Source organism: Kitasatospora sp. NPDC057500 (genome assembly GCF_042802195.1).
In the GTDB taxonomy this organism is placed as follows: domain Bacteria; phylum Actinomycetota; class Actinomycetes; order Streptomycetales; family Streptomycetaceae; genus Kitasatospora.
This window is the reverse complement of record NZ_JBHVER010000053.1, coordinates 1-42060: the sequence shown is the minus strand read 5'-3', so window position 1 is coordinate 42060 and position 42060 is coordinate 1. Positions and strand designations below refer to the sequence as shown.

Annotated in this window: 32 protein-coding genes, 1 tRNA gene and 1 pseudogene; 12 read left to right on the top strand and 22 right to left on the bottom strand. The window is 73.6% G+C overall.

Annotated elements, in window-relative coordinates; translation table 11 throughout:
• Nucleotides 1–48: 48 nt before the first annotated feature.
• The 8 genes from pyrE to ACFU74_RS14475 all read right to left on the bottom strand — a co-directional run bounded on the left by pyrE (nucleotide 49) and on the right by ACFU74_RS14475 (nucleotide 10404).
• On the bottom strand, nucleotides 49–585 hold the full coding sequence (gene pyrE, locus ACFU74_RS14510; protein WP_030304482.1) for an orotate phosphoribosyltransferase: 537 nt from the start codon (nucleotides 583–585) through the stop codon (nucleotides 49–51).
• Between the two features lie 45 nt (nucleotides 586–630).
• Complete coding sequence (locus ACFU74_RS14505) at nucleotides 631–1695, bottom strand: hypothetical protein (protein ID WP_380756279.1); 1065 nt, start codon at nucleotides 1693–1695, stop codon at nucleotides 631–633.
• A gap of 157 nt (nucleotides 1696–1852) precedes the next feature.
• Complete coding sequence (locus tag ACFU74_RS14500) at nucleotides 1853–3502, bottom strand: polyamine aminopropyltransferase (protein ID WP_380756277.1); 1650 nt, start codon at nucleotides 3500–3502, stop codon at nucleotides 1853–1855.
• 154 nt (nucleotides 3503–3656) lie between these two features.
• The gene (locus ACFU74_RS14495) at nucleotides 3657–4184 is read right to left on the bottom strand and encodes a DUF2617 family protein (RefSeq protein ID WP_380756275.1); all 528 of its coding nucleotides are present in this window, start codon (nucleotides 4182–4184) and stop codon (nucleotides 3657–3659) included.
• Between the two features lie 476 nt (nucleotides 4185–4660).
• Nucleotides 4661–5830 (bottom strand): pyridoxal phosphate-dependent aminotransferase, encoded by a 1170-nt coding sequence (locus tag ACFU74_RS14490; protein ID WP_380756273.1) that lies wholly within the window; start codon nucleotides 5828–5830, stop codon nucleotides 4661–4663.
• Nucleotides 5831–5948: 118 nt separating this feature from the next.
• Nucleotides 5949–6515 (bottom strand): YbjN domain-containing protein, encoded by a 567-nt coding sequence (locus ACFU74_RS14485; RefSeq protein WP_380756271.1) that lies wholly within the window; start codon nucleotides 6513–6515, stop codon nucleotides 5949–5951.
• A 182-nt stretch (nucleotides 6516–6697) separates the two neighbouring features.
• A complete protein-coding gene (gene clpB / locus ACFU74_RS14480) occupies nucleotides 6698–9304 on the bottom strand; it encodes an ATP-dependent chaperone ClpB (RefSeq protein WP_380756269.1) in 2607 nt (868 codons plus the stop codon).
• Nucleotides 9305–9375: 71 nt separating this feature from the next.
• On the bottom strand, nucleotides 9376–10404 hold the full coding sequence (locus ACFU74_RS14475) for a LysR family transcriptional regulator (protein WP_380756267.1): 1029 nt from the start codon (nucleotides 10402–10404) through the stop codon (nucleotides 9376–9378).
• Nucleotides 10405–10475: 71 nt separating this feature from the next.
• On the opposite strand from ACFU74_RS14475, the gene ACFU74_RS14470 reads away from it, so the two are divergent.
• The 5 genes from ACFU74_RS14470 to ACFU74_RS14450 all read left to right on the top strand — a co-directional run bounded on the left by ACFU74_RS14470 (nucleotide 10476) and on the right by ACFU74_RS14450 (nucleotide 16107).
• Nucleotides 10476–11699: a TDT family transporter gene (locus ACFU74_RS14470; RefSeq protein WP_380756265.1), complete on the top strand. Its 1224-nt coding sequence runs from the start codon at nucleotides 10476–10478 to the stop codon at nucleotides 11697–11699.
• Between the two features lie 471 nt (nucleotides 11700–12170).
• Nucleotides 12171–13202 (top strand): LuxR C-terminal-related transcriptional regulator, encoded by a 1032-nt coding sequence (locus tag ACFU74_RS14465; protein WP_380756263.1) that lies wholly within the window; start codon nucleotides 12171–12173, stop codon nucleotides 13200–13202.
• Nucleotides 13189–14097, top strand: coding sequence for a LuxR family transcriptional regulator (locus ACFU74_RS14460; protein WP_380756261.1), 909 nt, complete (start codon nucleotides 13189–13191; stop codon nucleotides 14095–14097). Before ACFU74_RS14465 ends, ACFU74_RS14460 begins: the two co-directional genes overlap by 14 nt.
• The gene (locus tag ACFU74_RS14455; RefSeq protein ID WP_380756259.1) at nucleotides 14090–15100 is read left to right on the top strand and encodes a LuxR family transcriptional regulator; all 1011 of its coding nucleotides are present in this window, start codon (nucleotides 14090–14092) and stop codon (nucleotides 15098–15100) included. Before ACFU74_RS14460 ends, ACFU74_RS14455 begins: the two co-directional genes overlap by 8 nt.
• Nucleotides 15101–15102: 2 nt before the next feature.
• Nucleotides 15103–16107 (top strand): LuxR family transcriptional regulator, encoded by a 1005-nt coding sequence (locus tag ACFU74_RS14450; RefSeq protein WP_380756281.1) that lies wholly within the window; start codon nucleotides 15103–15105, stop codon nucleotides 16105–16107.
• A 508-nt stretch (nucleotides 16108–16615) separates the two neighbouring features.
• Here ACFU74_RS14450 and ACFU74_RS14445 read toward each other — a convergent pair.
• Nucleotides 16616–17323, bottom strand: a complete 708-nt coding sequence (locus ACFU74_RS14445; RefSeq protein ID WP_380756257.1) for a hypothetical protein — start codon at nucleotides 17321–17323, stop codon at nucleotides 16616–16618.
• Nucleotides 17324–17592: 269 nt separating this feature from the next.
• On the opposite strand from ACFU74_RS14445, the gene ACFU74_RS14440 reads away from it, so the two are divergent.
• On the top strand, nucleotides 17593–17748 hold the full coding sequence (locus ACFU74_RS14440) for a hypothetical protein (RefSeq protein WP_380756255.1): 156 nt from the start codon (nucleotides 17593–17595) through the stop codon (nucleotides 17746–17748).
• Nucleotides 17749–17824: 76 nt separating this feature from the next.
• On the opposite strand, the gene ACFU74_RS14435 is transcribed toward ACFU74_RS14440, so the two are convergent.
• From ACFU74_RS14435 to dnaK, 5 genes are all read right to left on the bottom strand, one after another.
• Nucleotides 17825–18856, bottom strand: a complete 1032-nt coding sequence (locus ACFU74_RS14435) for a helix-turn-helix domain-containing protein (protein ID WP_380756253.1) — start codon at nucleotides 18854–18856, stop codon at nucleotides 17825–17827.
• A 188-nt stretch (nucleotides 18857–19044) separates the two neighbouring features.
• Nucleotides 19045–19557, bottom strand: coding sequence for a heat shock protein transcriptional repressor HspR (locus ACFU74_RS14430; RefSeq protein WP_380756251.1), 513 nt, complete (start codon nucleotides 19555–19557; stop codon nucleotides 19045–19047).
• A gap of 7 nt (nucleotides 19558–19564) precedes the next feature.
• Nucleotides 19565–20722 (bottom strand): molecular chaperone DnaJ, encoded by a 1158-nt coding sequence (gene dnaJ, locus ACFU74_RS14425; protein ID WP_380756249.1) that lies wholly within the window; start codon nucleotides 20720–20722, stop codon nucleotides 19565–19567.
• Between the two features lie 158 nt (nucleotides 20723–20880).
• Complete coding sequence (grpE, locus tag ACFU74_RS14420; RefSeq protein WP_380756248.1) at nucleotides 20881–21516, bottom strand: nucleotide exchange factor GrpE; 636 nt, start codon at nucleotides 21514–21516, stop codon at nucleotides 20881–20883.
• Entirely contained in the window at nucleotides 21513–23366 is a 1854-nt protein-coding gene (gene dnaK / locus ACFU74_RS14415) for a molecular chaperone DnaK (protein WP_380756246.1), read from the bottom strand. The genes grpE and dnaK overlap by 4 nt, the downstream gene beginning before the upstream one ends.
• A 278-nt stretch (nucleotides 23367–23644) precedes the next feature.
• Here dnaK and ACFU74_RS14410 point away from each other — a divergent pair, with 278 nt between their 5' ends.
• The 4 genes and pseudogenes from ACFU74_RS14410 (at nucleotide 23645) to ACFU74_RS14395 (ending at nucleotide 29426) form a co-directional block, all read left to right on the top strand.
• Entirely contained in the window at nucleotides 23645–25867 is a 2223-nt protein-coding gene (locus tag ACFU74_RS14410) for a (Fe-S)-binding protein (RefSeq protein WP_380756244.1), read from the top strand.
• A gap of 321 nt (nucleotides 25868–26188) precedes the next feature.
• Nucleotides 26189–27262: pseudogene (locus ACFU74_RS14405) on the top strand (sugar phosphate nucleotidyltransferase); the annotation flags it as partial.
• A 185-nt stretch (nucleotides 27263–27447) separates the two neighbouring features.
• The gene (locus ACFU74_RS14400; RefSeq protein WP_380756241.1) at nucleotides 27448–28404 is read left to right on the top strand and encodes a YIP1 family protein; all 957 of its coding nucleotides are present in this window, start codon (nucleotides 27448–27450) and stop codon (nucleotides 28402–28404) included.
• 131 nt (nucleotides 28405–28535) lie between these two features.
• Nucleotides 28536–29426: a metal-dependent hydrolase gene (locus ACFU74_RS14395; RefSeq protein ID WP_380756239.1), complete on the top strand. Its 891-nt coding sequence runs from the start codon at nucleotides 28536–28538 to the stop codon at nucleotides 29424–29426.
• A 66-nt stretch (nucleotides 29427–29492) separates the two neighbouring features.
• Here the strand turns inward: ACFU74_RS14395 and dcd are convergent, their stop codons facing one another.
• Together dcd and ACFU74_RS14385 are read right to left on the bottom strand one after the other, a co-directional pair.
• A complete protein-coding gene (gene dcd, locus ACFU74_RS14390) occupies nucleotides 29493–30068 on the bottom strand; it encodes a dCTP deaminase (protein WP_380756237.1) in 576 nt (191 codons plus the stop codon).
• Between the two features lie 82 nt (nucleotides 30069–30150).
• Nucleotides 30151–30372 (bottom strand): hypothetical protein, encoded by a 222-nt coding sequence (locus ACFU74_RS14385; RefSeq protein ID WP_199839558.1) that lies wholly within the window; start codon nucleotides 30370–30372, stop codon nucleotides 30151–30153.
• A gap of 278 nt (nucleotides 30373–30650) precedes the next feature.
• Between ACFU74_RS14385 and ACFU74_RS14380 the strand changes: the two genes are divergently transcribed.
• Nucleotides 30651–30724: transfer RNA gene (locus ACFU74_RS14380), tRNA-Gly, on the top strand.
• 59 nt (nucleotides 30725–30783) lie between these two features.
• Here the strand turns inward: ACFU74_RS14380 and ACFU74_RS14375 are convergent.
• The 6 genes from ACFU74_RS14375 to ACFU74_RS14350 all read right to left on the bottom strand — a co-directional run bounded on the left by ACFU74_RS14375 (nucleotide 30784) and on the right by ACFU74_RS14350 (nucleotide 41230).
• The gene (locus ACFU74_RS14375; RefSeq protein WP_380756235.1) at nucleotides 30784–32007 is read right to left on the bottom strand and encodes a putative PEP-binding protein; all 1224 of its coding nucleotides are present in this window, start codon (nucleotides 32005–32007) and stop codon (nucleotides 30784–30786) included.
• Nucleotides 32008–33888 carry an FAD/NAD(P)-binding protein gene (locus ACFU74_RS14370; protein ID WP_380756233.1) on the bottom strand — a complete coding sequence of 627 codons (1881 nt, stop codon included), beginning with the start codon at nucleotides 33886–33888 and terminating at the stop codon, nucleotides 32008–32010.
• 192 nt (nucleotides 33889–34080) lie between these two features.
• Entirely contained in the window at nucleotides 34081–35376 is a 1296-nt protein-coding gene (locus ACFU74_RS14365) for an MFS transporter (RefSeq protein ID WP_380756231.1), read from the bottom strand.
• 80 nt (nucleotides 35377–35456) lie between these two features.
• Nucleotides 35457–38822: a BTAD domain-containing putative transcriptional regulator gene (locus tag ACFU74_RS14360; protein ID WP_380756229.1), complete on the bottom strand. Its 3366-nt coding sequence runs from the start codon at nucleotides 38820–38822 to the stop codon at nucleotides 35457–35459.
• Nucleotides 38823–39308: 486 nt separating this feature from the next.
• Nucleotides 39309–39956, bottom strand: coding sequence for a response regulator (locus tag ACFU74_RS14355; protein WP_380756227.1), 648 nt, complete (start codon nucleotides 39954–39956; stop codon nucleotides 39309–39311).
• Between the two features lie 26 nt (nucleotides 39957–39982).
• Complete coding sequence (locus ACFU74_RS14350) at nucleotides 39983–41230, bottom strand: sensor histidine kinase (RefSeq protein WP_380756225.1); 1248 nt, start codon at nucleotides 41228–41230, stop codon at nucleotides 39983–39985.
• Between the two features lie 202 nt (nucleotides 41231–41432).
• Here ACFU74_RS14350 and ACFU74_RS14345 point away from each other — a divergent pair, with 202 nt between their 5' ends.
• A complete protein-coding gene (locus ACFU74_RS14345; RefSeq protein WP_380756223.1) occupies nucleotides 41433–41996 on the top strand; it encodes a heme-binding protein in 564 nt (187 codons plus the stop codon).
• Nucleotides 41997–42060 lie beyond the last annotated feature (64 nt).

Genomic DNA, 42060 nt, shown 5'->3' with positions numbered 1-42060 from the left:
GAAACACACCGGCCCCGGCCGTTCGTCGTGCGGGGAGGGGGGACGGGCTCAGAGGCCCAGGTCCTCCAGGGTGTAGGCGGTGACGTACGGAAGGCCCTCGGCCTCGACCGCGGCGGCGCCGCCGCGCTCGACGATCACCGCGACGCCGACCACCTCGGCGCCCGCCTCGCGCAGCGCCTCGACGGCGGTCAGCACCGAGCCGCCGGTGGTGGAGGTGTCCTCGACGGCCAGCACCCGGCGGCCCTTGACCTCCGGGCCCTCGATCCGGCGCTGGAGGCCGTGCGCCTTGCCGGCCTTGCGGACCACGAACGCGTCCAGCTCGCGGCCGCGCGCGGCGGCGGCGTGCAGCATCGCGGCGGCGACCGGGTCGGCGCCCAGGGTCAGCCCGCCGACGGCGTCGTACTCCAGGTGGGCGGTGGCGTCCAGCATCACCCGGCCGACCAGCGGAGCGGCCTGGCCGTCCAGCGTGATCCGGCGCAGGTCGACGTAGTAGTCGGCCTCCTTGCCGGAGGAGAGGGTGACCTTGCCGTGGACGACGGCCTTGTCCTTGATCTGTGCCAGCAGGGCGTCGCGGTCGTTGCTCATGAGCGTCCAGTCTAGGCCCTGCGACCGCCTGCCCCGCGATCGGCGCTAGCGCCGCCGCAGGGCCCTGACCAGCACCACCGCGCCGCCCAGCAGGGCCACCCCGCCGCCGATCATCCACGGCACCGCGTTGCGGCCGCCGACGCCCGGCACCACGATGCCGCCGACGTCCCCGCCCCAGCGGGAGGCCGCCCGGGCCTTGGCACTGCGGGCCGGCAGGGCCGGCGCGTACGGGCCGCGCGGCGGGGCGTGGTCGACCTCCTCGGCGGAGCGGCCGACGATGCTGCGGCGCACCGGGCCGCCGAGCACCGGCTCCTGCTCGTAGCCGAACGGCGGCTCGGCGGGGAGTTCGGCGGAGACCTCCTCCTCGGCGCCGGCGGCGGGCTCCCCGGCCGCGGCGGGTCCGGCGGGCTCGTCGACGTCGTCGGCGTCCGCGCCGGCGTTCCCGACCGGGAGGCCGAAGCGCTCGGCGTCGTCGTCGGAGAAGGCGATGAGGTCGGAGAGGTCGTCGTCGAGGTCGTCGCCGGGCTCGTCCTCGCGGTCCTCCTGGCGGTCCTCCAGGAACACCACGGTGGCCTCCCCGTCCGGCTCCTCCGCCTGCGCCGCCGCGTCGTCGCGCTCGTCCTCGGTGTCACCGTCGAGGTCCGCCCCGTCGGCCGGGGCCTCGTCCTCCGGGGAGGTCAGGGCGGCGGCGAAGCGGTCCAGCAGCCGGCGGCCGGCCGTGGCGAGCGTCTCGCCGTCGAACTCGGCGAGCCGCCCGGTGGCGCTCAGGTCACCGGTGAAGCGGACCACCGCGGTCCCCTCCCCGGCGCCCTCGGCGACGCTGATCCGGACCGTCGCGGTCGCCTCGCCGCTGCCGCGCGCCTCCTGGCCCTCGGCGAACGCGGTCAGCACGCCCTCGCGGCCCTCGATCAGCGAGAGCACGCCCTTGTAGGTGATGGTGGAGGTGCCGATCCGCAGCTTCAGCCGCCCGCCGATCTCCTCCGCCCCGCCACTGCCGACGGCGGCGGGTTCGGTGCTCAGCCCCGGCACGGAACGCGCCAGCAGCGCCGGATCCTGCAGGGCCTGCCGGACCTGCCCGGCCGGCATCGGGACGACAACCTCATGCTCCATGCCACGGAGCCTACCGACCGAACCCCGCTCCCGGCCCCGCCCTGTCCCCGACCTGCCTGCGCGCCGCCGCCCCGCAGGCCCGCGGGCCCGTGCGTTCCCGCCGGTGCCCGCGGCCTGCCCGGGAGCCGCGGGGGGCTACGGGGGGGCTGCTCCCGCGTCAGTGCGGGCCGAGGAGGGTGAGGGCGGCGGGCGGGTGGAGGGGGCGGAGGGCGGTGAGACGCGCGGCGGAGGTGCGCAGGGTGTCCGGGGTGAGGGCGCGCGGTGGCGGCGCGTCCGGCGCGAGGGTGAGCGGCGGCTGGGCGGCCGCGGCGAGCAGGAAGCTCTGGCTGCCCTCCGGCCCCGGGCGGCAGCTGGCCGTCGCACTGCCCGCCACCGCGTACGGGACGGTCCGCAGCCCGGCGGCCCGCAGCCCCGACTCCGCCTGCCACAGCCCCTGCCACCCGTGCTGCTCGTCGCCGCCGCGGACGGCCAGCCGTCCGCCGGGGGCGAGCAGCCGGGTGGTGAGGCCGTAGAACTCCTGGGAGTGGAACGTCACCGGCCCGCCGTCGGCGGGTGCGGGCAGGTCGGCGAGCACGACGTCGAAGGACTCCCCGGGGCCGGGGCGGACGGTGCGCAGCCACTCCAGCGGGTCGGCCTGGGCGGTGCGCACCCGGGGATCGTCCAGCGAGCGGCCGGAGAGCGCGGCGAGGCCGGGGTCGGTACGCGCCAGCCGGGGGAGCGCCGGGTCGTGGTCGACCACCAGCACCGAGCGCACGCCGCGGTGCCGCAGCACCTCCCGCAGGGCCAGCCCGTCCCCGCCGCCGAGCAGCAGCACCCGGGCGTCCGGCCCGGCGGCCATCGCGGGGTGGACCAGGCCCTCGTTGCCCCGGTACTCGTCGGGCCCGCAGACCGCGAGCCGGCCGTCGAGGTAGAGCCGCAGCGGGCCCTCGGCGGGGCCGGTGAGCACGATCTCCTGGTGGCGGCTCTGGCTGACGGAGCGGACCTGCCCGCCGTACAGGGCCTGCCGGGCGGCGCGTTCGACCGCGTCGGACCAGGCGGACGCCGCGGCGAGCAGGGCCAGCACCAGCCCGCAACCGCCCCAGAGCAGCAGCCGCACCCGGGGCGCGGGTTCCTCGCGGAAGAGCCAGAGCACCACGGCGGCCCCGGCGACGGCGTTGACCGCGCCGGTGACCAGCGCGCCGCTGCCGGGGCCCAGCACGGGCAGGATGAGGAACGGGAAGGCGAGCCCGCCGATCAGCGCGCCCACGTAGTCGGCGGCGAACAGGTCGGCGGCAGCGCGTCCGGCGTCCTCCCGGCGGATCCGCTGGACGAGGGTCATCAGCAGCGGGATCTCGGCGCCGATGAGGACGCCGATCAGGCAGGTCAGCCCGATGACGGCGGCCTGGTGGTGGCCGACCCAGGCCCAGCAGGAGTAGATCGCCAGGACGGACAGGCCGCCGGTCAGCGCGAGGGCGCACTCGACCAGGGCGAAGGCGGTGGCCGGTCGGCGGGTGAACCGTTTGGCGAGCAGCGAGCCGAGGCCCATCGCGAACACCATGACGGAGAGCACGACCGAGGTTTGGGTGACCGAGTCCCCGAGCAGATAGTCGCCGAGGGCCACGAGTTCCAGCTCGTAGACGAGCCCGCAGGCAGCACAGACGAACGCGGCCAGCAGGACGACCAGCCGGGCCAGCTCGGGGCGGGCGCGCAGCCGGGAGCGGCGGCGGGCGGGCAGCGGGGCCGGGCTCCGCCCGGGCCGGGGCGGGCTGCCGTCGTCGAGGTCGAGGCTCGGCTGTGCGGGCGGCGGACCGGCCGGATGATTGATCACGAACAAACGCTAGGCGACGTGCGGGACGGACGGCTGCGCCCATTCGACGGACAGCGCGGTACGGCAGGTTGACGAATCGTTCCTGCGTGCGAATGAAAGCCGGTGGGCCGGGCTATGGGCGGCTCGTCGCCGACGGTCGCGTCACCGGCGCCGGTCATCGGGGCACCACCAGCGAGGACCGGGTGCAGACCAGCTGCCCCTCCTGCGGATAGGCGTGCCAGGTGCGCCAGAGCAGCCGGTCCGCGCCGCCCTGGGCGACCAGCGCGGTGAAGGCGCTGGGATTGCCGGGGAAGACGCCGGCCAGCCCGCGCGGGTGCCCCTCGACCAGGGCCAGCAACTCCTGCGCGCGGGCCGCGAAGTCGTGCGGAGGCAGCGCCTCGATCCGGGCGGCGAACTCGTACTCCCAGCCGTCCACCTGCTTGGCCACCCGGGCGGGCAGCGGCGTGCGGCGGCCGGGCAGACAGGCGACGGTCTCCAGGCAGTGGCCGGGACCGGCGGCGATCACCACCTGGTGGGAGGCGCCCAGCAGCCGCAGCTGGAGGGTGCCGGGCGGGCCGGGGTGGCCGGGGCCGTCGAGTCTCAGGTCGCGGACCGCGAGGGCGGGCAGCGGTTCGCCGCCCAGGCACCAGGCCAGGTCACCCGCGCGGGTGTCCGTGTAGGAGGTCTGCAAAGTGGTGAGCATGCTCGGCTCCGCGTTTCAGCTCCGTGCGCGCCCGCCGAGCAGCAGCGAGTAGGCCCAGGCAAAGGCGAGGCTGTTCGTGGCTGTGCGGTCCAGGGCGCGGCCGACCGTGGAAGGAGGGATTCCGGCTGGAGATTCAGCAGCAGAGAAGCACGAATACGCCGGGTCCGTCGGTGATTTACCCAACTTTGTCAAGCATTCACCGTTTCGAGCACATCTGCTTCCATGCTCTGATCGACCCGGTGTACGACTATGCACCGCGCGCGCCCTTCACCCCGGCCCGCGCGCCGTGCACACCACCCACGCGCCGCCCACGCGTCCCCTGCGCCCCACCCATGTCCCCCCGCCCGCACAACCCCACCACCCCCACCCGCCCCTGCCGCCCGGGCAGCACGAACTGTCCGGAGGGCAGCACAAAAGCACGGCACACCAGATGAATTGACGAATCGTCAGGGCGTGCGAGAGATTCCGGCGACGAGTCAGGGGCGGGACAGCCGGGAAAGGCGGTCGACCGCTTCCTCCAGGACGGTGGTCTGCTTGCAGAAGGTGAAGCGGACCAGGGGGCGGCCGGCTTCGACGTTGTCGTAGAAGACGGCGTTGGGGATGGCGACGACGCCGCAGCGTTCGGGCAGGGTGCGGCAGAAGGCGATGCCGTCGCTCTCGCCCAGGGGGGTGATGTCGGTGGTGATGAAGTAGGTGCCCTCGGGGCGGAAGACGCGGAAGCCGGCGGTGGCGAGGCCTTCGGCGAGCAGGTCGCGCTTGTGGCGGAGGTCGGCGCGGAAGGCGTCGAAGTAGGAGTCGGGCAGCCGCAGGGCCTCGGCGACGGCGTACTGGAAGGGGCCGGCGCTGACGTAGGTGAGGTACTGCTTGGCGGTGCGGACGGCGGTGACCAGTTCGGGGGTGCCGGTCACCCAGCCGACCTTCCACCCGGTGAAGGAGAAGGTCTTGCCGGCCGAGGAGATGGAGACGGTGCGCTCGCGCATCCCGGGCAGGGCGGCGACGGGGTGGTGGGCACCGTCGAAGACGAGGTGCTCGTAGACCTCGTCGGTGACCACCAGCAGGTCGCGTTCGACGGCGAGTTCGGCGATGGCGGTGAGCTCGTCGGGGGTGAGGACCAGGCCGGTCGGGTTGTGCGGGGAGTTGAGCAGCAGCAGCCGGGTGCGCGGGGTGACCAGGGCGCGCAGCTCGTCGAGGTCGGGGCGGAAGTCCGGGGCGCGCAGGGTGAGCGGGACGCGGACGGCGCCGGCCATGGCGATGCAGGCGGCGTAGGAGTCGTAGAAGGGTTCGAGGGCGATCACCTCGTCGCCGGGCTCCAGCAGGGCGAGCAGGGCGGCGGCGATGGCCTCGGTGGCGCCGGCGGTGACCAGCACCTCGGTGTCCGGGTCGTAGCCGAGGCCGTAGCGGCGCTGCTGGTGCTCCGCGATCGCCTGGCGGAGCTCGGGGATGCCGGGGCCGGGCGGGTACTGGTTGCCGCGGCCCTCGCGCAGGGCCCGGACGGCGGCCTCGCGGACCTCCTCGGGGCCGTCGGTGTCCGGGAAGCCCTGGCCGAGGTTGATCGAGCCGGTGGCCGTGGCCAGCGCGGACATCTCGGCGAAGACGGTCGTGCCCATCCCGGCCAGTCGGCGGTTCAGCAGCGGCCTCGCACCCATCTCGGCTCCTTACGGCTCGTGGTCGGCCCATCCTCGGGGCAGAAGGCGTCCGGGGACAAGGACGGCCCGCCACCGGGTGCCGGTGGCGGGCCGCACGGAGGGCTGTCCGGGGGAGGCCTCAGCTCTCGTCGGTGCCGTCGGACGGCTTGTCCTCGCCGCCCTCGCCCTCGATCTCGTCCTGGAGGCCGAGGCGCTCGACGATCCACTGCTCGAAGCCGACGGCGGCCTGGGTCCAGTTGGCGGTGGTGGTGACGAAGTAGTCCAGGTTGACGCCGGTGCCGACGATCATCTGGGCCTCGCCGATCAGGCGGACCACGCCGTCCTCGTGGGTGTGGGTGTAGACCTTGGGCCAGAGGGTCTCACGGTTCCACTCGTCGATCAGGTCGAGGACCTCGCCCTTCTTCTCCAGCGGGTACGGGCGGTCGTAGAACGCCCGGACCGCGAAGAGCTCCTTCTGCTCGCCGCGGAACATGTAGTAGACGCGGAAGCCCTCCCAGGGGGCGGTGAGGTCGCCCTCCTCGTCGACGCCGTGCTTGAGCTGCATCTGGTCGAGGAGCTGGCCCACCAGGTTCTGGTCCGGGACGATGATCGGCGGCGGGCCGGCCGGACGCCCGCCCTGGCCTCCGGGCTGGCCGCCGCCCTGGGGCATGCCGAACGACGGGATGGACGACGGGTCGATGCTCATGGGGTCCTCTTCCTCAGTGCACGTGGTGGTCGGCAATGAGAGGCCGCCCTTCCGAGTCCATCCTGCCTCATCCGGGGCCCGCCTCACAGGGGTGGCCGCAACCCGGCGGGGCATGACCGGACCATGGCCGGCCCCCCGGAAACCGAGGGGGCGGGCCATGATCGTTCGGCGGTGACGCGGGGCTACTTCTCCAGCGGTCCGCGGGCACGGACGGTGAGGCGGTCGCCGTCCTCGTCCCGCTCGACCAGCACGGTGTCGCCGTCGTGCACCTGGCCCGCCAGGATCGCCCGGGCCAGCTGGTCGCCGATCGCGGACTGCACCAGCCGGCGCAGCGGCCGGGCGCCGTACGCCGGGTCGTAGCCGGTGAGCGCCAGCCAGTCCCGGGCGGCCGCGGAGACCTCCAGGGTGAGCCGGCGCTCGCGCAGCCGGTCGCCCAGCCGGGCCACCTGGAGGTCGACGATCCGGGTCAGCTCGGCGGTGCCCAGCGGGTCGAAGACCACGATGTCGTCGAGCCGGTTGAGGAACTCCGGCTTGAAGGCGGCCCGCACCGACTCCAGCACGAGGTCCTTCTTCCGCTCCTCCGGGGTGGCCGGGTCGACCAAGTACTGGCTTCCCAGGTTGGAGGTGAGGATCAGGATCGCGTTGCGGAAGTCCACCGTGCGGCCCTGGCCGTCGGTGAGCCGGCCGTCGTCGAGCACCTGCAGCAGCACGTCGAAGACCTCGGGGTGGGCCTTCTCCACCTCGTCCAGCAGCACCACGCTGTACGGGCGGCGGCGGACGGCCTCGGTCAGCTGGCCGCCCTCCTCGTAGCCGACGTACCCGGGCGGGGCGCCGACCAGGCGGGAGACCGAGTGCTTCTCGCCGTACTCGCTCATGTCGATGCGGACCATCGCCCGCTCGTCGTCGAAGAGGAAGTCGGCCAGCGCCTTGGCGAGTTCGGTCTTGCCGACGCCGGTCGGGCCGAGGAAGAGGAACGAGCCGGTCGGGCGGTCCGGGTCGGCGATGCCCGAGCGGGTGCGCCGCACGGCGTCCGAGACGGCCTGCACGGCCTCCGCCTGGCCGATCAGGCGCCGGCCCAACTCGTCCTCCATGCGGAGGAGTTTGGCGCTCTCGCCCTCCATCAGCCGGCCGGCCGGGATGCCCGTCCAGGAGGCCACCACGTCCGCCACGTCGTCCGGGCCGACCTCCTCCTTGACCATCGAGGCGGAGGCGTCCTCGCCGGCGGCGCGCTCCTGGGCGTCGGCGAGCTCCTTCTCGGCGGCCGGGACCTCGGCGTACATGAGCTTGGACGCGCGCTCGAAGTCGCCGTCCCGCTGGGCGCGTTCGAGCGCGCCGTGCAGGTCGTCCAGCCGCTCCTTGAGCTCGCCGACCCGGTTCAGGCTCTTCTTCTCCTGCTCCCAGCGGGCCGTGAGCACGCTCAACTGCTCGTTCTTGTCGGCGAGATCGCGGCGCAGCCGGGCCAGCCGGTCGACCGAGGCCGGGTCCGACTCCTTCTCCAGGGCCAGCTCCTCCATCCGCAACCGGTCGACGGCGCGCTGGAGTTCGTCGATCTCGACCGGGGAGGAGTCGATCTCCATCCGCAGCCGGGAGGCCGCCTCGTCGACGAGGTCGATCGCCTTGTCGGGCAGGAAGCGGGAGGTGATGTACCGGTTGGAGAGGGTGGCCGCGGCGACCAGGGCGGCGTCCGCGATCTGCACCTTGTGGTGCGCCTCGTAGCGGCCCTTGAGGCCGCGCAGGATGGCGATGGAGTCCTCGACACTGGGCTCGCCGACCAGCACCTGCTGGAAGCGGCGCTCCAGGGCCGGGTCCTTCTCGATCCGCTCGCGGTACTCGTCCAGGGTGGTGGCGCCGACCATCCGCAGCTCGCCGCGGGCCAGCATCGGCTTGAGCATGTTGCCGGCGTCCATCGCCGAGTCACCGCCGGCGCCCGCGCCGACCATGGTGTGCAGCTCGTCGATGAAGGTGACGACCTGGCCGTCGCTCTGCTTGATGTCGTTGAGGACGGCCTTCAGCCGCTCCTCGAACTCGCCGCGGTACTTGGCGCCGGCGACCATCGCGCCGAGGTCCAGGGCGACCAGGCGCTTGCCGCGCAGCGACTCCGGCACGTCGCCGGCCACGATCCGCTGGGCCAGGCCCTCGACGACGGCGGTCTTGCCGACGCCGGGCTCGCCGATCAGCACCGGGTTGTTCTTGGTCCGGCGGGAGAGCACCTGGACCACCCGGCGGATCTCCTGGTCCCGGCCGATCACCGGGTCGAGCTTGCCGTCCCGGGCGGCCTGGGTGAGGTCGGTGCCGTACTTCTCCAGCGCCTTGTAGGTGCCCTCGGGGTCCGGCGAGGTGACCCGGGCGCTGCCGCGGACGTCCTTGAACGCGGCGAGCAGCGCCTTCGGGGTGGCGCCCTGGCGTACCAGCAGCTCGGCGACCGGCCCGCCCTCGGCGGCCAGGCCGACCAGCAGGTGCTCGGTGGAGACGTACTGGTCGTCGAGGTCGTCGGCGCGCTTGCCGGCCTCGGTCAGCACGGCCAGGGTGTCGCGGGCCAGCTGCGGCGCGGCGACGGTGGCGCCGGAGGCGCTGGGCAGTGCGGTGAGCAGGCGGCGGGCCTCGGCGTCGACCCGGGGCACGTCCGCGCCGACCGCCTCCAGCAGCGGTTTGGCGATGCCCTCGGGCTGCTCCAGCAGGGCGATCAGGATGTGCACCGGCTTGACGTCCGGGTTGCCGACGGCGCCGGCCTGCCGGATCGCGGCGGACAGGGCGTCCTGCGTCTTGGTGGTGAACTTGCTGGCGTCCACTGCTGGGGGGTCCTCCTCGTCGTGCGTGATGTCTGCTCTCTACAGCATGCACTAAGTTGAGTCTATTCCGCTCAACTTTTGGGTGAACGGTCGGGGCGGGCCCGCAGTGCGGGACGCTCGGGCGCGGCGGCGGGCCTGCGGGCGGCCTTCGGCGGCAGCGCCCGTGCCTGCGCCATCCGCGCCTGGTGGGTCCCCGCCGTCCGCCGGGTCAGCGCCAGCAGCTCCCTGGCCGGGCCGGTCGGCCGCTGCCCGGCCGGCCAGACCGCCCGCAGCGGCCGCCGCAGGTCCAGCTCCTCCGCCAGCCGCACCGCCACCAGCCGCCGGGTCGCCAGCTCCTCCACCACTGCCAGCTCGCTCAGGCAGACCGGCCCGGCCCCGGTCATCGCGGCCGCCTTCAGCGCCGTCGACGAGGCCAGCTCCAGCCGCGGCGGCGCGGTGCCCCCGTACGGCGCCAGCGCCATCTCCAGCACCTCCCGCGTCCCCGACCCCGGCTCGCGCAGCACCAGCGGGGTGGCCGCCAGCTCCCGGCCGGACAGCGGCGAGCGGCGCCGCGCCCACGGGTGGTCCGGCGCCACCACGACCACCAGCCGGTCGGCCGCCACCACCGCGCCCGCCAGCCCCGCCGGGGGCAGCGGCCCCTCGACGAAGCCGAGGTCGGCGTCCCCGGCCAGCACGTGGCCGGCCACGTCCGCCGAGTTGGCGGTGCGCAGCGTCACCGCGGTGCCCGGGCTGACCGCGTGCAGCGCCAGCAGCCAGCCCGGCATCAGGTACTCGGCGACGGTCAGGCTGGCCACCACGGTCAGCCGGGCGTCCCGGCGCTCGCGCAGCGCGTCGATCCCGGCGTCCAGCGCCTGCGCCGCCTCCACCACCTGCCGCGCCCACTCGACCACCAGCCGGCCCGCCTCGGTGGGCCGGGAGCCGCGCGGGGAGCGCTCCAGCAGCGCTACGCCGATCTGCCGCTCCATGCCCTTGATCCGGGCGCTCGCGGTCGGCTGGCTCACCCCGAGTTCGGCGGCCGCCCGCCCGACGCTGCCGAGCCGGGCCACCGCGAGCAGCAGCTCCAGCGCACCGAGTTCGGGGACGCGCGGGGAGAGGGCCATAGGTTCAGGCTATGCCCTCATAGAGCGCACGGCGCTACCGGCGCCCGCCGCCCCGGGCGACGGTGGGTGCCATGGCCACCCTGCTCAGCCCCGCCCCCAGCCCCGTTCCCGGCCCCGCCGCGTCCCTCCGCGTCCGCCGCCCCGACCTCGCCCAGCTCGGCCCCAACTGGTACGCGGTGGTCATGGGGACGGCGATCACGGCCAACGGTGCGGCCGCGCTCCCGGTCCACTGGCCGGGCCTGACCGGCTTCGCCGAGCTGATGTGGGCGCTCGGGCTGGCCGGACTGCTGGTGCTCGGCGCCGCCCGGGCCGTCCACCTCACCCGGCACCGCACGGCCGCCCGCGCCCACCTGCTGGACGAGCCGGCCACCGCCGTCTTCTACGGCTGCCCGCCGATGGCGCTGCTCTCGGTCGGCCTCGGCACCCTGACCGTCGGCTCCCGGGTCATCGGCACCGGCCCTGCCGTCGCGCTCGACCTCGTGCTCTGGACGGCCGGCACGCTGTACGCGCTCGCCGTCGCGGCCGGCATCCCGTACCTGATGATCACCCGGCACACCGTCTCCCCGCTCACCGCCAACCCGACCTGGCTGCTGCCCGTGGTCGCCCCGCTGGTCGCCTCCGCCACCGGTCCCGCGCTGGTCCCGCACCTGCCGGCCGGCCCGGCCCGGGAGGCACTGCTGTACGGCTGCGCGGCGCTGTTCGGGATCGGTCTGCTCGCCACCCTGGCGGTGCTGCCGGTGGTGCTCACCGGCCTGGTGCACAGCGGGCTGCCCGCCCTGGCGCTCACCCCGACGCTGTTCCTGGTGCTCGGCCCGCTCGGCCAGTCCACCACCGCCGTCCACCAACTCGCCGACGCCGCCGGCCCGGTGCTCCCCGAACTGGCCCCCGCCGCACGCGCCCTCGCCGAGCTGTTCGGGGTGGCGGTGCTCGGCGCGGCGATGCTCTGGCTGCCGCTCGCGGTCATCGCCAACCTGCGGGCCCGGCGGGCCGGCATGGGATTCGCGATGACCTGGTGGGCGTTCACCTTCCCGGTCGGCACCTGCGTCACCGGCGCGGCCGCGCTCGCCCGGCACACCGGCTTCCCCGGCTTCACGGCGCTCGCGGCGGGCCTGTTCGTCCTGCTGCTGGCCGGCTGGGCCCTCGCGGCGGCGGGCACGGCGACCGGCCTGGCCGGCGGCCGCCTGCTGGCCCGCCCGGCGGCCGGCGGAGCGCCCGGCGACCGGCCGGGTTCCGGAACACGCGACTCCGTCACCGACCGGCCGGACGGTCGGAAAAACTCCACCCCACGGCGCTGACCTGCACGTTCGCAGAAACCGGAAGCCGCCTGCGGCAGCAGGCGCCGGACCGCCGGTGCAGGTTCCTGCAATTGCGAGAACATGCAGCAGGGCGGCACTTGTTCACCGGCCGTCACGCTGTGAGGGTGGAGGCACGCCAGGTCGTCCGGGCAACCGCAGCCCGAGTAAGGCGACTTGCTCTTCATACTGGATGCGACCGGTACGTCCGCACGTACCTGCATATCGGGGGGGAGAGCGCCGGCCGGGACGCCATGTGTGGTGATGGCCCCCGGGACCGGAGCCGTCGAGGCGTTGCTGCTCCGCCTCGACGGAAGCGCTGGGACCGGCGTACACCGACGGCCCCTGGACCCGAGTGCGACGGCACCCGGGGTCCGGGGGACCGTCGGGCGCCAGTACCTTGATCATCGCCGGCCGTCGCGCGCGGCAGGCGGAGCACCAACACCCCAGAGCATCCGGCAGGGAGCGTTCGACGTGACGTTCGAGGCGACGGCGAACCCGAGCACCACCCAGGGCGCCGCCGCCGGCGACGGGAGCGCGGCCGGCGCCGCGGCGGTCGGCGAGCCCGACGAGGCCGCACGTCGCGTCTACCTCGCGGTCCTCGCCGGCGGTGGCCGGGTCCGGTTCGCCGACATCCCCGAGGCCGACCGCGACGCCGTCCGCCGACTCGTCTCCATCGGCCTGCTGATGCCCAACCCGATGGACGCCTGCTACACCGCCGTCAGCCCCCGCTCGGTCAGCGACCGCCTCGGCACGGAGCTGCGCAGCGAGGCCACCCGGCTGCTGGTGCGCGCCGAGAACCTGCCCGGCGCCCTGGACACCCTCACCCGCGCCTACGACGCGATGCCCCGCCCGCCGGAGCGCTCCGGCGGTGCGGTCTACATCGAGGGCCACGTCCACATCCGGCAGCGGATCTCCCAGCTGGTCGCCGACTGCCGCACCGAGGTCCTCACCGTCCAGCCGGGCGCCCGCCCGCCGGACGCGCTCAAGATCGCCATCCAGCAGGACGTGCAACTCCTCCAGCGCGGCTGCTCGCTGCGCACCATCTACCAGCCGGTCGCGATCTCCGAACCGGCCGCGATCGCCTACGTCGAGGAGGTCACCCGGCGCGGCTCGCTGATCCGGATCCTGGACGAGCCCTTCGAGCGGCTGATGGTCTTCGACCGCTCGGTCGCGGTCATCTCCGCCAGCGACGACCACAGCACCGCCGCGTTCATCACCGATCCGGCCGCGATCGCCTTCATCGTCAACGCCTTCGAACGCGACTGGTCCCGCGCCGACGCCACCGACTGGTCCGCCGTCCTCAGCCAGGGCCCCGCCCACAGCGCCCCCGACCGGGTCGGCCGGCTGCTCGCCCGGGGCCTCACCCAGCGCGCCGTCGCCACCCGGCTGGGCCTGAGCGAGCGCACCGTCGCCGCCCACATCTCCCGGCTGCGCGACCGCTACGGCGCGCAGACCCTCTTCCAGCTCGGCTGGCTGATGCGGGGCGGTCGTGACGGCGGATGACCTCACGCCGGGCGAGCGCACGCTCTACCTGGCGGCCCTCGCGAACGGCGGCCACCTCGCCGCACCGCCCGCCGCCGGCCCGGCCGCCCTACTCGCGCGGGGCCTGCTGGCCCCCGGCGCCCCGGGCTACGCCGCGGCCGACCCCCGAGCGGCCGGCGACCGCCTCGCCGCCGGACTCCGCGGGGAGGCCACCCGCCCCCTGCTGCGCGCCGAGAGCCTCCCCGAGGCCCTCGCCCCGTTCACCGCGGCCTACGACGCCGCGCACCAGGGCTTCGAGGCGCACCACGTCGAGGGCCGGGCCGCCATCCGGCACCGGATCTCGCGGCTGCTCGCGGAGTGCCAGGACGAACTCCTGACGGCCCGGCCCGGACCGCGCCGGGCCGTCACCCCGGAGCCGGCACTCAGCCAGGACCTCCCGCTGCTGGTGACCGGACGCCGGATGCGAACCAGCTACCGACCCGCGGCCCGTCGCCGACCCGCCGTGATCGAGTACGCGGGCGCGGTCACCCGTCACGGCTCGCAGATCCGCCTGCTGGACGAACCGTTCGACCGGACGATCATCGTCGACCGGTCGACGGCCGTCGTCTCCGCACGGGCCGACCACGGCGCCGCCGCCTTCATCACCGACCGGGCCACGGTGGCCGCGCTGGTCTCCGTCTTCGAGCGTGACCGGTCCCGGGCCCTGGCCGTCGACTGGTCCACCACCACCCCGCACCGGGCCGCCGCCCGGATCACCGGCCTCCTCGCCCGGGGCCTCACCCAGCGCGCCGTCGCCACCCGGCTGGGCCTGGGCGAGCGCACCGTCGCCGCCCGCATCTCCCGGCTGCGCGACCGCCACGGCGCGCAGACCCTCTTCCAGCCCGGCCGGCGGATGCGGGGTGAACACGATGCCTGAGCCCCGGGCCGGCGTGCGGTTGAGCGAGGCGGACCGCGCCTTCTACCTGGCCGTGCTCGGCAGCGGCGGCTCGATCAGGAAGGACGAGGTCGGTCCGGCCGACGAAGCCCCGCTGGCCGTCCTGCTCGACCTCGGGCTCGTCGTGCCCAGGGTGGAGGACGGGGGATACGCCACGGTGAACCCCCGGGCCGTGACCGGCCGGATCGCCGCCGGACTGCGCGCGGCCGGCAGCAGACTGCTGGCCGAGGCGGACGAGACCCCCGCGCGGTTCGCCGAGCTCTCGCGGGCGTACGACGCCGTGCCACGGCGGGCCGACCGCTCGGGCAAGGTCGCGCACGCGCACGGCTTCGGCGCGATCCGGCACCGGCTCGCCCAGCTCGACACCGAGTGCCGGGAGGAACTCCTCATGGCGCAACCCGGCGGCCCCCGGCCGGCCGAGGGGCTGCCGGACGCGCTGAAGCGGCTCCGGCAGATCGTGGAGGGCGGCGGCACCGTGCGCGGGCTGTACGAGCCGAGCGTGCGGACGGACGGGCCGACGGCCGGGTTCGCCGCCGCGGCGACCGGCATCGGGTGCCGGTACCGGGTGCTGGCCGAGCCGTTCCGGCGGGTGCTGGTCTACGACCGGCGCGTCGCGGTGATCCCGGCCTCGGGCGACAACAGCAGCGCGGCCTTCGTCGAGGACCCCGCCGTGGTGGCCTTCCTGGTGGAGGCCTTCGAGCGGGACTGGCAGCGTGCCGAACGGGTCCGTTGGACGGACTGCGCCGAGCCCGCCCCGCGCCCCGGGCAGCGGCCGCCGCACGAGCAGGTCGGCCGGCTCCTCGCCCAAGGGCTCACCCAGCGCGCCGTCGCGACCCGGCTGGGCCTGAGCGAGCGGACGGTGGCCGGCCACATCGCGCGGCTGCGGGAGCTGTACGACGCCGAGACGCTCTTCCAGCTGGGCTGGCAGATCAGGGCCGCACAGCCCGGACCGGGCGCGGACGCGGGCCGGGAGGTGGAGCGTTGACCATGTTCGGCGAGGGGACGGGCCGGCTGGACACGGCCGCGCAGGAGCTCTACCTGCGGATCCTCGGCCGCGGCGGCAGCCTCGACGCGGCCGGGACGAGCGACCCGACCGACCCGGACGACTCGACCGACCCGACCGATCCGGACGCCGTCGACAGCGCGGCACTGAAGCGCCTGGAGGCGCTCGGGCTGCTGGCGGTCCGGCCGGAGACCGGTGCCCACACCGCCGTCAACCCGCGCTCCGTGAGCGAGCGGATCAGCACCGAACTCCGCGCCGAGGGCACCCGGCTGCTCGTCCAGGCCGAGGAACTCCCGGCCCTGCTCGACGATCTCGCCAAGGCCTACGAGAACGAGTCCCACCGGAAGAGCCCCTCGCAGGACGTGCAGCACGTCGAGGGCCGCGAGGCGATCTCCGAGCGGCTCGCCCGGATCGAGGCGGACTGCCGGGAGGAGATCCTCGCCGCCCAGCCCGGCGCCGCCCGGACGGCCGACTTCCTCGCCGCCTTCCTCGGACGGATCCGCCGGTTCGCCGGCGCCGGCGGCAGCATCCGGGTCCTCTACGCCCACGGCGTCCTGGCGGACCGGGCCACCGCCGAGTACGTCGGCCGCGCGACCGCTCTCGGCGCCCGCTTCCGCACCCTGGACGAGCCGTTCCAGCGCCTGCACATCTACGACCGCAGGACTGCCGTGATCCCCGCGCCCGGTGGCCCCGGCGACCACTGGGCGGCCGCCTTCATCGAGGACCCGGCAACGGTGGAGTTCCTCCTCGGGGTCTTCGAACGCGACTGGTCCCGCGCCGCCCGCCCCACGCACCCCGCCGAGGACACCGCCGCCCACGACCACATCGGCCGTCTCCTCGCCCAGGGCCTCACCCAGCGCGCGGTGGCCTCGCGGCTGGGGCTGAGCGAGCGGACGGTGGCCGGCCACATCGCGCGGCTGCGGGAGCTGTACGACGCCGAGACGCTGTTCCAGCTCGGCTGGCAGATGCGGGGGGAACACGATGCCTGACAGCCGGACGCCCTCGGAGCTGCCGGCCGCCGCGCTTCTGGACGACGCCGCGCGGGAGGGCGGCCGGGTGCGCGCCGCCGAGGCGGGGGCCGGGGACACCGCCGCGCCGGAGCGCCTGGTCGGGCTGGGGCTCCTGGCGCCGCAGGCGCTGGACGCCTCGTACCGTGCGGTCGATCCGCGCGCGGTCACCGAACGCATCGGTGCGAGGATCCGGGCGGTGGGCACCCGGCCCGTGATTGGGGCGGAGCAACTGCCGCTACTGGTGGGGGACCTGACCGGGGCGTACGACAGCGCACCGAGCCGGGGGGACCAGCCGGCCGGGGTGCACCACCCGGCGGACACGGAGCGGATCCGGCACGAGATCGAACGGCTCTCCCCGGAGCACCGACGGGGTTCCGTGCGCACGCTCGACGAACCGTCGGCCCGCCCGGACCGCGCGACGGTCGACCACGCGGCCTGTTCCGGCTCGGTCGGCGGACGCGGGGGAGCCGCGATGCCCGAGCCGGGGTCAGCCGGTGGCGGCGCCGGTGGGCCAGTAGCCGGACGGGCCGACGGCGGGGGGCTGCTGGCGGGGGACGGTGAACTGCTCGCCGGGGGCGGTCCAGAAGCCCTCGCGCAGCGAGAGCGCCATGCCGGCCCAGTCGAGGGCGGTCTCCACGGTGTGGTGGAGGGCCTCCTGGGACCAGGTGTCGTCGAAGACCAGCGGCAGGACGGGGGCGACCTGCTCGATGGTGGCGATCAGCGGGTTGTGGGTGATGGCCTCGTCCACGAGCAGGACGATCGGCTTGCGCAGCGCCGACGCCCAGCCCAGCTCCAGGCTGACGCCGGCGGAGAGCGGCGCGCCGACGTAGGCGAAGACCAGGTCCGCGGACTGCAGCGCGCGGAAGTCGGACGGAACGCGGGGCTCGGGGGCGCGCCCGGCGACGGTCCAGGCGTCACTGTGGTGGGCGCTGTACACGGCGGCGCCGCTGCGGAGGAGGGTGGTGCGGAGCGTCGTCAGCCGCGTCCGGCTGGCGAGCGTCACCACGCTGTCCGCCGGCCCGGTCAGCCGCATCAGCGGCGCGGCCAGGAACACGCGTGCACGCCGGCCCTCATGGGCCTGGCTGTCGTGGTGACGCAGGTAGGGCTCGGTCATGTCGACTCCGGGGAGGCTGCCTTCCGGCTCGGTGTGGGAGAGCCGGCCGACGTTGACAGGGCTGATCTGGCTGGTGCTCACGGGTGCTTGTGGAGCATGTAATTGAATGGACATTGCCATGATGCTGGCGTTGTCGGACTATCGAGAGCGAACTGATCGTCCATCGCGTACGGCTGCCCCGTCCAGGGTTGGCCCGTGTCATCTGGATGCCTGGCAGGGAGATGACGCAGTTCTGTGGAACCGCCGGGTTGGCACGGGCACATGATGTGCGGCAACATGTTGGACGCTAGTGCGATCAATAGTGACTAGTTCCGATGAGCGCAAGGGAAGGGGTGGGCGCAATGTCCCGCATGCGCCAGTTTGTCCGTAAGGCGCTGCTGCCTCTGGTGGTCAGCGCTGCGGCGTTGGCCGGTGCGTTCTTCGCTGCCTCGGGCGCGGTTGCCGAGCCCGAGCGAGACGCGCAGTCCGTGGTGGCTCTGCTCGAAACCGATATCGGCTGGTCCTGACGTCATGCCAGGTCGTGCCGCCTGACGGACGCGGCGCCCGGAGCGGGGGCTGGATCCTTGGGCAGGCCGCCTTGGTTCACAGCTCCGGGGCCGCCGCGGACGGGGAGCGACCTGTGCCTGCAGGGCCTTCCGAGGCGCGGGCCAGGACGTAGCCCAGCTGAAAGAGGGAGTCGACGTTGTACTCCTCCCGCATTTCGGCGATGTGCCTCGCCAGAGTTCTTTCGCTGATTCCCAGACGGCGTGCGATGACCCGGTGATTGGTCCCGGCGAGCAGCAGGTCGATGATCGTCTGACGGAGCCGTGAGACGACCTGGTGCGGGACGGCGCGATCGCCGTCGAAATCCAGGGCCCGGCTCCAACTCGGCTCGAAGACCTCTTCGACCAGATAATTGGCAATGACCGGCTCGAATATGAATGCCGCCAGTGTCATGTCGTCGGCCACTGGGATGACGGCCAGTCGTCGGTCTATGACGATGAGGCGGGTGTAGGGCTCGTCGAGGGTCCGGTATTGGGCGCCGGCTCTCGCCAGCCGGGCGACGTAATCGCGGGTGGGCTGGTGGTACCGGGTGCTGGCATGGTAGATCGTCCGCATTGTGGTGCCGCGGCCCAGGGCCTCCAGATCGCGTTCGACCATGGCTGCGAGCAGCTCCGGGGGGCGGGGGCCGCCCGGCTGGAGCGCGAGGGTTTCCTCGGCCCCGGCGGCCATGTACTGGTCCAGCCGCTGATTGATCAGAACCTTGCCTTGAACGTACTCGACCGAGCCTCCGGTTTTCTCGGGGGAGTGGAATTCCTGGGCGAGTTCCTGGAGTTCAACGGGCAGGGATACCGCGCGCGACAGCAGGTCCAGTGCCTGGCGCTGCCAGGTGCCGCTCAGCCGGGCGGAAAGCTGGGCGGGGTCCACCGCGATCAGCGTGCCCTTGTCGTCCGAATCCGGGACCAGGAGTCCGATTTCGATGAGCTCGTTCAAGGAGCGGTCGTTGGCGGGAAAGTTCGCGCTTCGCGACAGGCGGCCGCCGGACTTGACGACCTCCAGGTAAAGGGCGCGGGCCTCCGCTGAGAGGGCGGGCACCCCACCTGGGATGGGACCGAGCTGTGCTCGTCCACTCATCTGAGGCTCCTTGCCGTCTGTCCGAAACCCGAGATCTCGCTCAACGGAGTTTAAGGGGGGCAGCTCCTCCGCCGGGTGAGGAAGGGATGGCTCGTGGAACTGGGACAGGTGCACACTCTCTCACCAACGCCGCGCCGCCGGCACCCCCCGGCCAGGGGGAAACCGGCGGCGGAGCGGCGGGACGGCCGTCAGCGCTTGGGGCGCCAGACGACCAGGGCGCTGGAGTGCGGGGTGGGCGGCTGGTAGGGGACGAGATCGCGGCGGTAGGAGGCGTGGATGGTGGCCTCGCGCTGCTGGAGCGCGGTGGCGGCCCCCTCCAGGGAGTCGGCCAGTTCGGCGATCCGGGACTGGAGCGCGGCGACCTGGTTCTCCAGCTCGATGATCCGCTTGATCCCGGCCAGGTTGATGCCCTCGTCCTGGGAGAGCCGCTGGACCTCGCGCAGCTGCTGGATGTCGCGCGCGGAGTAGCGCCGGCCCCGTCCGGCGGTGCGGTCGGGGCAGACCAGGCCGAGCCGGTCGTACTGGCGGAGGGTCTGCGGGTGCAGGCCGGAGAGCTCGGCGGCCACCGAGATCACGTAGACCGGGGTCTCCTCGGTGAGCACGTACTGCGGCTGCGGGGCGGTCCGGCGGGTGGTGCGGCGGGCGCCGCCTCCGGGGAGGCCTTCGCCGAGGCCGGGGCCGATGGGGTCGTCGGGGGTCATCTGGTCGTCACGCTCCCTCCGCCGCCCGGAAGAGGGCGGCTCGCGGGTCGTCGGAGGCGGTCGCCTCGCGGTACTGCTCCAGAGCGGTCAGCGCGTCGCCGGTGACGTGCTGGGGCACCACGACCTCCACGGTGACCAGCAGGTCGCCGCGGGTGCCGTCCTTGCGGGTGGCGCCCTTGCCGCGGGCCCGCAGGGTGAGGCCGTTGGCGCTGCCCGGCGGCAGCTTGAGCTTCACCGAAGGGCCGTTCAGGGTCGGCACCTCGATGGTGCCGCCGAGCGCGGCCTCGGGGAAGGTCACCGGGACGGTCACGGTGAGGTTGTCGGCCTTGCGCCCGAAGACCGGGTGCGGGTCGACGTGGACGGTGACGTACAGGTCGCCGGGCTGGCCGCCGCGCTCGCCCTGGGCGCCCTTGCCCTTGAGGCGGATCCGCTGGGCGTCCTGGACGCCGGCCGGGATCCGGACCTGCATGGTGCGGGCGGAGCTGGCACGGCCGCTGCCGTGGCAGTCGGGGCACGGGTCGTCGACGATCATGCCGCGGCCGCGGCAGTCCCGGCAGGGCTCGGAGAGCGCGAAGGCGCCCTGGCCGCGGCTGACCGTGCCGGAGCCGACGCAGGTCGGACAGACCCGCGGGGTGGTGCCGGACTTGGCACCGGTGCCGTTGCAGAGCCGACAGGGGGCCTGGCTGGTCATCCGCAGCGGGACGGTGGCGCCGTCGACGGCCTCCTCGAAGGAGAGCGTCACCTCGGTCTCGACATCGGCGCCGCGCCGCGGCTGGGCCTGCCGGCCGCCGCGGTTGAACAGGCCGCCGAAGACGTCGCCGAGCCCGCCGCCGGCGGCGCCGCCGCCCTGGCTGCCGCTGAAGAGGTCGCCGAAGTCGAAGCTGTAGCTCCCGGTGCCGCCCGGGCCGCCGGGCCGGAAGCCGCCGTTGGCGAAGAGGCTGCGGGCCTCGTCGTACTCCTTGCGGCGCTTCTCGTCGGAGAGGACGTCGTACGCCTCGGAGATGTCCTTGAACCGCTCCTCGGCCTTGGTGTCGCCCTTGTTGGCGTCGGGGTGGAACTCGCGCGCCAGCTTGCGGTAGGTCTTCTTGATCTCTGTGGCGCTGGCGTCCTTGGGCACGCCGAGGACCTTGTAGTAGTCCTTCTCCACGTAGTCCTTGCCGCTCATGGCCGGCGCCACCTCCCGAGGTCCATCGTCACAGTGCTGTCAACGGGCCGGGCACGGCGGTCCGTGCCCGGGCACGCCGACAACGCGCTGCGGAGCCGGCCGCCGTACTGGCCGGCGTACGACTCCGCAGCGCAGGGGTTGTCAGCTGTCACCGGTGGTCAGTTGTCCGAGCCACCGTCGGCCTGGTCCTTCTTCTCCCCGCCCTTGGCGGAGTCGGCGTCCGGGCCGGACGCGGTCTGGGTGCCCGGCTGGGGCTCCGCGACCGCGACCATCGCCGGGCGGATGATCCGCTCGCCGATCCGGTAGCCGGGCTGGAGGATCTGGACGCAGGTGTCCTCGGTGACCTCCGAGGAGTAGCTGTGCATCAGCGCCTCGTGCATGGTCGGGTCGAAGGGCTCGCCCTCCTTGCCGAACTGCTGCAGGCCCAGCTTGGCGACGACCGTCTCCAGCGACTCCGCGACGGACTTGAAGCCGCCCGTCACCTCGCCGTGGTCGCGGGCGCGGCCGATGTCGTCCAGCACCGGGATCAGCGACTCCAGGATGTTGGAGACGGCGATCTCGCGGACCGTCAGCCGGTCGCGCTCGACCCGCTTGCGGTAGTTCTGGTACTCGGCCTGGAGGCGCTGGAGGTCGGCCGTGCGCTCGGCCGCCTCGCGCTTGGCCGCGGCGACCTCGTCGGCACCGGAGGCGGAGCCCTCGGCCCCGGCCGCGGCGGCCTCCTCGGCAGCCTTGATCACGGCCTCCTCGGCGGCGGAGTCGTCGCCGGGCTCGGCACCCTGCGGCTTCTCCGTCATGCCGCACCGCCCTTGGGCTTCTCGTCGTCCACGATCTCGGCGTCGACGACGTCGTCGTCCTTGGCGCCCGCGTCACCGGCGTCGCCGCCCGCGCCCGCACCGGCCGCACCGGCGGCGTCGGCGTTGGCGTACAGGGCCTGGCCGAGCTTCTGGGCGGTGGTGGAGACCTTCTCCGAGGCCTCGCGGATCTTCGCGATGTCCTCGCCCTTCAGGGCCTCCTTGAGCTCGCCGATCGCGGTCTCGACCTCGGTCTTGACGTCGGCCGGCAGCTTGTCGGCGTTGTCGGCGATGAACTTCTCGGTGGAGTAGACGAGCTGCTCGGCCTGGTTGCGGGTCTCCACGGCCTCGCGGCGCTTGTGGTCCTCCTCCGCGTACTGCTCGGCCTCGCGCATCATGCGCTCGATGTCGTCCTTCGGCAGCGCGGAGCCGCCGGTGACGGTCATCTTCTGCTCCTTGCCGGTGCCGAGGTCCTTGGCACCGACGTGCATGATGCCGTTGGCGTCGATGTCGAAGGTGACCTCGATCTGGGGCAGGCCGCGCGGGGCCGGCGGCAGGCCGGTCAGCTCGAACATGCCGAGCTTCTTGTTGTACGCGGCGATCTCGCGCTCGCCCTGGTAGACCTGGATCTGCACGGACGGCTGGTTGTCCTCGGCCGTGGTGAAGATCTCCGAGCGCTTGGTCGGGATCGTGGTGTTGCGCTCGATCAGCTTGGTCATGATGCCGCCCTTGGTCTCGATGCCGAGGGACAGCGGGGTGACGTCGAGCAGCAGGACGTCCTTGACCTCGCCCTTGAGGACACCGGCCTGGAGCGCGGCGCCGATGGCGACGACCTCGTCCGGGTTGACGCCCTTGTTGGCGTCCTTGCCGCCGGTCAGCTCGCGGACGAGCTCGGCGACGGCCGGCATGCGGGTGGAGCCGCCGACGAGGACGACGTGGTCGATCTCGGAGAGGGCGATGCCCGCGTCCTTGATCACGTTGTGGAACGGGATCTTGCAGCGCTCCAGCAGGTCCGAGGTGAGCTGCTGGAACTGGGCGCGGGTGAGCTTCTCGTCCAGGTGCAGCGGGCCCTCGGCGGAGGCCGTGATGTAGGGCAGGTTGATCGAGGTCTCGGAGGACGAGGACAGCTCGATCTTGGCCTTCTCGGCGGCCTCGCGCAGACGCTGCAGGGCCATCTTGTCCTTGGACAGGTCGACGCCGTGGCCGGCCTGGAAGACCTTGACCAGGTGGTCGACGATCTTCTGGTCCCAGTCGTCGCCGCCGAGGTGGTTGTCACCGTTGGTGGCCTTCACCTCGACGACCCCGTCGCCGATCTCCAGCAGGGAGACGTCGAAGGTGCCGCCGCCGAGGTCGAAGACCAGGATGGTCTGGTCGTCCTTGTCCAGGCCGTAGGCCAGGGCGGCCGCGGTCGGCTCGTTGACGATGCGCAGGACGTTGAGGCCCGCGATCTCACCGGCCTCCTTGGTGGCCTGGCGCTCGGAGTCGGAGAAGTACGCCGGGACGGTGATGACGGCGTCGGTGACCTGCTCGCCCAGGTAGGCCTCGGCGTCGCGCTTCAGCTTCTGCAGCACGAAGGCGCTGATCTGCTGCGGGTTGAAGTCCTTGCCGTCCAGCCCGATCTTCCAGCTGGTGCCCATGTGCCGCTTGACCGAGCGGATGGTGCGGTCGACGTTGGTGACCGCCTGGCGCTTGGCCACCTCGCCGACGAGCACCTCGCCGTTCTTCGCGAAGGCGACGACGGACGGCGTGGTCCGCGCGCCCTCGGCGTTCGTGATGACGGTGGGCTCGCCACCCTCCAGAACGCTGACGACCGAGTTCGTCGTGCCGAGGTCGATGCCGACCGCGCGTGCCATCGTAGATACCTCCACGGAAGAGTTGAGCTTTACGGGCTCAAGGATGCATGACGACGGCAGGGGCGTCAACGGCTATGAGTCGGCATCGCTCAACTTTGCTGAGTTTGCACCCCCGGGAGTGCACTTACGTGACTGCCGCCATACCTTGAGCATCTTCAGGAGAAGTGTTGGCGAACGGTAATGTCCGGCCCGTCGGCCCAGGAAGTTACCGACGAGTACACTGCCCCCGGAGAACACTGAACACCGGCAACACGCAAGCCGCAGGAGACGGAGAGCCGATGCAGCTAGCAGCGATCGTCATCTCGCTGGTCACCTTTGTGATCGGCACCGCGCTCGCCGCTCGTGCGGCGCTGTACATCTACCGGGTGGTGCGCACCGGCCAGCCGGACCCCACCCGCTTCGGGCAGCCCGCACAGCGGGTGAAGACCGTGGCCGTGGAGTTCGTCGGCCACACCCGGATGAACCGCTGGGGGATCGTCGGCATCGCCCACTGGTTCGTCGCGGTCGGCTTCTTCACCCTGGGCCTGACCCTGCTGACCGCGTTCTTCCAGCTGTTCGACGCCGAGTTCGTGCTGCCGGTGCTCGGCGGCTGGCTGCCGTACGAGCTGTTCACCGAACTGGTCGGCACCCTCACCACGCTGGGCATCGCGACGCTGATCGTGATCCGCCTGCTCAGCCTGCCCGGCCGGGCGGGCCGCAAATCCCGCTTCGCCGGCTCGATCGCCTGGCAGGCCTTCTACGTCGAGTACACGATCCTCGGCATCGGCCTGTGCATCATGGTCCTGCGCGGACTGGAGGGCGCGCTGGAGCACGTCGGCTCCTACGAGGCCAAGTACCTGATCTCCTACCCGCTGGTGGTGGCCTTCCGCGGCCTGTCCCACGGCACCCTGGAGAACCTGGTCTACCTCTTCGCGATGCTGAAGATCTGCATCTCCTTCGCCTGGGCGATCACCATCGGCGTCAACCCCTCGATGGGCGTCGCCTGGCACCGCTTCCTGGGCTTCTTCAACATCTACTTCAAGCGCGAGGAGGACGGCTCCACCGCGCTCGGCGAACTGCGCCCGATGACCAGCGGCGGCGAGCCGATCGACTTCGAGGACCCGGCCGACGACGCCGTCTTCGGCGTCTCCCAGGTCGAGCACTTCTCCTGGAAGGGCATCCTCGACTTCTCCACCTGCACCGAGTGCGGCCGCTGCCAGTCGCAGTGCCCGGCCTGGAACACCGGCAAGCCGCTCTCCCCGAAGCTGCTGATCATGAGCCTGCGCGAGCACGCCTTCGGCAAGGCCCCGTACCTGCTCGCCGGCGGCGGCAAGGACATGGAGGGCACCGAGAAGGCCACCGCCGAGCAGCTCGAGAACGTCCCCGCCGCCGCCCTGGCCGAGGCCGAGCGCCCGCTGATCGGCACCGCCGAGGAGAACGGCGTCATCGACCCCGACGTGCTGTGGTCCTGCACCACCTGCGGCGCCTGCGTCGAGCAGTGCCCCGTCGACATCGAGCACATCGACCACATCGTCGACATGCGCCGCTACCAGGTGATGATCGAGTCCTCGTTCCCCACCGAGGCCGGCACCATGCTCAAGAACCTGGAGAACAAGGGCAACCCCTGGGGCATGGCCACCAAGGCCCGCCTGGACTGGGTCAAGGAGCTCAAGAAGGAGACCGGCATCGAGGTGCCGGTGATCGGCGAGGACATCGACCCCGCCGAGGTCGAGTACCTGTACTGGGTGGGCTGCGCCGGCGCCCTGGAGGACCGCGCCAAGAAGACCACCAAGGCCTTCGCCGAACTGCTGCACACCGCCGGCGTGCGGTTCGCGATCCTCGGCAAGGAGGAGTCCTGCACCGGTGACTCCGCCCGCCGCCTGGGCAACGAGTTCCTCTTCCAGATGCTCGGCGCGCAGAACGTCGAGACCCTGAACGCGGCCCTGGAGGACGCTCCGGTCAAGCGGATCGTGGCGACCTGCCCGCACTGCTTCAACACCATCGCCAACGAGTACCCGCAGCTGGGCGGCCACTTCGAGGTCATCCACCACACCCAGCTGCTCCAGCACCTCATCGACGAGGGCAGGCTGGTGCCGGTCAACCCGGTCGAGGGCCTGATCACCTACCACGACCCCTGCTACCTGGGCCGCCACAACAAGGTCTACAGCCCGCCCCGCGAGATCATGGACAAGGTCCCGGGCCTGCGCCAGCAGGAGATGCACCGCCACAAGGAGCGCGGCTTCTGCTGCGGCGCCGGCGGCGCGCGGATGTGGATGGAGGAGCGCATCGGCAAGCGGATCAACACCGAGCGCGTCGACGAGGCGCTGTCCCTGAACCCGGACATCGTCTCCACCGCCTGCCCCTTCTGCCTGGTCATGCTCTCCGACTCGGTCAACGGCAAGAAGAACGAGGGCGCGGCCAAGGAGCACCTGAAGGTCGTCGACGTCGCCCAGCTGCTGCTCGACTCGGTCAAGGCGGTCCCGCCGGCCGACGCCGAGGAGCCGCAGACCGTCGACGCCTGAGACGCGTCCGGCGCAGCGACGGGGCCGTGAACCGGCCCGGTTGTTCGACAGTTCTGCAACAACCGCCCGGCCCGGGGGGTGCCCACCGGCGCCCGCCCGGGCCGGGCTTTCCCGCTCCTCGGCCCGCGCCGCGGGCGGTGCAGCGGCGGCCGGGCACCGGGCCGCCGGGGGGCCCGGCTGTCGGGAGGAAATACAGTAGGCGCCGGACCGGCCGCGCGCCGGTCGATCCGTTCCGGCCCCCGGAACGGCGTACAGCACACCGACGGAGGTATCGGCCCGCCGGGCCGGGCCGCAGAGACCACAAGGGGAACAGCGCAGACCATGACCGAGGCGATCATGCTGGTCGGTGGTAAGGGCACGCGACTGCGTCCGCTGACCACCCACACCCCCAAGCCCATGCTGCCGGTGGCGGGCGTCCCGTTCATCGCGCACCAGCTGGCCCGCGCGGCGGCCGCCGGGGTCACCCGCGTGGTGCTCGCCACCTCCTACCTCGCCGAGGTCTTCGAGGACCACTTCCAGGACGGCACGCCCTACGGCATCGAGCTGGTCTACCTGACCGAGCGCGAGCCGCTCGGCACCGGCGGCGCCATCCGCAACGCCGCCACCGGGCTCACCTGCGGCCCCGACGAGCCGGTCCTGGTGTTCAACGGCGACATCCTCTCGGGAGTCGACATCGCCGCCCTGCGCGACGGCCACGTGGCCGCCGGGGCCGACGTCACCCTGCACCTCACCCGGGTCGAGGACCCGCGCGCCTTCGGGCTGGTCCCCACCGACGCCGACGGGCGGGTGCTGGAGTTCCTGGAGAAGCCGGAGACGCCGGAGCAGATCGTCACCGACCAGATCAACGCCGGCTGCTACGTCTTCACCCGCTCGGTCATCGACCGCATCCCGGCCGGCCGCGAGGTCTCCGTGGAGCGCGAGACCTTCCCCGAGCTGCTGGCCACCGGCGCGCTGCTGCGCGGCGTCGTCGACACCTCGTACTGGCTCGACCTCGGCACGCCGGCCGCCTTCGTGCGCGGCTCGGCCGACCTGGTGCTCGGCAAGGTCGACTCGCCCGCCGTCCCCGGCCCGACCGGCGACGCCCTGCTGCTGCCCGGCTCGACCGTGCGGCACGGCGCGGTGCTCAGCGGCGGCACCGTGGTCTCCGAGGGCGCGGTGGTCGAGGCCGGTGCGATCGTCGAGGGCAGCGTGATCCTGCCCGGCGCCGTCATCGGTCCCGACAGCCTGGTCAAGGACTCGATCGTGGGTGCCTTCGCGACCGTCGGCGACCGCTCCGCGCTGGACGGCGCGGTGATCGGCGACGGCGCGATCGTCGAGTCCGACAACGAGCTGCCGAACGGCGTGCGGATCGCCTGCGGCACGCTGCTGCCGGTCGGCGCGGTGCGCACCTCGGCCGGCCCGGGCGGGTGCCCGGCCGGCACCAGCGCGGCGGCGGCGGTGCACGGGCCGAAGGTCGGCGTGGCGCAGTAGGGCCCGCCCGGCGACGCCGGTGCCCGCTGCGGCGTCACAGGCTCGCTGCAAACCGGCCCCGGTCCGGTTCCCGTCCGCCGCGGCGCCCGCCGGGCGGGTACCTTCGGAACGTGGCTGGCAATCGATACGACAGCGGTCAGGGCGCCGACCCCCGTGGCGGGTGGTCGGCGCCCCCGCAGCAGCAGGCGGCGCCCGGGGGGTACGGGCCGACGGACGGGCCGGAGTACTTCACCGGCCCGCAGCAGGGGCACCAGGACCCGTACCACGCGTACGACCCGTACGGCCCGCGCGCCCCGCAGGCCCCGCACCCGGCGCCGCAGTCCCCGCAGGCCCCGCACCGGGACCCGTACGCGGCCGACAACCCGGGCCACACCCGGGCCTTCCCGGTCGGCGCCGACCCGTACGCGGGCGAGCCGTCCTCCTACGGCCAGGAGCAGCCGGCCTACCCGTACGCGGACGGGTACGGCGAGGACAACGTCGCCGTCTACCGGGCCGGCGGCCAGTCCGCGCCGCAGGTCACCGGCCCCCGGCCGACCTGGCGCGAGCTGCTGACCGGGCTCTTCCGCAACCCCACCGCGGTCTTCGACCGCACCCGCGACCACCAGGTCTGGCTCCCCGCCGTCACCGTCTCGCTGCTGTACGGCGCCCTCGCCGTGCTCGGCATCGGCCTGACCCGCGACGACGTGTTCGACTCGACCTTCACCGTGGCGCTCACCGCGATGCTCGCCGCCGCGATCGGCTTCACGCTGGCCGGCGCCATGCTCGGCGCCGTGACGTACGGGCTGGCCCGGCAGTTCGGCGGCGACGGCCCGTGGCAGTCCACGGTCGGCCTCGCCGTGCTGATCGGCTGGGTCACCGACGCGCCGCGGCTGCTGCTGGCGCTGGTGCTGCCCGCCGACAACCTGGTCGTCCAGGTGGTCGGCTGGGCCACCTGGCTGCTCTGCGGCTACCTGCTGGCCGGCATGGTCCGCCGGGTGCACGACCTGCCCTGGGGCAAGGCGGCCGGCGCGGCCGCGCTGCAACTGCTGGCGCTGCTGGTGCTGATCAAGCTGCCGACCCTGGGCTGACCGCCGGCGCCACCGGGGGTCCCGGGTGCCCTCGGGCGTCCCCGGCGCCCTCGGCGACAATGGACGACGGGCCTCGCCTCGCGGGGCCCGTTCCGTTTGTCCCGTCCACCCTCACCCGCACGGAGCCAGGCATGACCCTCCCCACCACCCACGTCAGCTTCCCGGCCGGGGCGGTGACCGGCGAGTCGACGGTGCTCGCGGTGCACCCGCTGGCCGACGGCCGCTACGCCGTGGTCACCGGGGCGACCCCGTTCCACCCGCTCGACCACACCTGGCCCGACCAGCCGGCCGACCTCGGCACGCTCACCGTGGACGGCGTCGAGCTGGCCGTCGTCGACTGCCTCACCGGCGCGGTGGGCCCGGACGGCGGCGCCCCGCTGGCCGGCGCCGACATCCCGGTCCGGCGCGGCGACGAGGAGTGGTCCTGGCTGGTCCTGCACGTCCTCGCGGCCGACCCGGGCGACCTCGTCGGCCGTACCGCGGTCCTCACCGTCGACGCCGGGCGCCGCGCCGCGCTCAGCGCCTCGCACAGCGGCTGCCACCTGCTCGCCCTCGCCCTCAACGAGGCGCTCGCGCCGCGCTGGCGCAAGGACCCGGGCCGCGCCGACGCCTTCGGCCACCCGGACTTCGACAGCCTCGCCATGGCGAGCTCGGTGATGGACACCGAGGCGAGCACCGACACCTACCGGCTCGGCAAGTCGCTGCGCAAGAAGGGCTTCACCGCCGAGGCCACCGAGGAGCTCCCGGCCCTCGCCGACGCCCTCCCCGCGCTCACCGAGGCCGTCAACCGCCGGCTGGCCGCCTGGGTGGCCGCCGACGCCCCGGTGCGCATCGACGTCCCCGGCCCGGAGCTGACCGCCCGCCGCGAGTGGCACTGCGAGCTGCCCGAGGGCGCGGCGCGGATCTTCTGCGGCGGCACCCACCTGCACCACCTGGGCGAGCTGGCCGAGCTCCGCACCGAGCTGCGGCTCTCCGAGGACGGCAGCGAGCTGGTCGCCGTCACCCGCCCGAAGCGGGCCTGACGCACCGGCGGGCGGTCACCCCTGGGGAAGGGGTGACCGCCCGCACCGTGCAGCTCCTCGCCCGGATCAGACGTTCGTCCGGTGGAAGTTCAGGTAGGACCGCGACGGCGTCGGACCGCGCTGCCCCTGGTAGCGGGAGCCGTACCGCTCCGAGCCGTAGGGGTGCTCCGACGGCGAGGAGAGCCGGAACAGGCAGAGCTGCCCGATCTTCATCCCCGGGTAGAGCTTGATCGGCAGGGTCGCGACGTTCGACAGCTCCAGCGTGACGTGCCCGCTGAAGCCCGGGTCGATGAAGCCCGCCGTGGAGTGCGTCAGCAGCCCGAGCCGGCCCAGGCTGGACTTGCCCTCCAGCCGCGAGGCGACGTCATCCGGCAGCGTGATGACCTCGTAGGTCGACGCCAGCACGAACTCGCCCGGGTGCAGGATGAACGCCTCGTCGCCCTCCGGCTCGACCAGCCGGGTCAGGTCCGGCTGCTCCTCGGAGGGGTCGATGTGCGGGTAGCGGTGGTTCTCGAAGACCCGGAAGAAGCGGTCCAGGCGCACGTCGATGCTCGACGGCTGGATCATCGCGGGGTCGAACGGATCGATCACCACCCGGCCGTTGTCGATCTCGGTCCGGATGTCCTTGTCAGAGAGCAGCACGCTTCGAGGTTACGTGCACGACGCGGCCCCGGACGAATCGCCCGGGGCCGCACCTGTCACTTCTCTCCCGTGTCCGCCCTCGTCAGGCGAGGAACTCCGCGGCCTCCAGCCGCAGCGCCCGGGCCAGTTGCGGCTCGGACAGCTCCCGCACATCGGCCAGCACCGAGCTCCGCAGCCGTCCGCACTGCGGACACCTGATCAGCCGCCCGGGCCCCAGCCGGCCGGGTCCGAGGTTCTGCATCGGGAACGTGGTGGTGCTGAACAGGTGCCCCTCGGCACAACGAACGACGGCGCGCTGCTCCATCGGTCCCCTTCCCATCCTTACCCCAGTACTCACCCGTACTCATCGCCCCGAACGGCGGAGCCCCCGGGACCAGCGTCACATTAGGGGATGTACCGGACATTCCACACCAAGGCTCGCCGCCCCGCCCCCACCCGCCGGGGCACTCTCACGCGGCCCACACAGTACGCCCCCGCCCGCCCCCGCCGCCCCACCGCCACAACCCCCGCCCACCTGTGCAACCGCAGTCACGGATGGGGTACAGTGAGGGACAGATCGAGCGGTCTCTGACGGCTCATCAGGCGGGCGTAGTTTAATGGTAGAACATGAGCTTCCCAAGCTTAGAGCGCGAGTTCGATTCTCGTCGCCCGCTCCATACCGAGAAGCCGCAGGTCAGCGACCTGCGGCTTCTCTGTCGTCCGGGACGGTGCAGGGTCAGGGCTGGGACTGGAGCATCACCTGACGGAGTTCGGCGGTGCACATCATGTAGCCGTCCGGGGTCGGTACGCGCTCCAGGTAGTGGGCGAGGTCCGCGCCCAGTGAGAACACCCGTACCGGGGTGTCCGCGGCGCGTGCGGACTCCACCACCCGCTGCACTCCGTCCAGGACGGCGGGGTGCCGGGTCTGGTAGGAGTCGGCCACCAGGTGGTTGGTCCGGTCGGCGGCCAGGTAGAACTGCACCAGGTCCTTCGTGCCGACGAACAGCTCGCTGGCGCCCGCGGCGCAGAGTGCCCGGGTGGCGTGCACCGCCGCGGGCGTTTCGATGAACGCGGCCACGGGCACGCCGGCGGGTAACTCCAGGTGGGCTATGAGCCGGGTGAACTCCTTCGCGTCGTTGAGGAACGGAATCGAGAGGTGCACGCGGCCCGCGTCGTCGCCGAGCCGCTCGCGCAGGGACCCGAGGACGGCGTGCAGGGCGTCCCGGTAGGCGGCCGAACCGAGCAGCCAGCGGGCGCCGTGCAGGCCCAGCTCGGGGTTCGGTTCGACCGCCACCGGGGCCTGCTCGGTGACGCCGGCGGCGTGGTCGGAGCGCAGGTCTAGGAGCCTCAGGACCAGCCGTTGGTCGGGCAGGAGCGCCTCGACGAAGGTGCACAGCCGGTCCGCGACGGCCAGCCCGTAGGCCGCGATGTCGGCGGGGCTGCCGTGCAGGGCGTCGAGCGGGCGCAGGCCCGCCGCCAGGCAGAGGAACTCCTCGCGGATGAAGAAGGACTCGACCCGCTTCGCCTTCGGCCCGCACGAGTTGATCGTCTGGATGTCCTGGAGGTCCGCGATGACCGCGCACGCCGAGCCGAGGTCCTCCAGGGAAGGACTCCCGTCCCCCGAGCCCGCGGCCCCGGCGCCCGCGTCGGAGCCGAGGAAGACGGTCTGGCTCGCCAGGTTCAGCGTCACCTCGCCGACCAGATCGGCGAGGTCCGCCTGGTCGACGCGGAGCACGGGAATGCCTCTGCCCCGGCAGAGGGACTGCATGTGGCCGGTCAGCCCGCCCGAACCGCAGATGACCGCGCGCGATGCCACGATCGCGTCGTACAGACCCGCATCGAGGGAAGGGGCGACGAGAATGGATCCGTCGAGTGGACCTCTTGTGCGGTTACAGGTGCCTTGCAGAACACTCTGTGTGCCACCGGTCAGTAGGAATCCCTGAATCCGTCGCCCGTTCAACTAACCCTCCAGAGGCTCGGTGTCCGATATCCCGAGTTGTCGACGCAACTGCCGTGGCGTCACGGAGACGTCGGTGAGTCGTTCGACGGCGGCCCGGTTGACGACCGCCCTCATCAGGCGGTCGTGCCGGGAAGCAGCCATCGGGAGGGACGGAAGTTCGCCCATGGACCGAATGCAGGCGTCCAACCGGGAACCGAGCAGTTCTCGCTCACTTCGGGCCCGGGTGGCCAACCTCCTCACCTCCAGGACAACAGCCTCCTCGAATCCGTCCGGGGTCGCTTCCTCCGTGTTGCTGACGCAGCCACGGTAATGAGCCAAATCCCGTGCCAAGCCGTCTTCACGCAGTTCCAGCTGCTCGATCACCCGCGCGGCGACCGCGATTGAATGGTTCTTGATGGCGGCGAGATTGAAGGCGAACGCGCCGGTCCGGCCGCGTCGCACGATCTCGTCGCCCTCTCTCAGCACGCCGACCGCGGAGAGCGGGCCGGCCGGCTCCCCGCCCGGGTTCAGCAGCGTTCCGTGTTCGTCGACCTCCAGGCCGCGCGCGGTGCGTTCGTGGGGGACCGCGAGCCCCTTCCGGAGGAGGTTGCGCCAGAGCGGCCGGCCGACCCTGCTGTAGTCCGACTCCCGGCCGAAGTTGGACACCACGAGGTCGGCCTCGATGGCGTGTTTCTCGTCCGGGGCCGTGACCGAGACGACCAGCCGCCCCGATTCCGCCGGCGTGATCGCCTCCACGCCCCCGACGACCAGTTTCACCGTCCCGTCCACCGGGTGTATCGCGCGCTCGATGACGGCCATCGTGTACTCCACGGCGCCGACCCGGAGCGCGGCGATCGCGGTACCGAACTCGTCCAGCAGGCGCCGCAGTTCCGCGGAGGGAATCCGTTCGATGACCTTGGGGAGATGCGGCTCCCACGCCTTGGTCACCCGCTCCGCGATCACCGTCGGGTCGATTCCGGGGTGCTCCCGGACGACCGCCGCGTTCGCCGCCTCCCATTCGGAGCGGATCCGGGCGAGGAACTCCTCGCGGTTCCGGTAGGGCTCCAGCAGCGTTTTCGGGCAGGGCAGTTGTACGACCGCGTGCTCGTGCCCGCCGGGGTACGTGCGGAACATCGTCCCGGTCTTGGAGATCAGATGGATCCTTCCGGTGTGCCCCTGGCGCAGCAGCAGGCCCGCCGAGTCGTAGGCGCTCAGCACGGATCCGACGATCGCGACCGTCGCCTCGGGCGGGAGCGCCACGAGCTTGCGGACGCCGTCCGCGGAGTAGGGGTTCCGCACGAAGGACGGGTGCGCGACGACGCCGGCGGCGAAGGGCGGATCCCTGAGTTCGAGGCCGGTCGCCAGGACGACGTGTTCGGCGAACAGGGCGGTCGGTTCCGTCTCCGGCCCGGCTTCGCCGTCCGCGGAAGGGCGACGCACCGTCACCTCGACGCCGGTGGGGCGTACTTCCATGTCGACCGCATCGCCGTCCGCTTCGACGAGCACGACGCCGGGACACGCTTCCCGGGCGGCCTCGGCCAGCCGGTCGATCAGGTAGTCGTGGAAGATCCGCCGGGGCGCCGGGCCCTGCTCGGTGAACTCGAACCCGTCCCAGGGCGCCGGCCAGTCCCGGCGGTCGGCTTCGGCGTTGGCCCAGCGGACGAAGTCGAGGACGTCCTCCCGGAACACCGACATCCGGCCCGCCTGGATGTTGAACACATGGTCCCAGGGGTTGCCGTCCCGGTGGTAGGCGACGCCGGCGGACCGGTAGTCGGAGCGCCGTTCGAGCAGGACGATTTCGAGCGGCCCGCGGGCGAAGCGAAGCAGTCGGATCGCCGTGGCGGTGCCGGCCAGGCCCGCCCCGACTATGAGAACTCTTGGACACGTGCCTGTGCGGCTCATGGTGAAGCCTTCCGTTCGAGCGACGGCACCCGGCTCTGTCGTCTCGCGCCGGGTGCCAGGGGCTGCTGATGGAGTGTGACTTCGTGCTCCGGGCGGTGATCCCGAACAGATCGCGTCCGGAGTCGGTTCATGAGCCCAGAATGGCCTGAGAACAGTGCGCCTGTCGGGCTTTTCGCGCTGCCGGGGGCGTGGTCAGACGCGGGCGAGGGTGCGGATGGGGCGGGCGGCCAGGAGGGCGGTGGTGGTGAGGAGGGCGACGACGACGCCGAGGAGGAGGACGCTGTCGGTGCCGAAGGCGTGGGCGGCGGGGCCGGCGAGGGCGCTGCCGATGGGGTACATGCCGACGGAGCCGGCCACCTCGTAGGCGTGGACGCGGTTGAGCACCTCGCCGGGGACTTGGGTCTGGACGCTGGTGGCCCACATGACGCCCCAGACGCCGGTGCCGGCGCCGACCGCGACCTGGGCGGCGGCGAGCAGCCAGAGCGGCCAGCCGAGGACGATGCCGAGCGGGTAGAGGGGGAAGGCCAGCATCGCGACGGCTCCGGCGGCGAGCGGGCGGGCCGGCTTGTAGCGGATCGCCAGCAGGCCGCCGGCCACGGTGCCCGCGCCCAGGGCGCAGTTGAGCAGGCCGAAGGCGGTGGCACCGTGCTCGGGGACGATGACGCCGGCGGCCACCGACAGCTGCGGGCCCCAGGAGAGCACGGCGAAGACCATCCAGATCACGATCACGCCCCAGAGCCAGCTGCGGGCGCGGAACTCCCGCCAGCCGACCGCCAGGTTGTGCCAGAGTCCCCCGCCGGCCGGCGGGGCGGGCACCGTCCCGAGCCGGAGCGCGAACAGGCAGACGGCGCTGGTCCCGTAGGCGACGGCGGAGATCGCCATCACCCAGGCGGTGTCGCCGAGTCCGACCAGGACGCCGGCCAGCGCCGGGCCGCCCAGCCCGGTGAGCGCCTCGGAGGTGCGCAGCACGCCGTTGGCGCCCTGGACGTCGCGGGCGACCAGCGGGACGGTCGAGGCGGCGCCCGGCTGGAACATCGCGTTGGCGGTGCCGGCCACCGCCAGCAGCGCGTACAACTGCCAGAGCCGGTCGACGCCGTGGAGGAACAGCAGGGCGAGCAGGACGTGCGCGGTGAGGTTGGCGAGGTCGGCGGCGATCATCATCCGGCGGGCGGTGAACCGGTCGGCGAGTACGCCGCCGAACAGCACCAGGCCGGCGAACGGGCCCACCAGGAAGGCCATCGCGTACCCGGCGGTGTCCAGGCCGTGACCGCCGCTGAGCAGCCCGGCCGAGACGGCGACCGGCAGCATCGCCCAGCTGAGCAGGCCGGCGCTGCGGGCGGTGAAGTAGTACCGGAAGTTGCGGGACCAGATGGCGGGTTGCGCGGTCCGGGACGCGTCGGGCCCGGGCACTTCGGTCCGGGGTGCGTCGGGCGCGGGTGGTTCGGTCGCAGGGGTTTCGCAGGGGCGGTGGGTCAGGAGGTCGTCCATGCGGCCACCGTAGGGAGGCCGACCGGTGCGTCTCCGGTAGCCGGACGGGAGGCCGGCAGGCGCGGGACGCCTCGGCCGTACTAGCGCCGACCTGCGGTTTCGTCGCAGGTCCGGCGTTCCGCCGGCCGGACCGGAAGAACCGGGGAAACTGCCGGGGCGGCAGTTCTGCCGACGGCCATCGCCCGGGAGAGCCGCCGGGACTCGCGCCAGTGGCCGAACGCCCGGCTCCGTGCGCCGAGGGCCGCCTGCGCGTGGCCGAGCGCCAGGTGGCTGCGTGCCTCGCCGGGCCGGTGGCCGGTCTCGCGGTGCACGGCGAGGGCGGCGCGTCCGCTCTCCAGGGCGGTCCGCGACTCGCCCAGCCGTACCCGGACGCGGGCCAGCGCGTCGAGCGCGCAGCCTTCGAGCATCCGGAACCGCGCCTCGCGGGAGAACTCGACGGCGTGCTCCGCGGTGCGCAGGGCGGCCCGCGGGTCCAGGCGGGCCTGGACCGTCGCGAGTCCGACGAGCGCGGCGGCCTGCGGGAACCGGTCGTTCACCGACTCGGCCAGGCGCAGCGCCTCCTGGTAGCTGTCGGCCGCGTCGGCGGGCTGGTGGGCGCGTTCCTGCGCGGCACCGAGCGCGAGGTAGGCGTTGGCCTCCAGCGCCCGGTTGCGCAGCGTCCGCGCGGCGTCGAGCGCGGTGTGTGCCAGCAGCCGGCCGGTGACGGTGTCGCCCAGGTCGGTGTAGGCGCCGGAGAGGCCGTTCAGGGCGACCGTCTCGCTGAACCTGTTGCCGTCGCGCAGATGGAGCGGGAGGGTGTCGCCGAGCACCCGGATCGCGTCGCCGGGGCGTCCCAGCGCCCGGTGGACGACGCCCAGGTTGGTGTGCGAGACCGCCTCGGCCCGGGCCGCGTCGAGGTCGTGGAAGTACCGGGCCACCTGCGTGAAGTGCTCGGCGGCCTCGTGCAGCCGGCCGAGCTTCCAGCAGACCAGGCCGAGGGTGGCGAGGTCGTCGTCGGCGTCCTCCCGGCGGCCGGGCCCGGGGCGGCGCAGCCGGGCGGCGGCGGCCTCGAAGCAGTCGCCGGTGTGCATGCCGGTCGACAGATAGCCGTGCAGGTTCCCGGCCAGCCGGCGGGCGAGGGCGCCGAAGCCGGTGCCGGAGGCCTCCAGGACGGCGCCGGCCAGGTTCTCGCGCTCGTGCTCCAGCCACTGCGCGGCCCGGCCGTGGTCCGCGAACGGTGCCGGAGGCAGTGCTGCCGGGCCGGCGTCCCCGGTGCCCCCGGCGGGCGCGGCGGGCGCGGTGGGCGCGGTGGGGAAGAGCAGCCGGGCGGCCGCGTCGGTGCGGTGCAGGTACCAGTCGAAGAGCCGCCGCCGGGCGGCGTGCGCCTCGGTGGCACCGGCCAGGTCGCGGGCGTAGCAGCGCAGCAGGTCGTGCAGCCCGAAGCGGCCGGCCCCCCGTTCCCGCACCAGGTGGGCGTCGGCCAGGCCCGCCAGCAGCGCGGATGCCGCGGCCGGGGTCACCCCGGCCAGTGCGGCGGCGCCGTCCGCGGTGAGGTCCGGGCCGGGCGTCAGGCCGAGGAGCCGGAACATCCGCCGGGACGCGGCCGGGAGCGCGCGGTAGGAGAGGTCGAACGCGGCCCGCACGGTCGAGCGCTGGTCCCCTTCGACGCTCAGCCGGCCGAGCACGTCGCCGTCCGCCAGCTCGGCGCAGTACTCGGCGATCCCGGTGCCGCGGGAGACCAGGTTGGCGCCGGCGATCCGGATGGCCAGCGGCAGGCCGCCGCAGAGCCGGACGAGTTCGCCGGCGGCCTCCGGCTCGGCCGCCACCCGGCACTCGCCGACGGTGCCGCCCAGCAGTTGACGGGCCTCGTCCTGGCGGAGCACGTCCAGGCCGAGCCGGCGGGCGCCGTCGCCGGCCACCAGTCCGGCGAGCCGGCCGCGGCTGGTGATCAGCACGGCGCAGTCCGGGGTGCCCGGGATCAACGGCCTGACCTGCTCGGCGTCGCGCGCGTCGTCCAGCACGATCAGCATCCGCCGGCCGGCGAGCAGCGTGCGGTACAGCGCCGCGGCCTCGTCCTGGTCCGCGGGCAGCCGGTCGGGCCGCACGCCCAGCGCCCGGAGGAACTGCGCCAGGACGTCGCCCGGGCGCAGCGCCGGGAGCCGGCTGTGGCCGCGCAGGTCGGCGAAGAGCTGTCCGTCCGCGAAGTGTCGGCGCCGCGCGTGCGCCCAGTGCGAGACGAGCGCGGTCTTGCCGACGCCGGGCGGGCCGACCACCGTCACCAGGTGCGGGCGCCGCGCCGGGCCGGGGGCGACGAGGGCGTCCAGCTCCGCCAGTTGCCGCTTCCGTCCGACGTGGAGGCTGGCCGCGGCGGGCAGTTGGGCCGGGACCGGTACCGGTGTCGGGGCCGGGGCCGAGGAGGTGGGCGCCGGAGCGAGGGGCGGCTGCCGGCGCAGCACCCGCAGATGGGCGTCGTGGACCTCCGGGCCGGGCGCGATGCCCAGCTCCTCGTCGAGCCGCTCGCGCAGGCGGCCGAACACGGCGAGCGCGGCGGCCTGCTCCCCGCAGCTCGCGAGGGCGAGGATCAGCCGGGCGTGCAGGCCCTCGTGCAGCGGCTCGGCAGCCACCAGGTCCGACAGCAGCGGGACGGCCTGTTCGGCCCGGCGCAGCCGCAGCGCCGCGTCCGCGTGCAACAGGGCGGCCCTGACCCGCCGTTCGTCGGCCGCCACCGCGGCCGGGTGCCGGCGCAGCACCGGGTCGGCGTCCGCGAGCACCGGGCCCCGCCAGTACCGCAGGGCCCGCGTCAGCGACTCGTACGCGGCCTCCGCGGTGCCGGCGGGGCCCGGTTCGCGGAACTGGCGCCGGGCCCGGTCCAGCAGTTCGTCGAACCGGCCGAGGTCGATGTCGCCCGGGGCCGCGTCCAGCCGGTAGCCGGTGGGCGTGCGCACGACGGCGGGCGGCGGGGCGGTCCGCGGGCCGTCGGGGTCCAGCAGTCGGCGGACCTGGCCGACGTAGCCGTGGACGAGGCTCTGGTGGGAGCCGGGCGGTCCGGACGGCCAGAGGGTGTCGGTGATCTCCTGCCGGGTGGCGGGCCCGGGGTGCTTGAGCGCCAGCAGGCCGAGCAGGCGGCGCACCATCGGGCCGGTGACCGGGACCGGGGTGCGGCCGTGCTGGAGGGCGAGCGGGCCGAGGATCAGCAGCCTCGGCCGTCCGGCGCCGCGCGCGGGTTCGGTGCGGGCGGCGGTCAGCAGGTCCGCCAGCTCGCCGCCGGTCAGTTCCAGCACCTCGGCCAGCCGGCGCAGGGTGTCCGTCCGGGGCCGCCGGACCCGCCCGTGCTCGATGTCGCGCAGTGCCCTGGTGCTGATCCCGGCGCGCTCCGCGGCCGCCTGCTGGCTCAGCCCAGCCCTCCTGCGGAGCGCCCGGAGCCGTCCGCCGAAGGCCTCGGGCCCGTCCGCCGTCCCTTCCGCCATGGCGTCCCCCTCGTCCGATGATCAGTGTGGACTGGACCAATCCACCGGACAAGGGCCGTCGGGTCTCCCGGCGGGTCAGGCGCGGGGAAGCAGGGTGCGGAAAGCAGGGAGGCGCGGAGCGAGTCCCCCCGGACTCGCTCCGCGCCGCGTCGACGCGCGGCTCTGCGCCGCTCCCCCCGATCGCCCCGGACTCCCGCCGTCCCCCCTGGCGACACTCTCCGGCGAGAGCGCTCCGCACAGGCCCGGCAAGCCCCCTTGAGGTGGGGCGTCGTTGATCATTACGGTAACAAACCGCATGGTTGGTTTGTCAATGCCCGAACCATGAACCACCAACGATCGGCGATGGTGCTCCGGATGGCAAGGGGCGGCCGGACGGGTCGGGTGAAGAGGCCGGTGGGGGCCGGTTTCCGGGGGGAGGGCGAGTGGTCTGGCGGAGGGGGTCGGGGCGTATGTTCGGAATCGGATAATCCGAATGGAATGTCGGTATCAGCGGAGCAGCCGGCGCTCCTTGGCGACGGCCACCGCGCCCGCCCGGGTGTCGACGCCCAACTTGTCGTAGATCCGGCCCAGGTGGGTCTTGACGGTCGCCTCGCTGATGAACAGCGCACGGGCGATCTCCCGGTTGCCGAGCCCCTGGGCGAGCTGGGCGAGGATGTCCGTCTCCCGCTCGGTGAGCTGCGGCGCCGGGGCCCGCATCTGCGCCATCACCCGGGAGGCGACCGGCGGCGAGAGCACGGTGCGCCCCTGAGCGGCCGAGTGCACCGCGGCGAACAGCTCCTCCGGGCGCTCGGCCTTCAGCAGGTAGCCGGTCGCGCCCGCGCCGATCGCCCGGGTGATGTCGGCGTCGGTGTCGTACGTGGTCAGCACCAGGACGTGCGGGGCGGCCGGGGCGGCGGTGATCCGCCGGGTGGCCTCCACGCCGTCGATGCCGTCGCCGAGCTGGAGGTCCATCAGCACCACCTGCGGGGCCAGCCGGGCCGCCAGCTCGACCGCCTCCTCGCCGCTGCTCGCCTCGCCGACCACCTCGATGTCGCCGGCGCTGGCCAGCAGGGCGAGCAGGCCGGCCCGGACCACGGCGTGGTCGTCGCAGACCAGCAGCCGGACCGGGGACGGGGCGGGGGTGGAGGAGTTCATCGGACGGCTCCAGGTACTGGCGGGTGCTATCGGCGGTCGGGGGTGAGCGGGACGGCCGCGGAGACCACGGTGCCCTCGCCGGGCGCGCTCTCCACGGTCAGGGTGCCGCCCAGCTGGCGCAGCCGGGCGCGCATGGCCGGCAGGCCGTGGCCGCGGCCGGCGGCGGAGGGGGCGGCCGGCGGGGTGGAGGGGGTGAAGCCGCGGCCGTCGTCGGCGATGTCCAGGACGGCCTGGTCGCCGAGGAAGGAGAGGGTCAGCGCAGCGGCCGAGGCCCCGGCGTGCTCCCGGACGTTGGCCAGCGCCCCCTGGGCGATCCGCAGCAGGGCCGACTGCGCGGCGGCCGGCAGCGGCACCGGCGCGCCGTCCAGGTGGAAGCGGACCGGCAGCCCGCTCTCGGCGGACTCCCGCTCGGCGAGCGAGCGCAGCGCCTGCTCCAGGGTGCGGCCGTCGGCGAGCTCGGCGGGCGCGAGGTCGTGGACGAAGCGGCGGGCCTCGGCGAGGTTCCTGGCGGCCACTTCGGCGGCGGTTCGGACATGGCCCCGGGCGGTGGCCTGGTCGCCGTCCCAGGTGCGGTCGGCGGCCTGGAGCAGCATCTGCTGGCTGGACAGGCCCTGGGCGAGGGTGTCGTGGATCTCCATCGCCAGCCGTTCCCGCTCGGCCAGCGTGCCCTCCCGCCGCTCGGTGGCGGCGAGTTCGCGCCGGGTGCGGACCAGGTCGGCGATCAGCGCGCGCTGCCGTTCGGCCTGCCGCTCCATGTACAGGAAGACGCCGGTGGCCAGTGCGGCGACGGCGGGCGGCAGCAGCAGGAGGTTGGCGTCCACCGGGCCCGGCAGCCGGGCCTCGCCGACGACCACCAGCAGGGTGAGTGCCGCGACCAGCGGGATCGCCGCGGGCGTGGGCAGCGTCCGCAGGGCCGTGTAGACCAGCGGGACGGCGCACCAGGCGAAGCTCGGCGCCAGCAGCACCAGGACCACCCAGAGCACGGTCACCACGGCCAGCGGCCAGGGGCGGCGGCGCTGTCCGGGGGCGGGCGGGCGGCGGTGGGCGAGCCAGGAGCCGACCGGCTGGACGACGGCCAGCGCGGTGCTCAGCGCGAGCACCCAGGGGATGCGCGGGTTGTCCGGGTGGTGGGTGAGGTAGCGGCTGAGCGAGGTGGCGAGCAGGAGGAGGAACGCGGAGTCGAGCAGCACGGCCAGCCGGCCGGCGTCCGGGTCGAGGGCGGCGGGCGGGGCGGGTCGGGCGGACGGGGAAGGGAGGGGGCCGGGGTGGTGCACGGGGCCGCTCCTCGCTCTGTCCGGGCCGGGGTGATCCTTCGATGGTGACCCGTCCGGTCGGGTGCCGCATCAACCGATCGGCTGACGGGTCCGTCGTCCATCATGCCCGGGCGCGGTGTCCGGACCGCCGATGCGGCGCGGGGGGCCTGGAACGGAGGATCGAATCCGTTCCCACCACCGCCATCCGACGAGGAGCCGGACCATGAAGAAGACCTCCGTTCGCACCAAGGTGCTGACCGGTACCGTCGCCGCCGCCGCGCTGGCCGCCGCCACCGTCGGCGCCGTCTCGGCGAGCGCCGAGGCCACCGACACCCCGGCCGTCGCCGCGGCCGCGGTCAAGACCGACGCCCAGAACAAGAACCTCGCCCAGACCACCGGTCTGACCATCGAGGCCGCCACCAAGGCCGCCCAGGCCACCCTGGACGCGGCCGCCAAGGCGGGCCAGCGCGTCTCGGTGGCGGTCGTCGACCGTGACGGCGTCACCCGGGTGCTGCTCAAGGGCGACGGCGCCGGCCCGCAGTCGCCGGAGTCGGCGGTCCGGAAGGCGTACACGGCGGTCTCCTGGAACGCGCCCACCTCGGAGCTGACCAAGCGCCTCGCGCAGGCCCCGAACCTCAAGGACATCCCGAACACGCTGTTCCTGGCCGGCGGCGCCCCGGTGCAGTCCAAGGGCGCGCCGGTGGCGGGCATCGGTGTCGCGGGCGCGCCGAGCGGCGACCTGGACGAGCAGTTCGCGCAGGCCGGCGTCGAGGCGCTCACCAAGTAGCACGGTCGGACGAGCACCGGCCGCCGCCGAGGGCGCGCGGCCGGCCCGCGCGCCGGGGCGGACC

Bases quoted from the DNA above. Each gene is read 5' to 3' on its own strand.
- pyrE (WP_030304482.1), bottom strand. From the start codon at position 585: ATGAGCAACGACCGCGACGCCCTGCTGGCACAGATCAAGGACAAGGCC.
- ACFU74_RS14505 (WP_380756279.1), bottom strand. From the start codon at position 1,695: ATGGAGCATGAGGTTGTCGTCCCGATGCCGGCCGGGCAGGTCCGGCAG.
- ACFU74_RS14495 (WP_380756275.1), bottom strand. From the start codon at position 4,184: ATGCTCACCACTTTGCAGACCTCCTACACGGACACCCGCGCGGGTGAC.
- ACFU74_RS14490 (WP_380756273.1), bottom strand. From the start codon at position 5,830: ATGGGTGCGAGGCCGCTGCTGAACCGCCGACTGGCCGGGATGGGCACG.
- ACFU74_RS14485 (WP_380756271.1), bottom strand. From the start codon at position 6,515: ATGAGCATCGACCCGTCGTCCATCCCGTCGTTCGGCATGCCCCAGGGC.
- ACFU74_RS14475 (WP_380756267.1), bottom strand. From the start codon at position 10,404: ATGGCCCTCTCCCCGCGCGTCCCCGAACTCGGTGCGCTGGAGCTGCTG.
- ACFU74_RS14470 (WP_380756265.1), top strand. From the start codon at position 10,476: ATGGCCACCCTGCTCAGCCCCGCCCCCAGCCCCGTTCCCGGCCCCGCC.
- ACFU74_RS14455 (WP_380756259.1), top strand. From the start codon at position 14,090: ATGCCTGAGCCCCGGGCCGGCGTGCGGTTGAGCGAGGCGGACCGCGCC.
- ACFU74_RS14450 (WP_380756281.1), top strand. From the start codon at position 15,103: ATGTTCGGCGAGGGGACGGGCCGGCTGGACACGGCCGCGCAGGAGCTC.
- ACFU74_RS14440 (WP_380756255.1), top strand. From the start codon at position 17,593: ATGCGCCAGTTTGTCCGTAAGGCGCTGCTGCCTCTGGTGGTCAGCGCT.
- ACFU74_RS14435 (WP_380756253.1), bottom strand. From the start codon at position 18,856: ATGAGTGGACGAGCACAGCTCGGTCCCATCCCAGGTGGGGTGCCCGCC.
- ACFU74_RS14430 (WP_380756251.1), bottom strand. From the start codon at position 19,557: ATGACCCCCGACGACCCCATCGGCCCCGGCCTCGGCGAAGGCCTCCCC.
- dnaJ (WP_380756249.1), bottom strand. From the start codon at position 20,722: ATGAGCGGCAAGGACTACGTGGAGAAGGACTACTACAAGGTCCTCGGC.
- grpE (WP_380756248.1), bottom strand. From the start codon at position 21,516: ATGACGGAGAAGCCGCAGGGTGCCGAGCCCGGCGACGACTCCGCCGCC.
- dnaK (WP_380756246.1), bottom strand. From the start codon at position 23,366: ATGGCACGCGCGGTCGGCATCGACCTCGGCACGACGAACTCGGTCGTC.
- ACFU74_RS14410 (WP_380756244.1), top strand. From the start codon at position 23,645: ATGCAGCTAGCAGCGATCGTCATCTCGCTGGTCACCTTTGTGATCGGC.
- ACFU74_RS14395 (WP_380756239.1), top strand. From the start codon at position 28,536: ATGACCCTCCCCACCACCCACGTCAGCTTCCCGGCCGGGGCGGTGACC.
- ACFU74_RS14385 (WP_199839558.1), bottom strand. From the start codon at position 30,372: ATGGAGCAGCGCGCCGTCGTTCGTTGTGCCGAGGGGCACCTGTTCAGC.
- ACFU74_RS14370 (WP_380756233.1), bottom strand. From the start codon at position 33,888: ATGAGCCGCACAGGCACGTGTCCAAGAGTTCTCATAGTCGGGGCGGGC.
- ACFU74_RS14365 (WP_380756231.1), bottom strand. From the start codon at position 35,376: ATGGACGACCTCCTGACCCACCGCCCCTGCGAAACCCCTGCGACCGAA.
- ACFU74_RS14360 (WP_380756229.1), bottom strand. From the start codon at position 38,822: ATGGCGGAAGGGACGGCGGACGGGCCCGAGGCCTTCGGCGGACGGCTC.
- ACFU74_RS14355 (WP_380756227.1), bottom strand. From the start codon at position 39,956: ATGAACTCCTCCACCCCCGCCCCGTCCCCGGTCCGGCTGCTGGTCTGC.
- ACFU74_RS14345 (WP_380756223.1), top strand. From the start codon at position 41,433: ATGAAGAAGACCTCCGTTCGCACCAAGGTGCTGACCGGTACCGTCGCC.